Source organism: Staphylococcus sp. GDB20D11A (genome assembly GCF_016893255.1).
Lineage (GTDB): Bacteria > Bacillota > Bacilli > Staphylococcales > Staphylococcaceae > Staphylococcus > Staphylococcus aureus.
The window spans coordinates 115,343-173,013 of the sequence record NZ_JAFEPJ010000002.1; the positions used below are offsets into that span (position 1 = coordinate 115,343).

The 57,671-nt window shown below is 32.0% G+C and carries 65 protein-coding genes and 1 riboswitch (2 of these 66 running past the window's edge); of the genes, 5 read left to right on the forward strand and 60 right to left on the reverse strand.

Translation table 11 applies throughout. The features are described 5' to 3' along the window. From JV528_RS01465 to JV528_RS01505, 9 genes are all read right to left on the reverse strand, one after another. Positions 1 to 355: the 5' end (the start) of a polyprenyl synthetase family protein gene (locus tag JV528_RS01465; protein ID WP_000183372.1), read on the reverse strand. The gene continues 527 nt to the left of window position 1, outside the view; the window shows 355 of its 882 coding nt (coding positions 1-355); the start codon lies at positions 353 to 355; its stop codon lies beyond the left edge, outside the window. Continuing rightward, positions 333 to 563 carry an exodeoxyribonuclease VII small subunit gene (locus JV528_RS01470; RefSeq protein WP_000159865.1) on the reverse strand — a complete coding sequence of 77 codons (231 nt, stop codon included), beginning with the start codon at positions 561 to 563 and terminating at the stop codon, positions 333 to 335. Before JV528_RS01470 ends, JV528_RS01465 begins: the two co-directional genes overlap by 23 nt. Beyond that, on the reverse strand, positions 556 to 1,893 hold the full coding sequence (gene xseA / locus JV528_RS01475) for an exodeoxyribonuclease VII large subunit (RefSeq protein ID WP_001286928.1): 1,338 nt from the start codon (positions 1,891 to 1,893) through the stop codon (positions 556 to 558). The genes JV528_RS01470 and xseA overlap by 8 nt, the downstream gene beginning before the upstream one ends. Before the next feature lie 16 nt (positions 1,894 to 1,909). Next, the gene (nusB, locus tag JV528_RS01480) at positions 1,910 to 2,299 is read right to left on the reverse strand and encodes a transcription antitermination factor NusB (RefSeq protein ID WP_000087385.1); all 390 of its coding nucleotides are present in this window, start codon (positions 2,297 to 2,299) and stop codon (positions 1,910 to 1,912) included. Between the two features lie 59 nt (positions 2,300 to 2,358). Next, the gene (locus JV528_RS01485) at positions 2,359 to 2,721 is read right to left on the reverse strand and encodes an Asp23/Gls24 family envelope stress response protein (protein WP_000241588.1); all 363 of its coding nucleotides are present in this window, start codon (positions 2,719 to 2,721) and stop codon (positions 2,359 to 2,361) included. A gap of 14 nt (positions 2,722 to 2,735) precedes the next feature. After that, a complete protein-coding gene (accC, locus tag JV528_RS01490; RefSeq protein ID WP_000756619.1) occupies positions 2,736 to 4,091 on the reverse strand; it encodes an acetyl-CoA carboxylase biotin carboxylase subunit in 1,356 nt (451 codons plus the stop codon). Continuing rightward, positions 4,091 to 4,555 (reverse strand): acetyl-CoA carboxylase biotin carboxyl carrier protein, encoded by a 465-nt coding sequence (gene accB / locus JV528_RS01495; RefSeq protein WP_001009520.1) that lies wholly within the window; start codon positions 4,553 to 4,555, stop codon positions 4,091 to 4,093. Before accB ends, accC begins: the two co-directional genes overlap by 1 nt. A 473-nt stretch (positions 4,556 to 5,028) precedes the next feature. After that, positions 5,029 to 5,586: an elongation factor P gene (gene efp / locus JV528_RS01500; RefSeq protein ID WP_000626504.1), complete on the reverse strand. Its 558-nt coding sequence runs from the start codon at positions 5,584 to 5,586 to the stop codon at positions 5,029 to 5,031. Between the two features lie 26 nt (positions 5,587 to 5,612). Continuing rightward, positions 5,613 to 6,674 (reverse strand): M24 family metallopeptidase, encoded by a 1,062-nt coding sequence (locus tag JV528_RS01505; protein WP_000087107.1) that lies wholly within the window; start codon positions 6,672 to 6,674, stop codon positions 5,613 to 5,615. 104 nt (positions 6,675 to 6,778) lie between these two features. Between JV528_RS01505 and JV528_RS01510 the strand changes: the two genes are divergently transcribed. Further along, positions 6,779 to 7,360 (forward strand): hypothetical protein, encoded by a 582-nt coding sequence (locus JV528_RS01510; RefSeq protein ID WP_000737682.1) that lies wholly within the window; start codon positions 6,779 to 6,781, stop codon positions 7,358 to 7,360. Positions 7,361 to 7,373: 13 nt separating this feature from the next. Beyond that, positions 7,374 to 7,592 carry an SA1362 family protein gene (locus tag JV528_RS01515; RefSeq protein WP_001244301.1) on the forward strand — a complete coding sequence of 73 codons (219 nt, stop codon included), beginning with the start codon at positions 7,374 to 7,376 and terminating at the stop codon, positions 7,590 to 7,592. 63 nt (positions 7,593 to 7,655) lie between these two features. Here the strand turns inward: JV528_RS01515 and JV528_RS01520 are convergent, their stop codons facing one another. Then, positions 7,656 to 8,486 carry a lipoate--protein ligase family protein gene (locus tag JV528_RS01520; RefSeq protein ID WP_000141111.1) on the reverse strand — a complete coding sequence of 277 codons (831 nt, stop codon included), beginning with the start codon at positions 8,484 to 8,486 and terminating at the stop codon, positions 7,656 to 7,658. Between the two features lie 157 nt (positions 8,487 to 8,643). Between JV528_RS01520 and JV528_RS01525 the strand changes: the two genes are divergently transcribed. After that, a complete protein-coding gene (locus tag JV528_RS01525; protein ID WP_001276571.1) occupies positions 8,644 to 9,030 on the forward strand; it encodes a rhodanese-like domain-containing protein in 387 nt (128 codons plus the stop codon). Between the two features lie 363 nt (positions 9,031 to 9,393). Here JV528_RS01525 and gcvPB read toward each other — a convergent pair whose 3' ends face one another. From gcvPB to ccpN, 31 genes are all read right to left on the reverse strand, one after another. Next, positions 9,394 to 10,866, reverse strand: coding sequence for an aminomethyl-transferring glycine dehydrogenase subunit GcvPB (gene gcvPB / locus JV528_RS01530; RefSeq protein ID WP_000202177.1), 1,473 nt, complete (start codon positions 10,864 to 10,866; stop codon positions 9,394 to 9,396). Then, on the reverse strand, positions 10,859 to 12,205 hold the full coding sequence (gene gcvPA, locus JV528_RS01535; RefSeq protein ID WP_000019697.1) for an aminomethyl-transferring glycine dehydrogenase subunit GcvPA: 1,347 nt from the start codon (positions 12,203 to 12,205) through the stop codon (positions 10,859 to 10,861). Before gcvPA ends, gcvPB begins: the two co-directional genes overlap by 8 nt. 19 nt (positions 12,206 to 12,224) lie before the next feature. Further along, positions 12,225 to 13,316, reverse strand: a complete 1,092-nt coding sequence (gcvT, locus tag JV528_RS01540; protein WP_000093343.1) for a glycine cleavage system aminomethyltransferase GcvT — start codon at positions 13,314 to 13,316, stop codon at positions 12,225 to 12,227. A gap of 74 nt (positions 13,317 to 13,390) precedes the next feature. Continuing rightward, positions 13,391 to 13,487: riboswitch (glycine riboswitch) on the reverse strand. After that, positions 13,474 to 13,998, reverse strand: coding sequence for a shikimate kinase (locus JV528_RS01545; protein WP_001015120.1), 525 nt, complete (start codon positions 13,996 to 13,998; stop codon positions 13,474 to 13,476). It overlaps the preceding riboswitch by 14 nt. After that, on the reverse strand, positions 13,988 to 14,134 hold the full coding sequence (locus JV528_RS01550; protein ID WP_001789879.1) for a hypothetical protein: 147 nt from the start codon (positions 14,132 to 14,134) through the stop codon (positions 13,988 to 13,990). Before JV528_RS01550 ends, JV528_RS01545 begins: the two co-directional genes overlap by 11 nt. Before the next feature lie 96 nt (positions 14,135 to 14,230). Further along, positions 14,231 to 14,728, reverse strand: a complete 498-nt coding sequence (locus JV528_RS01555; protein ID WP_078061106.1) for a competence type IV pilus minor pilin ComGF — start codon at positions 14,726 to 14,728, stop codon at positions 14,231 to 14,233. Beyond that, positions 14,646 to 14,945: a hypothetical protein gene (locus JV528_RS01560; protein WP_000844409.1), complete on the reverse strand. Its 300-nt coding sequence runs from the start codon at positions 14,943 to 14,945 to the stop codon at positions 14,646 to 14,648. Before JV528_RS01560 ends, JV528_RS01555 begins: the two co-directional genes overlap by 83 nt. Beyond that, the gene (comGD, locus tag JV528_RS01565; protein WP_001796473.1) at positions 14,932 to 15,378 is read right to left on the reverse strand and encodes a competence type IV pilus minor pilin ComGD; all 447 of its coding nucleotides are present in this window, start codon (positions 15,376 to 15,378) and stop codon (positions 14,932 to 14,934) included. The genes JV528_RS01560 and comGD overlap by 14 nt, the downstream gene beginning before the upstream one ends. Beyond that, entirely contained in the window at positions 15,356 to 15,667 is a 312-nt protein-coding gene (comGC, locus tag JV528_RS01570) for a competence type IV pilus major pilin ComGC (protein WP_000472256.1), read from the reverse strand. The genes comGD and comGC overlap by 23 nt, the downstream gene beginning before the upstream one ends. Before the next feature lie 13 nt (positions 15,668 to 15,680). After that, a complete protein-coding gene (gene comGB / locus JV528_RS01575; protein WP_000776418.1) occupies positions 15,681 to 16,751 on the reverse strand; it encodes a competence type IV pilus assembly protein ComGB in 1,071 nt (356 codons plus the stop codon). Further along, positions 16,723 to 17,697 carry a competence type IV pilus ATPase ComGA gene (gene comGA / locus JV528_RS01580; protein ID WP_000697220.1) on the reverse strand — a complete coding sequence of 325 codons (975 nt, stop codon included), beginning with the start codon at positions 17,695 to 17,697 and terminating at the stop codon, positions 16,723 to 16,725. Before comGA ends, comGB begins: the two co-directional genes overlap by 29 nt. Before the next feature lie 51 nt (positions 17,698 to 17,748). After that, complete coding sequence (locus JV528_RS01585; RefSeq protein WP_001223008.1) at positions 17,749 to 18,372, reverse strand: MBL fold metallo-hydrolase; 624 nt, start codon at positions 18,370 to 18,372, stop codon at positions 17,749 to 17,751. Next, entirely contained in the window at positions 18,369 to 18,698 is a 330-nt protein-coding gene (locus JV528_RS01590) for an MTH1187 family thiamine-binding protein (protein ID WP_001018871.1), read from the reverse strand. The genes JV528_RS01585 and JV528_RS01590 overlap by 4 nt, the downstream gene beginning before the upstream one ends. After that, positions 18,698 to 19,684 (reverse strand): ROK family glucokinase, encoded by a 987-nt coding sequence (locus JV528_RS01595; RefSeq protein ID WP_000161315.1) that lies wholly within the window; start codon positions 19,682 to 19,684, stop codon positions 18,698 to 18,700. The genes JV528_RS01590 and JV528_RS01595 overlap by 1 nt, the downstream gene beginning before the upstream one ends. Then, positions 19,681 to 19,884 (reverse strand): YqgQ family protein, encoded by a 204-nt coding sequence (locus JV528_RS01600; protein WP_000087561.1) that lies wholly within the window; start codon positions 19,882 to 19,884, stop codon positions 19,681 to 19,683. Before JV528_RS01600 ends, JV528_RS01595 begins: the two co-directional genes overlap by 4 nt. After that, the gene (locus tag JV528_RS01605) at positions 19,865 to 21,328 is read right to left on the reverse strand and encodes a rhomboid family protein (RefSeq protein ID WP_001017867.1); all 1,464 of its coding nucleotides are present in this window, start codon (positions 21,326 to 21,328) and stop codon (positions 19,865 to 19,867) included. Before JV528_RS01605 ends, JV528_RS01600 begins: the two co-directional genes overlap by 20 nt. An 11-nt stretch (positions 21,329 to 21,339) precedes the next feature. Then, a complete protein-coding gene (locus tag JV528_RS01610; protein WP_000164552.1) occupies positions 21,340 to 21,879 on the reverse strand; it encodes a 5-formyltetrahydrofolate cyclo-ligase in 540 nt (179 codons plus the stop codon). Between the two features lie 208 nt (positions 21,880 to 22,087). Continuing rightward, positions 22,088 to 22,237, reverse strand: coding sequence for a 50S ribosomal protein L33 (gene rpmG / locus JV528_RS01615; protein ID WP_001265709.1), 150 nt, complete (start codon positions 22,235 to 22,237; stop codon positions 22,088 to 22,090). Between the two features lie 112 nt (positions 22,238 to 22,349). Further along, on the reverse strand, positions 22,350 to 24,425 hold the full coding sequence (locus JV528_RS01620) for a peptidoglycan D,D-transpeptidase FtsI family protein (protein WP_000919769.1): 2,076 nt from the start codon (positions 24,423 to 24,425) through the stop codon (positions 22,350 to 22,352). A gap of 120 nt (positions 24,426 to 24,545) precedes the next feature. After that, a complete protein-coding gene (locus JV528_RS01625; RefSeq protein WP_000863556.1) occupies positions 24,546 to 25,145 on the reverse strand; it encodes a superoxide dismutase in 600 nt (199 codons plus the stop codon). A 276-nt stretch (positions 25,146 to 25,421) separates the two neighbouring features. Next, on the reverse strand, positions 25,422 to 25,832 hold the full coding sequence (locus tag JV528_RS01630) for a Fur family transcriptional regulator (protein WP_001095260.1): 411 nt from the start codon (positions 25,830 to 25,832) through the stop codon (positions 25,422 to 25,424). Continuing rightward, on the reverse strand, positions 25,819 to 26,682 hold the full coding sequence (locus tag JV528_RS01635) for a metal ABC transporter permease (RefSeq protein WP_000564316.1): 864 nt from the start codon (positions 26,680 to 26,682) through the stop codon (positions 25,819 to 25,821). Before JV528_RS01635 ends, JV528_RS01630 begins: the two co-directional genes overlap by 14 nt. A 41-nt stretch (positions 26,683 to 26,723) precedes the next feature. Further along, positions 26,724 to 27,509 carry a metal ABC transporter ATP-binding protein gene (locus JV528_RS01640; RefSeq protein WP_001213904.1) on the reverse strand — a complete coding sequence of 262 codons (786 nt, stop codon included), beginning with the start codon at positions 27,507 to 27,509 and terminating at the stop codon, positions 26,724 to 26,726. A 125-nt stretch (positions 27,510 to 27,634) separates the two neighbouring features. Continuing rightward, positions 27,635 to 28,525: a deoxyribonuclease IV gene (locus JV528_RS01645; protein WP_000924213.1), complete on the reverse strand. Its 891-nt coding sequence runs from the start codon at positions 28,523 to 28,525 to the stop codon at positions 27,635 to 27,637. Positions 28,526 to 28,534: 9 nt separating this feature from the next. Beyond that, positions 28,535 to 29,881: a DEAD/DEAH box helicase gene (locus JV528_RS01650; RefSeq protein WP_001062177.1), complete on the reverse strand. Its 1,347-nt coding sequence runs from the start codon at positions 29,879 to 29,881 to the stop codon at positions 28,535 to 28,537. Positions 29,882 to 29,994: 113 nt separating this feature from the next. Next, positions 29,995 to 31,095, reverse strand: coding sequence for a Nif3-like dinuclear metal center hexameric protein (locus tag JV528_RS01655; protein ID WP_000683917.1), 1,101 nt, complete (start codon positions 31,093 to 31,095; stop codon positions 29,995 to 29,997). Positions 31,096 to 31,097: 2 nt separating this feature from the next. Then, the gene (locus JV528_RS01660) at positions 31,098 to 31,775 is read right to left on the reverse strand and encodes a TrmK family tRNA methyltransferase (protein ID WP_000624575.1); all 678 of its coding nucleotides are present in this window, start codon (positions 31,773 to 31,775) and stop codon (positions 31,098 to 31,100) included. 130 nt (positions 31,776 to 31,905) lie between these two features. Beyond that, positions 31,906 to 33,012 (reverse strand): RNA polymerase sigma factor RpoD, encoded by a 1,107-nt coding sequence (rpoD, locus tag JV528_RS01665; protein WP_001283055.1) that lies wholly within the window; start codon positions 33,010 to 33,012, stop codon positions 31,906 to 31,908. Positions 33,013 to 33,235: 223 nt separating this feature from the next. Further along, complete coding sequence (dnaG, locus tag JV528_RS01670; protein ID WP_001217248.1) at positions 33,236 to 35,035, reverse strand: DNA primase; 1,800 nt, start codon at positions 35,033 to 35,035, stop codon at positions 33,236 to 33,238. Between the two features lie 60 nt (positions 35,036 to 35,095). Further along, on the reverse strand, positions 35,096 to 35,914 hold the full coding sequence (locus tag JV528_RS01675; RefSeq protein ID WP_000411298.1) for a pyruvate, water dikinase regulatory protein: 819 nt from the start codon (positions 35,912 to 35,914) through the stop codon (positions 35,096 to 35,098). Between the two features lie 10 nt (positions 35,915 to 35,924). Further along, complete coding sequence (gene ccpN, locus JV528_RS01680) at positions 35,925 to 36,548, reverse strand: transcriptional regulator CcpN (RefSeq protein ID WP_001794939.1); 624 nt, start codon at positions 36,546 to 36,548, stop codon at positions 35,925 to 35,927. 334 nt (positions 36,549 to 36,882) lie between these two features. Here ccpN and JV528_RS01685 point away from each other — a divergent pair, with 334 nt between their 5' ends. After that, positions 36,883 to 38,274 carry a glycine--tRNA ligase gene (locus JV528_RS01685; RefSeq protein ID WP_001030076.1) on the forward strand — a complete coding sequence of 464 codons (1,392 nt, stop codon included), beginning with the start codon at positions 36,883 to 36,885 and terminating at the stop codon, positions 38,272 to 38,274. 150 nt (positions 38,275 to 38,424) lie between these two features. Here JV528_RS01685 and recO read toward each other — a convergent pair whose 3' ends face one another. From recO to lepA, 19 genes are all read right to left on the reverse strand, one after another. Then, positions 38,425 to 39,171, reverse strand: coding sequence for a DNA repair protein RecO (gene recO, locus JV528_RS01690; RefSeq protein WP_014532636.1), 747 nt, complete (start codon positions 39,169 to 39,171; stop codon positions 38,425 to 38,427). A gap of 27 nt (positions 39,172 to 39,198) precedes the next feature. Next, positions 39,199 to 40,098 (reverse strand): GTPase Era, encoded by a 900-nt coding sequence (gene era / locus JV528_RS01695; protein ID WP_000134765.1) that lies wholly within the window; start codon positions 40,096 to 40,098, stop codon positions 39,199 to 39,201. Beyond that, on the reverse strand, positions 40,099 to 40,503 hold the full coding sequence (cdd, locus tag JV528_RS01700) for a cytidine deaminase (protein WP_000121871.1): 405 nt from the start codon (positions 40,501 to 40,503) through the stop codon (positions 40,099 to 40,101). 10 nt (positions 40,504 to 40,513) lie between these two features. After that, positions 40,514 to 40,858: a diacylglycerol kinase family protein gene (locus JV528_RS01705; protein WP_000819532.1), complete on the reverse strand. Its 345-nt coding sequence runs from the start codon at positions 40,856 to 40,858 to the stop codon at positions 40,514 to 40,516. Positions 40,859 to 40,860: 2 nt separating this feature from the next. Next, positions 40,861 to 41,328: an rRNA maturation RNase YbeY gene (ybeY, locus tag JV528_RS01710; RefSeq protein WP_000494130.1), complete on the reverse strand. Its 468-nt coding sequence runs from the start codon at positions 41,326 to 41,328 to the stop codon at positions 40,861 to 40,863. Then, entirely contained in the window at positions 41,329 to 42,276 is a 948-nt protein-coding gene (locus tag JV528_RS01715) for a PhoH family protein (RefSeq protein ID WP_001117767.1), read from the reverse strand. A 302-nt stretch (positions 42,277 to 42,578) separates the two neighbouring features. Beyond that, complete coding sequence (locus JV528_RS01720) at positions 42,579 to 43,277, reverse strand: SPOR domain-containing protein (protein WP_000110599.1); 699 nt, start codon at positions 43,275 to 43,277, stop codon at positions 42,579 to 42,581. Between the two features lie 16 nt (positions 43,278 to 43,293). Further along, complete coding sequence (floA, locus tag JV528_RS01725; RefSeq protein WP_000492112.1) at positions 43,294 to 44,283, reverse strand: flotillin-like protein FloA; 990 nt, start codon at positions 44,281 to 44,283, stop codon at positions 43,294 to 43,296. 17 nt (positions 44,284 to 44,300) lie between these two features. Beyond that, positions 44,301 to 44,984 (reverse strand): NfeD family protein, encoded by a 684-nt coding sequence (locus tag JV528_RS01730; RefSeq protein WP_001802667.1) that lies wholly within the window; start codon positions 44,982 to 44,984, stop codon positions 44,301 to 44,303. A gap of 243 nt (positions 44,985 to 45,227) precedes the next feature. Next, on the reverse strand, positions 45,228 to 45,404 hold the full coding sequence (rpsU, locus tag JV528_RS01735) for a 30S ribosomal protein S21 (protein ID WP_000048060.1): 177 nt from the start codon (positions 45,402 to 45,404) through the stop codon (positions 45,228 to 45,230). Positions 45,405 to 45,696: 292 nt separating this feature from the next. Next, positions 45,697 to 47,043, reverse strand: a complete 1,347-nt coding sequence (mtaB, locus tag JV528_RS01740; RefSeq protein ID WP_000108667.1) for a tRNA (N(6)-L-threonylcarbamoyladenosine(37)-C(2))-methylthiotransferase MtaB — start codon at positions 47,041 to 47,043, stop codon at positions 45,697 to 45,699. A 6-nt stretch (positions 47,044 to 47,049) separates the two neighbouring features. Beyond that, positions 47,050 to 47,802: a 16S rRNA (uracil(1498)-N(3))-methyltransferase gene (locus JV528_RS01745; protein ID WP_001190122.1), complete on the reverse strand. Its 753-nt coding sequence runs from the start codon at positions 47,800 to 47,802 to the stop codon at positions 47,050 to 47,052. A gap of 1 nt (position 47,803) precedes the next feature. Next, positions 47,804 to 48,742: a 50S ribosomal protein L11 methyltransferase gene (gene prmA / locus JV528_RS01750; RefSeq protein ID WP_001104616.1), complete on the reverse strand. Its 939-nt coding sequence runs from the start codon at positions 48,740 to 48,742 to the stop codon at positions 47,804 to 47,806. Positions 48,743 to 48,745: 3 nt separating this feature from the next. Beyond that, on the reverse strand, positions 48,746 to 49,885 hold the full coding sequence (dnaJ, locus tag JV528_RS01755; RefSeq protein ID WP_001119021.1) for a molecular chaperone DnaJ: 1,140 nt from the start codon (positions 49,883 to 49,885) through the stop codon (positions 48,746 to 48,748). Positions 49,886 to 50,020: 135 nt separating this feature from the next. Further along, positions 50,021 to 51,853, reverse strand: coding sequence for a molecular chaperone DnaK (dnaK, locus tag JV528_RS01760; protein WP_204177151.1), 1,833 nt, complete (start codon positions 51,851 to 51,853; stop codon positions 50,021 to 50,023). Positions 51,854 to 51,921: 68 nt separating this feature from the next. Beyond that, a complete protein-coding gene (gene grpE / locus JV528_RS01765) occupies positions 51,922 to 52,548 on the reverse strand; it encodes a nucleotide exchange factor GrpE (RefSeq protein WP_000182221.1) in 627 nt (208 codons plus the stop codon). A gap of 31 nt (positions 52,549 to 52,579) precedes the next feature. Then, positions 52,580 to 53,557, reverse strand: a complete 978-nt coding sequence (hrcA, locus tag JV528_RS01770) for a heat-inducible transcriptional repressor HrcA (RefSeq protein ID WP_000627144.1) — start codon at positions 53,555 to 53,557, stop codon at positions 52,580 to 52,582. A gap of 100 nt (positions 53,558 to 53,657) precedes the next feature. Then, entirely contained in the window at positions 53,658 to 54,782 is a 1,125-nt protein-coding gene (hemW, locus tag JV528_RS01775; RefSeq protein ID WP_000218093.1) for a radical SAM family heme chaperone HemW, read from the reverse strand. Between the two features lie 513 nt (positions 54,783 to 55,295). Next, complete coding sequence (gene lepA / locus JV528_RS01780; RefSeq protein WP_000368338.1) at positions 55,296 to 57,119, reverse strand: translation elongation factor 4; 1,824 nt, start codon at positions 57,117 to 57,119, stop codon at positions 55,296 to 55,298. Positions 57,120 to 57,464: 345 nt separating this feature from the next. Here lepA and rpsT point away from each other — a divergent pair, with 345 nt between their 5' ends. Continuing rightward, positions 57,465 to 57,671: the 5' portion of a 30S ribosomal protein S20 gene (gene rpsT, locus JV528_RS01785; protein WP_001274017.1), read on the forward strand. The gene runs 45 nt beyond the window's last position; the window shows 207 of its 252 coding nt (coding positions 1-207); it begins with the start codon at positions 57,465 to 57,467; the stop codon falls past the right edge of the window.

Sequence of the window (57,671 nt, forward strand, 5' to 3'; positions counted from 1 at the left end):
CTTTAGTTAATAAAGCATCACCTGCTAATATCGCAGTCCACTCACCATATACTTTATGATTTGTTAATTTCCCTCGTCGATAATCATCATTATCCATCGCTGGTAGGTCATCATGAATAAGTGAATATGTATGAATCATTTCTAGTGCAATTGCGCTCTTCATACCTAACTCATACTCGGTATTTAGTGAATCTAAAGTGAGTAATAACAGAACTGGTCGGATGCGTTTACCTCCAGCATTTAATGAATACAACATACTTTCTTCTAGCTGAGTATCCATTACTGATTTATTTATCGCAACCGATAATTCATTATTGACTTCATCTATTAATTTATTCATCGGTAGATTCGTCATTTTTTACATCCTCAGCTTCTTCTTTTATTAAGTCATTCACCTTTTTTTCGGCATTTTTTAAAGTTGTGTCACAAGCTGCTGATAGTTTCATACCACGTTGGTATAAATCTAATGATTCCTCTAAAGATACTGTTTCATTATCTAATTTTTGAACAATTTGCTCTAATTCTTGCATCATTTCTTCAAAACTTTGCGTTTCTTTAGTCATTATTACACCTTACTTTCGTAACTTTTGCATCTACTAAGCCATCTTTCATTGTTAACGTCAATTGATCATTTTCTGTTAAATCTTTAGTACTCGTAATGACTTCGTCTTTTTTATTAACAATTGCATATCCACGCAACATTGTATTAGTTGGACTTAAATTGTTTAAGTTTTCTACTTTATTTTTCAAATCATTTTTATAACTTAATATCTTAGAATTCAATAATTTAACAAGTTGGTTTGTCAATTGAAGATTATTTTGTTGTTCTTGATTAACACTACTTAGTAACGCTTTTAAATTATAGCGTTGTTGCAACAGCATTAATCGATGTCTCTGTTGTTCAAAAGTTGCCTGAATTTGTTGTTTCAGTCTCTTTTCTAAATCATCACGACGTTGTATCTGTTGATCATACAATAAAGTTGGTTGTTTAAACTTGTAATACGATGACAAATGTTCAACATGTTTACGTTGTTGTTCTAAATGTTTCTTGATGAAACGAGTCAATGTAAACTGATATTGCTGTATTTGTTGCAGCAATTCATATTGGTCTGGTGTTGCAATAACAGCAGCTTGAGTTGGAGTCGCAGCTCTGATGTCTGCAGCAAAATCACTTAATGTAAAGTCAGTTTCATGACCTACTGCTGATATAATCGGTGTCTTACAATTATATATTGCACGGACGACAGCTTCTTCGTTGAAATTCCATAAATCTTCTATGGATCCACCGCCTCGACCTACAATAATGGTATCTACACCTAAACTATCTGCATATTCAATTTTTTCAATAATGTCGTCTTTTGCTTTTTCACCTTGAACCAAAGTACTAATTTGTATTTGTTCAGCTAATGGAAAACGACTATTTATCGTTGAATGGATATCTCGAATTGCGGCACCTGTACTCGCTGTTAAAACTGCAATTTTTTTAGGAAACTTAGGTATTGATTTCTTATTCGCTTTATCAAAACAACCTTCTTCAGTTAATTTTTTCTTTAATGCTTCTAATTTTTGATATAAGTTCCCTATACCATCTAATTGCATTTTATTTACATAAATTTGATAGTTTCCACGACGTTCAAAAACAGAAACACGTGCTTCTAATAAGACTTCATCTCCTTCTTTAGGTTCGAAGTTTAATTTAGAAGCACTACCTTTGAACATCATGGCACTTATAACGCTTTCTTTATCTTTCACATTAAAGTATAAATGACCACTTGAATGCTTTTTGAAATTTGAAAGCTCACCTTTAATCAATACAGATTGGAGATGTGGATCTTGATCAAATTTATATTTAATATATTTCGTTAAAGCTGAAACACTTAAATAATCTGACATATAACATCACTCAATTTTATTTTTTTATATTACTCAATACACCATTTATAAATTTATAATGATCATCATCACTGAATTGTTTTGTTAATTCAACTGCTTCATTCATTACGACTTTAGCAGGTGTATCACTGTGTAATATTTCATATGTTGCCATTCTTAAAATAATACGATCCGTTTTTAATAAACGTGCAATAGTCCAATCTTTTAAATAAGGACTAATTGTCTCGTCTAATACAGGTTCGTGATCTTTAACGCCAGAAACTAGCCAATGAATAAATTCGAAGTCTAAATCTGGATTATCGTCTTTAATAAAGCTTATCGCTTCATTTATCGTTAAATCACTGTCCTTCATTTCTAATTGAAATAAAGTTTGAAAAGCTTGCACTCGGGATTCTTTACGACTCATTTTTAACTCCTTCAAACGTTTGTATTTTTCTTTATTTAATTACTGAATTAGGTATGACATTACTTTTCAATAACGATTTGTGTAATGTGAATATTAATTTGCTTAGGTTCTATCGCTGTCATATTAGAAATTGAATTAAAAATTGACGTTTGAATTTTGTTTGCAGTTTTTGAAATATTAACACCATGTTTTAATGCACAATATACATCTATATATATGCCATCTTCTTTACTCTCGATTTTTAAATCACGGCTTAAATTTTTACGACTAACTTTTTCTAAATTTGTTTCTTTTAATTCAGCAAAATGGCCAGTGATGCCTTCGACTTCCGAAGTAGCTATACTTGCAATAACAGATAGCACTTCTGGCGCTATTTCTACTTTACCTAATTTTGAATTTGAATAATCAGTTACTTTGACCATGGATTGACCTCCTATTAACCTTCATCATTCATAATGCTATTTTGCTCTAAAAAGTTTGTATTAAATTTACCGCTTCTAAATATATCGTTATTCAATAATTTAATATGGAATGGAATAGTTGTATCAATACCAAGAACCACAAATTCACTTAATGAACGAATGCCAGCCATAATCGCTTCATCTCGTGTCGGTTCATGTATGATTAATTTCGCTACCATCGAATCATAATATGGCGGTATCGTATAATTAGTATAACATGCTGACTCTATTCGAACACCATATCCACCTGGTGCAAGATATTGCTCAATTTTACCTGGTGATGGCATAAAGTTCTTGTAAGGATTTTCAGCATTAATTCTAAATTCAATTGCGTGTCCTGTTAATTTAATATCTTCTTGTTTATACGGTAACACGTCACCCATAGCAACTTGTAATTGTAATTTAACTAAATCAATTCCTGTTACCATTTCAGTTACAGGATGTTCTACTTGAATACGTGTATTCATTTCCATAAAATAAAATTTATTATCATTTAAATCATATATAAACTCAATTGTTCCCGCATTTTCATAATTTACAGCTTTCGCTGCACGAACTGCGGCATTTCCCATTTCACGACGTGTTTCGTCATCTAAAATTGGGGAAGGTGCTTCTTCCACTAATTTCTGCATACGTCTTTGAATTGTACAATCACGTTCTCCTAAATGAATTACATTACCATAGCTGTCCCCAACAATTTGGATTTCAATATGGCGGAAGTTTTCGATGAATTTCTCCATATAAAGTCCACCATTACCAAATGCAGTTTGAGCTTCTTGTTCTGTCATTCGGAAGCCAGTTTCAAGTTCTTTTTCATTACGAGCAACACGGATACCTTTTCCGCCACCACCAGCAGTAGCTTTAATGATGACCGGATAACCAATTTTTTTAGCGATTTTCTTAGCTTCTGAGACGTCTTTCATTAAACCGTCACTACCAGGAACAACTGGAACATTAGCTTTGATCATTTCTGCCTTAGCAACATCTTTGATACCCATTTTTTGGATAGATTGATAACTTGGTCCAATGAACTTCAATTGGCATGCTTCGCATAATTCTGCAAAGTCAGCATTTTCAGCTAAAAAGCCATAACCCGGATGAACGCCATCACAACCTGTAGAAGTTGCAATAGATAAGATGTTCGGAATATTTAAATATGAATCTTTAGACAAAGTGGGACCTACGCAATATGCTTCATCAGCAATTTGAGTATGTAGCGCATCTTTATCCCCTTCAGAATAGATTGCAACAGTTTGGATGCCTAAATCACGACAAGCGCGAATAATCCTAACTGCGATTTCACCGCGGTTTGCAATTAAAACCTTTTTCATTATTTCACCTTAAATAACGGTTGGCCATACTCTACCATTTGTCCGTCTTCTACTAAGATTTCAACAATTTCACCTGAAATTTCTGCTTGAATTTCATTAAATAGTTTCATTGCCTCTAAAATACACACTGTTGTTTCATTTGAAACAGTGTCCCCAACTTGCACATACGCTTCTTCGTCTGGAGATGGCGATTTGTAAAATGTACCTACCATAGGTGCATTAATTGTTTTGTGATTATCTGAAGTTGGCTTTGGAGCTTCAGTTTTATTGCTATCAGTTGATTGTACTTGAGGCATAGGCATTGCCGCAGCTTCAACTGGCATTTGTGAGATTTGTGGCGTGATAATCTCAGTTTCTTTTTCTTTCTTAAGCGTCACTTTGCCTTTAGTATCTTCAATATTGATTTCCGTTAAAGTTGATTTATCCAGAATTTCAATTAATTCTTTGATTTCTTTAAAGTTCATTATTACTGACTCCTTCAGTTTGTTTTCATCTACCCGTCTATTTTACTTGAGACAACTCTTCAATTCAAGCATGTTCATATTGCTGGCGACATTATATGTCTATCCCAAAGTTATAATAAAACCACATTTTAAATTAAAAACACTTGTGTATTTATTACTTAACATTGACTCATCTTTACTCTTAATTAAAAAATTTATGCATTCAGTTAAACATATCAATGTTATTTTTATAAGCTATTATGTTTTATCCTCAACAATATAATATGTAGATATATACCCTTACTCATGTCTATGTTTTTTTACTACCAATTAGACGATTCGTTTTATATTTTAAAAATTATTTTTAAAATAAAAAGCCTCATATCAGCATATAACCTATAATCATTTTAGGCAATAGCTTTATGAGACTTATTTGGAATATCTTACGTTAAATCAGTATAGTGAATACAAGTTATTTGTTAACAAATTAGAGATTATCCTCTTGAAATGTAGCTTCCATCACCAGTGTTGATAATTAAAACGTCACCTTCGTTTACAAATAAAGGTACATTTAATGTATAACCAGTTTCAACAGTTGCCGATTTAGTAGCACCAGTTGCAGTATCACCTTTAATACCAGGTTCTGTTTCAGTTACTGTTAATTCAACAGTTTTAGGTAATTCAACACCGATAGTTTCACCTTCGTATGTTTGAATTTGTACTTCCATACCTTCTTTTAAGTAATTCAATTCTTCTTTTAAGTAATCACTTGAAAGTTCTGTTTGTTCAAAGCTTTCATTATCCATAAATACATGATTATCTCCGTCAGCATATAAATATTGCATGCGACGATTTTCAATCATTGCTGGTTCAACTTTTTCACCAGCTCTAAACGTTTTCTCTTGAATTGCACCAGTTCTTAAATTACGTAATTTTGAACGAACGAATGCTGAACCTTTACCAGGCTTTACATGTTGGAAGTCTATAACTTTCCAAATAGCGTTATCAACAGAAATTGTTAAACCTGTTTTAAAATCATTAACCGAAATCATTTCAGTTTCCTCCTCATTTTACACGCTTATGTTAAAACTATAAGGTCTTTTGTGCATTTAGTAAAGACTTGACAACCATTTTCTGTAATTAAAATATCATCTTCTATTCTTATACCGCCCAAACCTTCTATATAAACACCAGGTTCTACTGTAACACAGTTGTTAACTTGAAGTTTATCTTGTATCGTACGAGCCAGCATTGGCCCTTCATGGATTTCTAAACCAATACCATGTCCTAGTGAATGTCCAAATTCTTTTCCATACCCTTTTGACTCTAAATAGTTTCTTGAAATGGCATCAGCTTCTGCACCAGTCATGCCAGGTCTAATCTCATTAATTGCTTTCATTTGAGATTCAAGTACTATTTGATATATTTCTTTCAGTTTAGGATCTGGTTCTCCAATAGCAAATGTTCTAGTAATATCTGAACAATAGCCGTTATAATACGCGCCAAAATCTAATGTAATCATGTCGCCTTTTTCAATAATTTTATCACTTGCAACACCATGTGGTAATGCACCTCTATGACCAGATGCTACAATCGTATCGAATGATGGTCCATCTGCTCCTAATTCTAGCATTTTACTTTCTAATATTGCCTTTAATTCTTTTTCAGTCATACCTGCTTTTACAACAGTTAAAATATATTCATATGTTTCATCAACAATATTAGCTGCTTTTTGAATTAAAGCAATTTCGTCAGCATCTTTGACGTCTCTAATTTTATCTACAGTATTAGAAATGCTTATTAATGATATACGGCTTTTATTTAATTCAAGGTATGTATCATAACTTACATGATGCCCCTCAAAACCTACATTTTCAAAATTTTCTTGGTGTAGCAATTCTTTAATCTCACCAATAATAGTAGATTTACGATTAATAATTTCATAATTTGGCGCCTGCTTAGTTGCTTGATCAATATATCTAAAGTCTGTTATCAAATATTGTTTATCTTTAGATATGATAAGTGCTCCACTGGTACCAGTAAAACCTGATAAATATCTTCTATTGTAATCCGAAAGAATGATAATCGCATCTAAATGTTTTTGTTCTAAAATACGATGCACTTGTGTTATTCTGCTCATCTTATTACCTCCTAGTGAAACGTTTGTGCATTTCAACTTTATACATTAAAATAATATCATAATAAGGATAAAAAATAATAGATATTGATTTTAGGGAGATAGTAATGAAAAAATTGGTTTCAATTGTTGGCGCAACATTATTGTTAGCTGGATGTGGATCACAAAATTTAGCACCATTAGAAGAAAAAACAACAGATTTAAGAGAAGATAATCATCAACTCAAACTAGATATTCAAGAACTTAATCAACAAATTAGTGATTCTAAATCTAAAATTAAAGGGCTTGAAAAGGATAAAGAAAACAGTAAAAAAACTGCATCTAATAATACGAAAATTAAATTGATGAATGTTTCATCAACATACTACGACAAAGTTGCTAAAGCTTTGAAATCCTATAACGATATTGAGAAAGATGTAAGTAAAAACAAAGGCGATAAGAATGTTCAATCGAAATTAAATCAAATTTCTAATGATATTCAAAGTGCTCACACTTCATACAAAGATGCTATCGATGGTTTATCACTTAGTGATGATGATAAAAAAACGTCTAAAAATATCGATAAATTAAACTCTGATTTGAATCATGCATTTGATGATATTAAAAATGGCTATCAAAATAAAGATAAAAAACAACTTACAAAAGGACAACAAGCGTTGTCAAAATTAAACTTAAATGCAAAATCATGATAGGAGTCTTTTAATGCGTAATATAATATTTTACCTTGTACTTATTATTGCTGCGATTGGATTAGTAATGAATCTAGATGCCTTTATTTTTTCAATCGTCAGAATGTTAGTCAGCTTTGCTGTAATAGCTGGTATTATTTATCTGATTTATTATTTCTTCATCTTAACTGAAGACCAACGCAAATATCGCAAAGCAATGCGTAAGTATAAAAGAAATCAAAGAAGAAAATAGATAAAAAAATGGAAGCACTTGTAGGTAAAATAGTCTACGTGCTTCCATTTTTTATTCTAAAAACTACTTTCTAAACATCCATTCATCTGAACGATATTTTTCAGTTAATTCTTCCACTTCTGCCAATTGAGCTTCTGTTAATTCAAGTGGCTTTAATTCTATATTTAAACCTTTCTTAAAACCTTTCTCGAAAGCTTTTTCCATTTGACTAATAGTAATGTGTTCATCTGAAATATCATTGATGGCAACTGCTTTTTCAACGAATGCCTCTTTCATTTTTAATTTTAATCTTTCATTTTTATAAATAAACATATCAAACAATTCGTCAATATCAATATCTTGTAAAATCGAACCGTGTTGGAGGATTACGCCCTTTTGTCTCGTTTGAGCACTCCCAGCAATCTTACGGCCTTCAACAACTAGCTCATACCAACTTGGTGCATCAAAGCACACTGAACTTCGAGGTTGTTTTAATTTTTGACGCTCTTCAGGCGTTTTAGGTACCGCAAAATAAGTATCAAATCCTAAGTTTTTAAATCCTTCTAATAATCCTTGTGAAATCACTCTGTACGCTTCTGTAACAGTAGAAGGCATATTGGGATGCGATTCAGGCACAATCACACTGTAAGTTAGCTCTTTATCATGAAGCACCCCACGGCCACCAGTTTGACGCCTTACGAGACCAAAACCTTTCTCTTTAACCTTATCAATATCAATTTCTTTTTGTAGCCTTTGGAAATACCCTATTGATAATGTTGCAGGATTCCATGTGTAAAAACGTATAACTGGATCAATTTCACCTCTAGAGACAAAATTTAATAACGCTTCATCCATTGCCATATTATAATATGGGTCTTTACTTCCTGTATTAATAAAATTCCAAGTTTCAGTCATATTCAAGAACTCCTATCAGCAAAATGTATAATATTTGATTCGCTAATTAATCAATTTAACTAAATGAATAATAATTGCAATTCTTTAGTGAAATATTTTGATAATTTGACCTAACAGTCTTATAATTATATTATCGTTTAATTAGGGAGGATGCAAGATGAGTGCTAGTTTGTACATCGCAATAATTTTAGTTATAGCAATTATTGCTTATATGATTGTTCAACAAATTCTTAACAAGCGAGCTGTTAAAGAATTAGATCAAAATGAATTCCATAATGGGATTAGAAAAGCTCAAGTCATCGATGTTAGAGAGAAAGTTGACTATGACTACGGTCACATTAATGGGTCTCGCAATATTCCTATGACAATGTTCAGGCAACGATTCCAAGGATTAAGAAAAGACCAACCGGTATACTTATGTGATGCCAATGGGATTGCTAGCTATAGAGCCGCTCGTATTTTGAAAAAGAATGGATATACAGATATCTATATGTTAAAAGGCGGCTATAAAAAATGGACTGGAAAAATAAAGTCTAAAAAATAGTTTTGTAAATTTAATATACGATTTAATAAAATCTGAGTGTTAATTGATCATCAATAACAATACTCAGATTTTAATTTTTTAACAAAGTCTGTTACTATATTTCTCTAGCTTCACAGATCATTAAACTTAGTTTCAGCATAATAAAGAAAGTTCAACTCATTTTCAATACGATTCAATTACCGCAGTCTAAAAAGTGAAAAGACAATTTCTATGAAAGAATAATACCAAACCCTAAGAGTTATTACTTCGGTTTAGTTTTCTTTTTCAAATAGAAATTGTCTTTTTTAATTGATTTTAAAACCATTATCCTTAAATCTTCATACAAAGTTAGAATAATAATTCTCGGAATATGTGTTTAATATCTTATTTTTCCTGTTTAAGATTTTCAAACTTTAATATTGGTTTACGAGCAGCTGTAGCTTCGTCTAATCGATCAATCACAGTTGTATGTGGTGCTTCTAACACTTTATCAGGATCATTTTTAGCTTCTTCAGCAATACTAATTAATGTATCGATGAAATAATCAAGTGTTTCTTTTGACTCTGTCTCAGTCGGTTCAATCATCATACCTTCTTCAACATTTAACGGGAAGTAGATTGTTGGTGGATGTACACCGAAATCTAATAATCGCTTAGCCATGTCTAAAGTACGTACACCAAATTCTTTTTGACGCACACCACTTAACACAAACTCGTGTTTACAATATTGTTTATAAGGTATTTCAAAGTGTTCAGATAAACGTGCTTTAATATAATTCGCATTAAGAACCGCTGCTTCGGAAACCTCTTTAAGGCCAGTTGCTCCCATAGTTCGAATATACGTATAAGCTCTTAAGTAAATACCAAAGTTACCATAAAATGGTTTTACACGTCCGATAGAATTTTTAATATCATTATCATATTTAAATTTGTCGCCATCTTTAATAACCATTGGCTTTGGTAAGTAACTTGCTAGTTCTTTTACTACACCGACTGGACCTGAACCAGGACCGCCGCCACCATGTGGACCAGTAAAGGTTTTATGCAAGTTTAAATGAACAGCATCAAATCCCATATCTCCTGGGCGAACTTTGTCCATAATAGCGTTTAAATTCGCACCATCATAATATAATAGACCACCAGCATTATGGACGATTTCACGGATTTCCATAATATTTTTTTCGAAAATACCTAAAGTGTTTGGATTAGTTAACATAATAGCTGCTGTATTTTCATTTACAACACGTTTCAAGTCATCAATATCAACTTCGCCACGTTCGTTTGATTTTACAGTAACTGATTTAAATCCTGCAAATGAAGCTGAGGCTGGATTCGTACCATGCGCAGAATCTGGCACAATGACTTCATCACGATGACCTTCACCATTATTCTCATGATAAGCTTTAAATATCATCAATGCAGTCCATTCACCATGTGCACCAGCAGCAGGTTGTAATGTTACCTCATCCATACCAGTAATTTCTTTTAATTCTTCTTGCAAACTATAAATAATTTCTAATGAACCTTGAACTTGGTCTTCATCTTGTAATGGATGTGATTCACTGAATCCTGGTATTCTAGCAACCTTTTCATTAATTTTAGGGTTATACTTCATCGTACATGAACCTAATGGATAAAATCCGTTATCTACACCGAAATTTTTATTTGAAAGTTCAGTATAATGACGTACTAAGTCTAGTTCAGCAACTTCAGGAAACTCCGCTTTGTTTTTACGAATAAATTTATCATCTAACAATGACTCAACAGAATTTGTTTTAATATCACTTATTGGTAATGAATATGCATATCTGCCTTCACGAGATCTTTCAAAAATTAATGGACTTGATTTACTAGTCATTTAACTCACCAGCCTTTTCTACAAATGTATCGATTTCATCTTTTGTTCTTAATTCAGTTACAGCTATTAACATGTGATTTTTAAAGTCGTCTGAAACAACACCTAAATCAAAACCACCGATAATATTGTACTTCACTAATTCCTCGTTAACTTGTTGAATTGGTTTGTCAAATTTGACTACAAACTCATTGAAAGATGTACCATCTAATACTTCAAAACCTTTTTTAATAAATTGTTGTTTAGCATAGTTAGCATGTTCTATATTTTGAACTGCAATATCATAGATACCTTGTTTACCAAGTGCTGACATTGCAATTGATGACGCTAGGGCATTTAATGCTTGGTTAGAACAAATATTAGATGTCGCTTTATCGCGTCGAATATGTTGTTCACGTGCTTGTAATGTTAATACAAAGCCTCGATTACCTTCATCATCTTGTGTTTGACCGACTAATCTACCTGGTACTTTACGCATTAACTTTTTCGTCGTTGCAAAATATCCACAATGTGGCCCACCGAATTGAGCAGGAATTCCAAATGGCTGAGTATCACCTACAACAATATCTGCACCAAATGAACCTGGAGGTGTAAGTAATCCCAATGCTAATGGATTTGCATATACGATAAATAATGCTTTTTTATCTTCAATAAAGCTATGAATCTTTTCAAGATCTTCAATTGAACCGTAGAAGTTTGGATATTGAACTGCAACAGCTGCTGTATCGTCATCCACTGCTGCTTCTAATTTTTTCAAATCTGTAACAGTGCCATCTAAATCGATTTCCACTACTTCGAATTCCTTACGCGTCTTAGCATAAGTATGAAGTACTTGTAATGCTTGATAATGCAAACCTTTTGAGACTACAATTTTATTTTTCTTTGTTTGACTAAATGCTAAAATACATGCTTCAGCAAAGCTAGTCATCCCATCATACATAGAAGAATTTGCTACATCCATATCTGTTAATTCACAAATTAAAGTTTGGAACTCAAAAATGGCTTGTAATTCACCTTGAGAAATTTCCGGTTGATATGGCGTATATGCTGTGTAAAATTCTGATCTTGAAATCATAGCATCCACAACTGATGGCGCGTAATGATCATAAACACCAGCACCCAAAAATGATGTATGCGTTTCTTTAGTGATATTCTTGCTTGCAATGCGATTTAATCTTCTAAGTAACGTTGTTTCCGCTTCGCTTTCAGCAATATTTAAATCTCTATTTAATAAAATATCACTTGGTACATCACCGAATAATTCTCCTATAGATTTTGCACCAATTGTTTGTAACATTTCTTGCTTGTCTTTTTCAGTTAAAGGTATATAACGATGACTCACAATGCACACCCCTTTTTAATTATTTATCAATTTGATTTTTCTTAACAATTTTCGCTTTTAATTGACGCTTACGAACTTGAACAAGCAACTCTCTACCCATTTCAAACTCATCTCTTTTTATCATTGCAAGTGCAATTGATTTTCCTGATGATGGAGACTGTGTTCCTGAAGTTACTTCTCCAATAATATTTCCATCTAAATCCATAACTTCATAACCAGTTCTTGCAATTCCTTTTTCAAGTAATTCTAATCCCACTGTTCTTCTTGGTGCACCATTTTCTTTTTGATCTTTTAATACAGATTTACCAATAAAATCAGCATCAATTAATGGTTTACTTGCAAAAGCGATACCACCTTCATATGGTGTAATTGATTCAGTTAAATCTTGTCCATGTAATGGCAATCCAGCCTCTAATCTTAATGTATCACGAGCGCCTAACCCACATGGCATAACATTATACTCTAATAAACCATCCCAAATTTTTTCAGTATCATCGATATTACAATAAATTTCAAACCCATCTTCACCTGTGTAACCTGACTGAGATAAAATGACGTTAGCTCCAAATAATTTGACATCCTGTTTAAATTCAAACATTTTCATTTCAGTTACATCTTCATCAACTAATTGATTAATTAAATCTCTAGCTTTTGGTCCTTGTATTGCTAATTGACCATATTGGTTTGATACATTTTGTACTTCAACATCAAATTTCTCTTTGTGTTTTAAAATCCAATTAAAATCTTTTTCAGTATTAGCAGCATTAACAACTAATAAATAATTGTCGTCAGCTAATTTATATATTACTAAATCATCAATAATACCGCCTTCTTCATTACATAAAGCAGTATATAATGCTTTTGAAGTAGTTAAATTATCAGTATCATTTGATAATAAATATTGCACAAACTGACTAGCATCTTTACCTGTCACTTCAATTTCACCCATATGACTAACATCAAACAGGCCAATTTCGTATCGAACAGCATTATGCTCCTCTTTAATACTTGAAAATTGAACAGGCATCGCCCATCCTCCGAATTCCACAATTTTTGCACCTCTATCAACATAATTTTGATATAAAGGTGTTTGTTTTAAATCACTTGACATTGAAATACCCCCTTAAAATTATAAAAACAGGATAGCAATCGCTACCCTGTTTATAAATTACCAATTCAGGAACGCGTTACAGTATTATCCTTTTGCCTGAGAGTTTCGTAATAATTACTTGCACCTTCGGCGATAGAGTCTTAACGCTCTATTCTCTCTAATACTGATCACTCGCTTTTATTAAATTTAGCAATTCATAATATATTTCTGAAATTGATAGCAAATGACTATCGAATTTCTTGAATGCGATTTCATTATATCTTAAAATCCGCGAGCAATACAAGTCATTTAACTGCTTGATTGTCTTATTATTTGCATTAGGTCGATGTGGGTCATCATTGATTCGACTATATATAATATCAATATTACAATCTAACCAAATAATGTTTTTTTGATTTTTCAAAAAATTAAATGCCTCTTCACTTTCAATAATACCACCACCAGTAGCAATTATATCTGCAGTGTTAATACATTCTTGCAAACATGTGAACTCTAAATTCCTGAAATATTGTTCACCATGTTTACTAAATATTTCTGGTATTGTTAACTTATACTTTTCTTCGATATATGAATCTATATCAATAAATGATAAATTTTGCTCATCTGCAACGTATTTACCAATCGTAGATTTACCGGTACCCATGAAACCAATTAAAATTATTGGTGATTTATCATGATTCATGCGTTTTCCCTTCTTTCAATAACAAAACAATCTTATAGTTATAGTCAGTTTCAATATTATATAATGTCTTTAATTTTAAACTATATTGACTGATATAAAAAGTGAAAATGGAAAAATAAATTGCTGTTAGCATCAATAAGAACGGCGTAACATATCCTTTTTCTTTATATAAATCAAAATTAATAAATTATTTCACATCCTTTTTAATAGTACTCATTTAAATTCTAGTAAGTTATGCATAAATAGTTTTAGTCTGCACATTTGTACCGACTTTAACTGTTATCGTTATTTTAATAATGGATTTATAGTAGATATTTGCAGTAAATGCTGTAACATTATTAAGCATTGTTATATTTCCTCTGTCATTTACAACTTTAATAATTTTGTTATTTATTAATTTGTATTCGATCATTTCTTCACCTTTATGTAAAATGATACGCTGTTGCCTAATTTCAATATCGTTTCTATCTACACCTTTAAAATCCTCTAGAATATCTCTTGAGAAAAATTCGAAATCTACAGTTGTTAATTCCCTACTTTCAATTAGAAAAGTTTTGCTAAGTCTAATTAAGTCTGGAACAATTAGTAAAATTATACTTATAACCATCATCGCTACTAACATTTCAATAAGCGAAAAAGCTTTGACATTAATACTGTATACATGTCTTTTGATAAGAAGTGGTATTTTTTGAAATAGCACAAATTTGTTGGTCACTTTGCTTAATATCATACTTCCCTATAGTTACCCCCTTCTTAAGTTCTTCTTTATTAATTTTAGATACAGTCGTCAAAATTACTTTAGAAGCATCAATTGTTTGTAGTTTATGGTTTATACTCGCTTGCATTTGATTCATCATTGGTATCAATATTAATGTAATCAATCCAATAAGCAAAAATCCAGCCATACTATCTATTAAGAATGATCCTTTACACTTATAGCTTTTCATAACGAATTCTTCCTTTTTCAATATGGAATATTATTCTATAAATTGAATTGTTATTATCAATTGTTATGCTACCAAATTTATTGATATTCCCTTTTTTATCAAAGGCAATAATATCAACTTTTGCAACATTAATTATTTTGCCTACTTTTAATTTTAGAAATCGTATTTTATTATTCTCTATTACTTTAATAGTGTCACTGTTTTCATAAAATCTAACATTGATATATCCTTGATTTGCTATAGCTTGCGACTTAATATAATTCAATTCAGTAATAAGAGAAATGATATTTGCCTCATCATCTATTACTCTAAGATTGCTTAATCCTTTAGATGTCATTGTCAAAAGTAAAAATATACTGATTAACATCATTACCACAAGCATCTCAATCATAGTAAATGCTGACTGCTTTCTAATTTGCAACTGCTTCTCCATTACTAATTGTTATTGTCTCTCCTGATTTACATGTCTTTTGTGCTTCTTTTATAAAACCATCTGCAATTAAGTCTTCAATAGACGATGGATTTCTATTATGTTTCAATGCATACGCTTCAATTTGACTATTAACCATTTTTACCTGTGCATTACAACCTGTTGATTGTATGTGAGCAGTTTGTTTAGCAATATTTGGAATGATTAAAATTAATAATAAACTGATGATTAATAACACTAATAGCATCTCTATCAATGTAAACGCTTGAGTTTTCTTAAGAAATTTAAACATATATTAACCTCCATTATTTTATACTTTGCATCATTTGAAACATTGGTAACATAATTACTAAATAAATTGCGACAATAAATAAACCTAAAATCAAAAATAAAATAGGCTGTAAAAACTGAGTCTGTTTTATCGCTTTATCTTCTATTTGTTTTACTAATATTTGCGAATATAACTTTAGTTCTACTTCAAGCTTCCCTCTCTTTTCACCTTGTAGCACAAACTTAATTAATTGAGGCTTAAAGCATTTTAGTTTTTCTAAAATTTGAGGTAAACCATATCCCATTTCTGAATAAGTTAATAAGTATTTACCTAGAAACTGTCTAAATGGATCACTACTATGGTTAATATAAACGTCTACTATTGATTGAAGCGTAATACCATTTTTATAAAACAACACTAATTCATTAGTTACAAAATAAGTTTTAAATAATTGGAAATAGCCTGATATTAGCGGTAGTTTCATCACAAAGTTTATCTTATTGAGCATATTTAATTTGTTATAAATCAACTTCATAATAATAGCCAACATAGATACTATTATGAGCATTACTACAATTATTGTAGGTAAGCTGGTAATGAAAAACGACAATGTTTTTTGAAAAGAAGATAGTTGAATATTCATAGAAGTATATAATTGTTGAAACTGTGGAATTACTGTGAGGTTTAATATAATAATCATAGCAATAAAAATAGAAACTAGTATTAAGGGGTATTGCAGTGTCTTTAACAATCGTTGTTCTGACTTTCTATTCACTTTCATATAATTTACGGTTTCTTCTAGAACGTCTATGATATTGCCAAATCTTTCTGCCAAATATACTTGCATGACGATAGTATCGCTATAACCTATCAGTGATAATATCTGATTGCATGGTGCACCATTTGAAATTTCACTTAGAATGGTGGTACCTAATTGCTTATTTTTATATGTCATTTGAAGATTTAAAAATTGAAAACTTTGATACAGAGTGAAACCATATTTCAACAAATTACATAAATTTGAAAGTAAATCGATTTGTTGGGCCTTACTTAATTGTCGCTTCTTAGAATGTAGTTTAAATGTATTTATCCATTGTAGTTTCACAAATGACACCTGCTTTTGTCATATCATCAAGTTTATCTTCTAAGTTCTTAAATGATGATGGTAATGAATGATTATGGGAAAAGAAATATCGGAGTTGTTGCTGAGATAGAATTTCACATACTAATTGTCGCTGTTGCTTAATAGTAGTTACAAGTCGTTGGTTTATAATTAAGTTAGTTGCCTGTATCAATTCTTGTACAGAAATGCCCATTTCTAATAGCCTTAAAATAGCACCTTTACAATCAGTTGCATGCAATGTAGTCAGAACAAGGTGACCACTTAAACTAGCCTGTATAACACACTTGGCAACATCTTTATCTCTGATTTCACCTATTAAAATAACATCAGGATCACATCTTAAAATAGCTTTAAACGAATTTACATAGTTAATGCCAGCTTTATCATTCACATTAATTTGGACAATACCAGGAATTTGCATCTCTACAGGATCTTCTATAGAAATTACATTTAAATTCAAGGCTTTATTCGCGTATGAGACCATTTGATACATTAATGTACTCTTTCCTGAACCAGTAGGTCCACTAAACAATAGTAATCCTTGTTTCTTATTCATGAGGTGTTTAAAATCATTGAATTTATAAGTTGATTTCTGTTGTTGAAAAAATTGAGGTACAATTCTGATTACACAACTTTCTTGGCCAAGTGACAATGGTAAAGTTGATATTCTCAAAAAATATATTTTATTGAAATGGTAACTATATCGACCGCTCTGTGCGACTTGCTGTGTAGAAACATCAAGCCCAGCTTGAAACTTCATATAAACTAATAACTTTTGATAAATGCTATTCCCAATTTGTTCATACTGCTCCAAGTTATCATTAATTCTAAATTTAATACTTACTTCATTTTTAACTGGAATAAAATGTACATCACTCGCTTTCATTTCTATCGCTTTATTAATTATTTCTTGAAATAGAATCTTCAAAAAAACACCTCCTACATATAATCACGTAGGAGGTGTTTTTATTACTTCAATTTAACCGTGTAAAAATGGATTTAATTGTTCATCATCAACCGTCGTATATGGACCATGTCCAGGGAATAAAGGTAAATCGCCTTCTAATTCAAATATTTTATCTTGAATAGAATCAACGAGCGTTTCATAATCACCTTTATATAAATCTGTACGTCCGATTCCATTATTAAATAATGTATCTCCAACAACTGCGAATTCATCGAACACATATGTTAAACTTCCTGGTGAATGTCCAGGTGTGTGTAACACATTAAACTTAAATCCTTCTATTTCTGTGCTACCTTCGTTTAACTTTTCAGGAGTTACCTTACTTGTAATAATTGGCAATCCATATTGCTTAAATTTATCTGCCCCATTTTTAACGGGGTCTTTTAGAAAATCAAACTCTGCTTCATGCATATAAACCGGGACATCGAATCGATCAACTATATCATCGACTGCTCCGATATGATCAAAGTGTGCATGTGTTAATAAAATAGCTTTTAACGGTTTATTTATTTGGTTTAATTTTTTAATAATTTTTTCACTTTCACCTGAAGGGTCAATCAGGATAACAGCTTTGTCATTTTCGATGAAATACGTATTAGTATCAACTAAGCCTAAAGTTAAGCTTGAAATCCTCATAGGTTTTCACCACTATTTTCTAAATGTTTTTGTACTGATGTTAGTTTATCATTCATTTTTCTAGATTTGTCTCGTCGGTCATCAATACGTATATTTGTACAAACTCTACTTAAACCTTTATCAAAAGGTAATTCATGTATCACTTGCACAACTTCTAATACATCGCTTAATTCACCTTCAATTAGAGTATTCATTGGTGTTAATTGAAAATCAATTTTACCCATTGCTTTATATTCTTGAAGTTTTTTCTGAATATCTGCAATATATTTACTAACACTCGGACCTTCCGTTCCAACTGGAATAACAACCACATCAACAATAGCCATTATTTTACCCCCTCTTTATCTAATACATAGGTCTTGATTAATCCTGCTGCTCCTGTAATACCTGCATCATTACCTAATTTCGCTTGTACAATTTCAGTTTCAAATTGAGCAGGTGTAAATGTTAAATTATGATATTCTGTTTTAATATTTTCAATTAAAATAGGTCCTGCAGTAGACATTCCTCCACCTAGAACGATATATTTCGGATTACTTGTAACACTAATAATACTACATAAATATCCAATATAGTTTGCAACCTTTTCAGTAATGAAAATACAGAATTGGTCACCAGCTTTTGCCGCATCAAAAACAGCTTTTGCTGTAACCTTATTTTCTTTAATCAATTCTAATATAGAAGATCTAAACGTCAACTTCGGATAGTAGAAGTTAACTAAGTTAACAACGCCTGTCGCTGAAGCAACTGTTTCAATACATCCAGAACGACCACAATTACATTTAAATCGTTGATCGAAGTCTGCTCTAAAATGACCTATTTCTGCGCCAGAGCCATTATGACCATGTACGATTTCACCATTTGAAATAATTCCTCCACCTAGACCAGTACCAAGTGTGATGGCAACAACATCATCGGCACCTTCACCAGCACCTTTGTGTTTCTCCCCTAAAGCAGCTATGTTAGCATCATTATCTACATACACTGGACAATCAACGAATTGTTCAAAAATCTCACGTACATTAACTTTTTCTGGCCAATATAAGTTTACTGCTCCATTGACTGTACCTTTTTCAAAGTCAACAGGACCTGGTACACCAATACCTACGCCAAGTACATTTGAAAAATTATAATTATTTTCATTTACTTTTTCAACAAACGAATCATAAATTCCTTTCAAAAGTGTATATCCTGTACTATCAGATGTATCAGTGTGAATAGACCACTTATGTAATTGTTCTAATTCAGGTGTGAAAATACCTAATTTACAAGTCGTCCCGCCTACATCAGCTGCTAAAATAATTTTTGTCATTTCTGTTCATTCCTTCTCTGATTAATTATCAACGTACATTTCAAATATTCTTCCTTAGATAACAGTTCATATTGATACAATGATGAAATCTCCTGTTGAATCATTTCGTACATATCTTCTGGATTTTTAAAATATATTAGAAATCCGTAACTTTTCAATAACTGTTGTACATCATAAAAGTTATTTATTTTTCGACTCATTTGATTTAGTCAACTCTTTTTCTAAGTTAATATAATCTGTATTTTTAGGGTCAGCATTTAATGCTTTACGCACATATTTTAATGCTTTTTCATCATCATTTAATGAACGATTTGCTATCGCTAACTCAAAATTTAATAAACCTGATTTAGGAAACATTCTAAGTCCTCGCTCCCATTCTGTCATACCTTCAGACTTAGAATTGATAGTAGCCATAATCATACCACTTAAATAATATGTTTGATCATCGGCATAATTTTTATTTATTGTCTGCTTCACAATATTTTGAGCATTATCATAATTACCACTAGTCATATCATCTTTGATCAATTTATTATAAATATTATCTTCTTTAATTGTAAAAATTCTAATTTGAAGTGCAATAAATATAACAAGCATACCAATTAGTAAAATCCAAAAAATATTACGATTCACCTTATAGTAATAGCCAATTAAAGTTATTAATAAACCACCAATGAATCCTCCAATATGCGCCACAATATTTATATTTGACATAAACAGAGAAACACCAACTAATATCACTAATGCAATTAATAACTGTCCTAACATTTTTTTGTTAAATGTTTTTGAAACATACATCATCGCAAAAATTGATCCAATCAGACCAAATATAGCACCACTAGCCCCAACTGAAATTGTAGTCGTATTAAATGATAGTGATACAAAGTTTCCAAACAGCCCTGCAATAAAGTATACAGTTAACATCCTCCATGAACCAATAATTGCTTCGACTATTTTACCAAAAATAAATAATGAAAGCATATTCATAAGTATATGTTCAAAACTAAAATGTAAAAACATCGATGTAACAATTCGATACCATTCACCATGTACGACATTAAAATGCACTAACCCGCCAACATCTAATAATTTTACATCCGAAAAATTATTTAAATATAAAATCATACATAACCATATTAAGACATTTACAAATATTATTGTGTATGTTGCCGGTGAAAATTTCTGCATATATTTATCTAAAAAGTTATCGGTTAATACTTTGCGTTTATAGAACATATATGTCTTTTTATCATTATCTTCTGAAATAAGTCTAGCCAAAAATATATTCGGCATATGCTTTATCAAATCTTTTGTGTGTCTTATAACATTGAATTTAATTCTAATTGGCGAAACTTCATTTAATTGTTCTTCTGAAAATTCCGATTCTGTAAAATAATAAAATTCAAAACTTTGTGGTTCGAAAGAAATAAAATTTGCTATTTCATCTTTGTGTTCAAGCACTTTTGCTTTGTCAAAACGTATTTCTTGGGTAGACTTAATATGTTGTTTAAAAATGACTACTTGTTTTTTTCTTTTATGGGCTAACCAAATTTCTTGATCATCTTTTTCCCTACTGACAATATCAAAATTCAAGTACCTAATCCAATAATATATTGTTTTCCAAAATTGTTTGTCTATGTTCATTTAGTCCTCCACTATGCTGATTGATATATAATCAATTTATCGACTGGTTGATCGAATGATTCCGGTTCAAATGATGTTATTTGAAAATCGTATAATAAGCTTATTGTCTTTGTCTGATAATTAGCTAAAAACCTGTCGTAATAGCCACCACCATACCCAATTCTATATCCATCGTTTTGAAATCCGACACCAGGAACAACAATTAAATCTAGGTTATTCGTTGTTTCACCTTTTGAAGTTGGATAGTAAATCCCCTTATTATCGACATCAATATCTTTGAGATTAAATATCTCTTTAAAAGTCATTTGATGGTTTAAATAATCCATTTTCGGTACAAAAATACGTTTATGATCCATTAAGGCTTGTTCAATTATAGAAAAAGTATCTACTTCATGATTAAAAGAAAGAACTAGCGCAATTGCGTTTGCTTCTTTGTATTCTTCAGTTGAAAAAAATTGATTTCTTAACCATGTGTCTGCTTTTCGCTTTTCAGCTTTATTAAAATTCTTCATTTTATGTAAAATGTATTTTCTAATCTCATTTTTAGTCACATTATCACCCACTTTATTCAATTCTATTATATCGTTAATAACAATACATGTCATTATGTTGTCATGATGAATTATGCGACAATTCTAAAATTTATTATTTCAATTGAAAATCTTTTATCATTTCATACGTGTGCACAATTAAAAAGGTGAAACCTCTTATTTTGAGATTTCACCTTTTTTATTGTTAATTTAAATTTAATTTTAATGATTATTTTGTTTCACGGTGTAAAGTTTGTTTGTTTTCACGTGAACAGAATTTCTTCATTTCAACACGTTCTGGATTATTTCTTTTGTTCTTAGTTGTAATGTAGTTTCTGTCACCACATTCCGTACAAGCTAAAGTTACGTTTACGCGCATGGTTATTCCTCCTTATCATTTCTAAATACGACTTTATTATTATACCAACATCTATAATATTTGCAAAGTTAAAATTTTACAACCATGCGCTACACAATCGTCAGGCTAAATTTTATTTGTCTTTGTCTTTATTTTTATCATCTTTACCTAACTGCTTAAAGTAGTAGTTAATTACATCTCTACCTAAGTCTCCACCTGTTAACCATGGTGGTGGTACAGGCTGATTTGTATATACAATTGAAAACGCTAATTTTGGATCATCAATTGGCGCGTATCCTATATAAGTAGAGTTAACTCTTGGCTCTCCGTTTTGGAACACTTCAGCGGTACCCGTTTTACCAGCAGTAGGGACTACTGTATCTTTAAAACTAACATATCCAGTACCATCTTTATCATTAAATGCCATTTTGAATCCTTCTTGAATTTGTTTGATTTCTTTTTCAGTATTATTAACCTTGTTCAAGACGGTGCCATTAATTTTCTTCTTGAGTGGACCAACCTCATCTTTATTAGTTGATTCATGAATCGTTAATCCAATGTGTGGCTGTATTCTATAACCATCATTCGCTATAGTTGAAACATATTGTGATAATTGTAATGGTGTATAGGTATCATATTGACCAATTGATAAATCTAGATAATTACCTGGATTATTTGTTAATGGTTCGATTTGACCTCTTGTTTCATTTGGTAAATCTATACCTGTTTTCACACCTAAGCCTACTTGATTTAATCCTCTTCTTAGCTTTTGGGCAGGTGAACTTATGTCTGAAGGTAAAGCCATGCCAGAATAATAAGGGTCTCCCGCTAATTTTAATGCTGTTTTAAACATATATACGTTTGATGAATGCATCAAAGCTTGCTTATCATTAATAGATACATGCCCGTTTTTATTAAAGTATGATCGTTTTGTCAAACCACCTTGGAAATGTAATGGTTCATCGACCATTGTTTCTCCAACTTTGATAGCTTTATTCTGATAACCAGCTAATAATGTTCCACCTTTTACAGAAGATCCAACCGCAAATTGAGAAGTAAACGTACCAATGTCATAATCAGTCATTTTACCACTCTTATTAATCTGCTTTCCGGCAAGCGCAAGAATGTCTCCATTTTTAGGATTTTGTACAACCATCATAGCATTATCCATATCTTTTGCACCTTGGCTGCGAAGCTTCTTAATTTGTTTATCTAATAATGCTTCTACTTCTTTTTGAAGATCTATATCGATCGTTAATTTCAAATCTTGACCGCGAGCGCCAGGATTTAACACTTCTGAAGATGTAACTTTACCAGATTTGTCCGTTGTGTATTTCATTTCTTTCTTCTTACCACGCAATACATCTTCATATTGATATTCTAGGTAAGATTTTCCAACACGATCATTGCGTGAATATCCTTTGGATAAGTAATGTTCTGTCAATTCTTTTGGAATACCTTCAGCAGGTGTCGATACATCTCCGAATATACCTCTTAAAGTGTCGCCATATGGATATTTTCTATCCCAATCCATAGACGTGTTAACACCTGGTAATTTGGAAAGTTGCTGAGAAACTGCTGCATACTCTTTTTCACTGACATCTTCATTTTTTATCATTTGTGGATCTAAAACTGTTCCTGCATTCATCTCTCGAAAAATGGCTAAAACTTGTAAATCTTTAGAAGACAATTCATCTAATTGTGATTTTCCGATTTTCGATAACAGTTGTTTATCATATTGATCTTGTTTAATACTTCCATCTGCTAACATAGCTTGTTCTTTTGTCATCATTGCTTTTGCTTTTTTAGGATGCAACTGAATCCAGAAATCTTTCTTATCACGTTCTGTAATCTTCTTAGTATCCATCTTGATTAGCTTCGATAACTTTTCAGCCGTATCCAACATTTCCGATTGTGTTGTTTTTCGACCCCTAGTATATGTAATAGCCATTTTAGAAGCATTATCAACTAAAACTTTCCCATTTCTGTCTAAAATACGACCTCTTGGCACAGACTCATTCACTGTAATGTTTTCATCATTTTTTATAATTTGTTTATAATGTGAGCCTTGTGCGATTTGTAAATAACCTAAACGTAGTACTAGTACTGCAAAAATAAATACAATCACACCAAATATAAAGTTAATTCTCTTGTTAATTGTATTTTGAACGATTTCATCATTTGATTTTTCTTTTAGTCTTTTTAACAAAACTACCTACCTCTATTCAAAGTCTTTCACTTTAAATCATATATGAATTTAGAAATTATTTCTATCTTTTTGACAAAAAAATAACGGTCTCATTTAAGAGACCGAACAAGTAATCATACTTTATTTTGTTGCATTATATAATTCGTCAACTTTTTCCCAGTTAACTACATTCCAAAATGCGCCAATGTAGTCAGGGCGTTTGTTTTGATATTTTAGGTAATAAGCGTGTTCCCATACGTCTAAACCTAAAATAGGTGTTTTACCCTCAGTTAATGGATTATCTTGGTTTGGTGTAGTCACAATTTCTAACTGGCCATTGTTTACGACTAACCAAGCCCAACCCGAACCAAAGCGTGCAGCTGCTTTGTCAGCAAATTCTTTTTTAAATTCTTCTAAAGAACCCCATTGTTCTTTAATTTTTTCTACTACAGTACCTTTTTCTTCTGAGTTTGGTGAAAGTAACTCCCAGAATAATGAATGGTTTAAATGTCCACCGCCATTATTACGTACAGCAGTTTGGATGTTAGCTGGTACACTGTCTAAATTAGCAACAATTTCTTCAATAGATTTAGATTCTAAATCTGTACCTTCTACTGCAGCATTTAATTTCGTAACATAAGTGTTATGATGTCTGTCATGGTGAATTTCCATAGTTTCTTTGTCAAAATGTGGTTCTAATGCATCAAATGCGTATGGTAATTTTGGTAATTCAAAAGCCATAAATAATCATCCTCCTAAAATGTCTGTAAGTAAATAATAACAAGCAGTGACTGGTTCAACAAAGAATTTGCTTAAATTCTACTACTTATTATTTTCTCTACTCATTTAATATAACTCAAATCAAAAATAATTAAACATTTTGTATATAAAAAGTTAACAGATTTGCCATAAAATCATACGAACGGAGTATGAAATGAACCTTTATCTTCTATAATTTAAAAAAATGAGATTTATGCATACATCTGACCAAATGTGCATAAATCTCATTTCTTTATATTAATCTTGGCAAGACTCACATACACCATAAACTTCAAGTTTGTGTTTGTGAATATTAACACCAGGTAGTGATAATTTTATCTGATCTATTGGACAATAATCTATTACCTTTGTATCTCCACACTTTTCACAGATAAAATGATGATGATGATGGTTTGTACAAGCGATTCTAAACTTCATTTCACCATCAAGTTCTGTATTTTCAATAATCCCTAAATCTTTAAATAAGTGCAGATTTCTATATATTGTGTCGAATGAAATTCCAGGATAATTTTCATCCATAACTTGTTGTATATACTTTGCGTTTATATACTTATCTTCTTCGACAAAAATATCTAACATATCTTTACGTTTATCTGTATATTTTAAACCGTTCTCTTTTAAAATTTTAATAGCATCATTTGTATTCATTGATATTAGCTCCCTTTTTAAACTTCATTCGCATTTTCTGATAAGCCATTGTAATCATAAGTAAAATAACTAGTAGAACTACAATTACACCACCCGGAGAAATGTCCATATAGAAAGCTAGGACTAAGCCTAATATTACTGATAATTCACCTAAAAATACACTTAGTAATATCAATTGCTTAAAACTTTTTGTTATTCTCATACTTATTGCAATTGGTAACGTGATTAACGCACTTACTAACAGTATCCCTACAACACGCATTGAGGCAGAAATAACCATCGCTACAATAACAATAAATAAAAATTGAATCCATTTAGGAATGCCAATGACTTTACTATATTCCTCATCAAATGACAATATAAATAATTCTTTATAAAACAATGTAATAAACAGAACAACTATGATGGCAATGACAATAATCGTTGTTAAATCACTTATATTCACTGCGCTTATTGAGCCAAATAGCAATCCAACAATTTCTTGATTGAACCCATCAGCTAATGAAATGAAGATTGCACTCAAGGCGATACCAGCACTCATTATAATTGGAATAGCAATTTCTTGGTAAGCAGTGTATGACGTTCTTAATTTTTCAATTAGAAGCGCACCTACTATTGCGAATAAGATTCCAAACCACATTGGATTAATAAATACTAGTGTTGGCATAATAGTAAGTAAAAACATACCGAAAGATATACCACCTAAAGTTACATGGCTTAGAGCATCAGCTATAAGTGATAGTCGTCTAACAACGATAAAAGCACCGATTAGAGGCGCAATAAAACCTATCAAGATACCACTAATTAAAGAGTACCTCATAAAATCAAAATTCAATAATGCATCTATCAATTGTGACACGCCTTTCCATTTTAAATAAACTCAAATCTTTATTAATTACAACATTCTCGATTATGCTGATGATCGACAAAACGTACAGGATGTCCATAAATTTTTGAAATTTCAACTTCATCAAGTGATTTAAACTCATCAGTTGTACCATGGAAATGCAAATGCTTATTTAAACATGCTACTTCAGTAGCAGTATCTGCTACAACACCAATATCATGAGTAACTAAGATAATAGTGATACCTTCTTGTTTTAATTGATCTAAAGTATTATAAAATTCACTTACATGTTTTGCATCAATACCATTCGTCGGTTCATCAAGTACTAATACTGCAGGTTCTGAAATCAATGCTCGAGCAATCATTACACGTTGTTGTTGACCACCTGATAATTCTGCTATATTTTTATGAATTAAATCACTTATATTCAGTCTTTCTAGTACTTTAATCACTTTTTCATTATCTTTGTTATTAAATGTTTGGAAAAGACGTTTTGTCTTTGTTAATCCGCTTAAAACAACTTCTTTAACACTTGCTGGGAAACCTGAATTAAAGGCATTTGCTTTTTGTGATACATAGCTTAATTTAATTGATGTTTTCTTATTTTTAAAATCAATACCTTCAACAAAAATCTCACCACTTTGTAAAGGTAATAATCCTAGAATCAACTTCAATAATGTTGATTTACCAGCACCATTTGGTCCAACAATTGCTAAAAATTCACCTTTATTTATTTTAATGTTTATATTTTCTAACACTTTTTTATGATCATAGTAGTAATTGACATTTTTCAATTCAAAGACTGGTGTCATCGTATTCTCACCTCGCATTCAACTATACAACTCCTAGTAACATATGTAAACAGTAATGTTTACGACTCAAAATTAGACAAAATAAAGAGATATGCCCCCTTCAAGTTTTATTTATCGCATTTCTTGAAGAGAGCATTATCATTTTATTGTTGCATAACCTTATTTTTTAAATCTGGGTCAAATTGCTGTTGTTTTAACATTTCAATTTCAAGTTTATATGGCGGTTTTTTATTTTTCTTATCTTCACCAACATAAGGTGTTTCTAAGATTTTCGGAATATCTTTAAAACTATCATGATGCACAATGTAATTTAATGCATCAAAACCAATGTAACCGAAGCCAATATTTTCATGTCGGTCTTTTTGAGCGCCACGGTCATTTTTAGAATCATTGACATGAACAACTTTAATTCTGTCGACTCCAATGATTTTATCAAATTCATTTAATACGCCATCAAAGTCCTCTTTCACATTATATCCAGCATCATGCGTATGACATGTATCAAAACATACTGATAAACGTTCGTTATTATGAACTCCATCAATAATACGTGCTAACTCTTCAAACGAGCGACCAATCTCTGTACCTTTACCTGCCATCGTTTCAAGCGCAATACGTACATTATTGTCATTCGTTAAAACTTCATTTAATCCTTCAATAATCTTATTAATTCCGGCATCAACACCAGCTCCAACATGCGCACCTGGATGTAATACAATATCTTTAGCGCCTATAGCTTGCGTTCTTTCAATTTCTTGTTGCAAGAAATCTACACCAAGATTAAACGTTTCTGGTTTGGTTGTATTTGCAATATTAATGATGTATGGTGCATGAACAACAATATTAGATAAGCCATATTTTTCCATCACTTCATGACCTTTAGTTATATTTAAATCTTCAATACTTTTACGGCGCGTGTTTTGAGGTGCACCAGTATAAATCATAAATGTTGTTTCACCATATTCATGCGCTTCTATAGCAGAACCTTCTAACATCTTTTTACCACTCATTGAAACATGTGATCCTAATAACATAAAACACACCTAACCTTTTTTGTTTTGCTTACGTTTTTGTCTATTTTGCTGCTTACTAAATTGTTTACGCTCTTGACGTTTCATTTTTTCAACTTCTTGTTTAAATTTCTTCTTATAACCTGGTTTAACTTTGTTTTTAATTTTACTTCGAACTTTGTTCTTCACTTGATTAGTTAAATGGTCATCTTTGCGCATTCTTGCTTGACGCTGATTGTGCGCTTTAACTTCTTTTAACTCACCATCTTTAATATCAACAGTATTGAAAACAAAACCTCGATCTTCTATTAATGAAATATTGTGTTCTTCATCAGGACTATAAAGCGTAATTGCTACACCTTTATAATTCCCACGGCCAGTTCGGCCGACTCTATGTGTAAAGAAGTCAATATCATTTGGCACATCAAAATTGATGACATGACTAACACCTTCAATATCAATACCACGAGATGCTAAATCGCTGGCAATAACGTATTGGAATTCTAAATTACGTATACGTTTCATTTGTTGTTTACGTTCACGTGGCGTTAAACCACCATGAATCATACCAACTTTAATACCAGCTTCATTTAGTGAACGTGCTAAATCATTTGCATTATCTCTACTATTACAGAAAATAATACATAAGTATGGATTTAGTATATCAATTAAATTTAAAGTCTTTTCAACTTTAGCTGCACCTTTAGTAGGTATTAAAAAGAATTCGATGTTCTTTTTATTTTGTTTTTTACTGTCGACAGCTACATATTCTGGATGACTTAAATATTTATTTAAAAATGGTTGTAACTGTTGTGGAATTGTAGCACTAAACACCGCAATATTTGCATTATCTTCCAATCTTGCAGCAATGTAATCTACATCTTCAATTAATCCTAAGTCAATCATAAGATCCGCTTCATCAATAACTAAATATGATGCTAAGTGCACATGTAAATGTCCCGTTTTAGCTAAGTCATTAATTCTAGTAGGGGTACCTATAATCAATTGTGGTTGTGCATTACAACGTTGTCTATCTTTCTCTATATCTGTACCACCAATAAAAACTTTAACTGAAACACCAGCTTTAAATTGGCTTAAATGGTTCGCTGCATCGTATAGTTGTTGTGCAAGTTCTCTTGTTGGTGCAACTACGATTGCTTGTGGTTCTTTTATTTCACTATCAATTAACTGCATTAATGGTAATAAAAATGCATGAGATTTCCCTGTACCCGTTTGAGATTGACCAATTAAATTTGTTCTCTTTAGTATTCTTGGAATAATTCGATTCTGAATTTCAGTTGGTTTTTCAAAATTAAGGTCTTTCACAGCGTCAATTAAACTAGATTCTAGATTAAATTGTTCGAATGGATGTTTTGCCATGATTTGGCCTCCTTATATGTTCATCTTTACTATTATAAAGTATAAATGTGCTATTTTAAATAAAAATATTAAAACCTCGAAATTTCAAAATTTAGAAATCCCGAGATTTTAGTTTAAATATATTGAAATGGATCTGTATTAATTGTAGATGCTTCAACATCTATATTTATTTTTTCTGTATTGAACCAATTCATTAGTAACGTTTTTAAACCTTCTTTCATCACATATTCGCTGTAATGATTAATATCAATTAAGTTCACACCATGAATTTTAGCATCTAAGGCATCATGATGTTTAATATCACCTGTAACAAAGACATCTGCGCCTTGTTGAACAGCTTGATATTCATATCCAATACCTGAACCACCAATAATTGCAATACGTTTAATTTTCTGATTAGACTCACCAACAAATCGGACACTTGGGATATTTAATTTAGATTTAATATCAGCTGCGAAATCTTCCAATGTCATTTGATTATCCACTTCTGCCATAACGCCAAGTCCATAAAGGGATGTTTGTTTTATCTCAATAAAATCAAATACCGGTGTTTCATATGGATGGTATTGTTTAATTAATTGCTCAGCCCTTGACTTTTGACATGCATCTATCATAAATTCAATTTTAACTTCATCTACATATTCAATTTTATCAATTTGTCCTATTGTTGGATTAGCTTCACCAACTGGTTTGAATTGCCCTCTTCCTTCACTTTCAAAGAAACAATATTCATAATTACCTTCTTGTGCTAATCCATTTTCACTAAGCTTATCTTTAAATGGTCCAACATTATCCTTAGGTATATATGTTTGAACTTTATAGTATACATCTTGTTGATTATTTATTATTGAAATGTTCTTCAATCCCATCGCCTTCGCCAACATCATATTGACACCATGAGGATTTACATCTAAATTTGTATGCATCGCTATTAAATTAATGTCATGTTGAATTAGTTTTCTAATAATTAAACCATAACCATTAGCTTTTAATGATGTTACACCTTTAAAGATTAGAGGATGATGACTAATAATAGTATTATAACCTTTTTCGATTGCTTCATTTACTACTTCCAACGTACAGTCTAATGCTGTTAAAACACCAGTAACTTCAACATCTTCATCACCTATTAACAATCCTACATTATCCCAAGATTCAGCAGTTCTAAATGGCACATGATGATCTAACAATGTCATTAAATCAGCTATTTTCATTACTATAACACCCTTTCAATTACAGCAATTTCGTCATTAATTTGAGCTAAACGTTGATGATGTTGTTCAGTATTGAGTTTCGATTTAATATGATAAAGTGCTTCTAACTCTCTTTGCCATTTTTTTATAAAATATTCATTTTTGTTGTTCAGCAATTTTGGTCCGAATTTCAATTCATCAGATGATAGCTCTATTAATTGCGTAGAATATTCTGCTACAACAATTTCATAAATATGGCCTTTTTCTTCCATTATTATTTCATCAATTATTTCATAATTCAATTGTTGTAATGTTTGTCTTAAATTTTCAGTTTGGATATTACTTTGTAAAATCAACCTTGGATGTTGACTTAACTTATCTTGCCCATCTTTTAAAATTTTAGCAATAAGTGGTCCGCCCATACCACAAATTGTGATATTATCGATTACGTCCTCAGGATTAATAACACTTAAGCCATCCCCTAAACGTACATCAATTCTTTCTACTAATTGATTTGCAGCTACATTTTTCACAGCAGCTTGAAAAGGGCCTTGAATAACTTCTCCTGCAATACCATAATCGCATAAATGGTTTTGAATTGCATAGATTGGCAAATAAGCATGATCTGAGCCAATATCCGCGATTGTACCTTGTTTTAAAAATCGACTTACCGTTGTTAATCGGTTATTTAACGAAATCATTTTATTCTCCTTTATGAAAAAAGAGGTTGAACATTATTCAATGTACCAACCTCACTCAAGTTAAATCTTAATCTAAAAATAAATAAGCGCTTATTCATGTCTTGGTATCAATCATTAAAATTGATATAAATTAATCCATAAAGTCTTTCAAACGTTTACTACGACTTGGATGTCTTAATTTTCTAAGTGCTTTTGCTTCGATTTGTCGAATACGTTCACGTGTAACACCGAAAACTTTACCAACTTCTTCAAGTGTTCTTGTTCTGCCGTCATCAAGACCAAATCTTAATCGTAATACATTTTCTTCTCTATCAGTTAATGTATCAAGCACATCTTCTAATTGCTCTTTTAATAATTCATAAGCAGCATGATCTGAAGGGCTTTGTGCTTCCTGATCCTCAATAAAGTCTCCTAAATGACTATCATCTTCTTCACCAATTGGCGTTTCTAATGAAACTGGTTCTTGCGCAATTTTTAAAATTTCACGAACTTTTTCTGCTGGTAAATCCATTTCTTCACCAATTTCTTCTGGTGCTGGATCTCGACCTAAGTCCTGTAATAATTGACGTTGAACACGAATTAATTTATTAATTGTTTCTACCATATGCACAGGGATACGAATCGTACGTGCTTGGTCAGCAATTGCACGAGTGATTGCTTGTCTAATCCACCATGTTGCATATGTTGAAAACTTAAATCCTTTGTTAAAGTCAAATTTTTCAACAGCTTTAATAAGACCCATATTACCTTCTTGGATTAAATCAAGGAATAACATACCGCGACCTACGTATCTTTTAGCAATACTTACAACTAAACGTAAGTTCGCTTCTGCAAGTCTTGATTTTGCTACTTCATCACCTTGTTCAATACGTTTGGCTAATTCGATTTCTTCTTGTGCACTTAATAAGTTAACACGCCCAATTTCTTTAAGGTACATACGAACTGGGTCATTTATTTTAACACCTGGAGGGGCACTAAGATCACTTGGATTCAGTTTCTCGTCAGTATCTGAACTATCTTTTTCATTAACTAGTGAAATATCATTATCATTTAATTGATCAAAGAAATCATCCATTTGATCAGAGTCGATATCAAAATTCTGAAGTTTTTCAGCAATTTCTTCATGACTTAAATGACCCTCTTTTTTACCTTTTTCAATTAATTGCTTCTTAACATCTTCTAATGTTAATGTCGGATCAATTGTTTGTTTTTTAATTTTAACTGTGTTATCAGACATGAAACGGCCTCCCGATTTTAAATATGAACATTCGAAATTTATTCAATATTGCTATTTTAAACTAAATTCTTAATTAATTCATCCATATTTTTAATTTTATTTTACAAATAGGAACTAATCCCAATATTTATTTTTCAATAGTGTTGTTTAAATGCGGTAACTATCATTTACCCTTATACATTTTGACATAATCATTATTCGTATTATTCTTTAAAATCACATGCTACATGCGTTCCTTATTCTTAGCAACAATTTGCTGTAAATAGTATTTCTGTAATTCTACATCGCCAATCCTTGTAGCTTCCCTTAATTTATGATTCAATGACTCAATTGTTTCTTGTCCGTTTTCATTAATAACATTGACATAATCATCAATTTCATTTTCATATGGTTCATCATTCAAACTATATTGTTCTAAACTAATTAGTGTTTCTCTCAACTCATTTGAATTAACATACTGCACAGCATCACTGATATTATATTGATCATTTTCCGCATAAAAATCATGTAAGACTTCGAATACATATTTAAAATGCTGATTTGTGAAGTTATCCTTATCAACACTTTCATAATAATTTAAAAATGTATCTTTATCTCTCATTAAATGTTTTAAAAATGCTCGCTCCGCTTTTTCTTGACGGCTCAAATTGTCAAATTGTGCCATACCAATTGGCTCAGGTTCAATATAACCGCCATACTCATCTTCTGGATAATAATTGGCTGGTGCTTGATTGAATTGTATTTCGTTAGCTAATTGCTCAGGACTAACATTGAAAAATGGCGCAACATCATTTATAGCCTTTTGTTGTAGAATTGATGACTTCATAAGTGAAATGTCATGACTCAGTTCTTTCAAATAACGTTCATATGAAAGGTCATTATGTGCAATTTCATCTTTTAATATACTCACTTTATAATGTGCAAATGACTTTTTGTCATTTTTTACAAAAGCAGTAAATGCGTCGTTGCCATACTTACCAATGTATTCATCAGGATCCATGCCTGATGGCAATTGTATAACAAATACATTTAGCCCTTGCTGTAACAAATGTTGACCTGTTTTAAGTGTTGCTTCACTACCCGCAAAATCCCCATCAAACATTAATGTTATATTTGATGTTAACTTTCGTATAAAGGTAATATGTTCATCTGACAACTGTGTACCCATTGTTGCAACAACGTTTTTCAAGCCAGCAGTATCAGATTTTATAACATCCATAAAACCTTCTAGTAATACAATTTCATCTAATTTTCTAATTGATTTACGTGCTTTATCTAAGTTATATAACAACTTTCTTTTTTGAAAGATAGGTGTTTCAGGACTATTTAGGTATTTTGGTTCTTGACCGGTATATGTTCGACCTGAATATCCAACAATTCTTCCTTGCGCATTTTTCAAAGGAAACATAATACGATTTCGAAATCTATCGTAATAACTGAAGTTTTCTTCGTTACGTGATAATAATCCGGCTTCATATGCTAATTCAATATCGTAACCCTTTTTTTGAAGAAAATCATGACAAAAATGTGAGCTATCGGGTGCAAAGCCAATGCCTCGCTCTTTAATAAGCGCATCTGTAAAACCACGTTCTTGTAAGTATGTTAATGCTTGTTCGCCTTCGACTGTCTTTGTTAAAGCGTAATAATAAAATTCTTGTATTAACTCATGCATTTCAATCATTTGTAAATCATCAGAAGCAATTTGAACATTTGAGTTAGATTGTGTTGCCTCAATATCTACAGCAACATTAACTCTATCACCTAATTCTTTAACCGCTTCAACAAATGATATGTCTTTAATTTCTTGAGTAAATTGAAAAACATTGCCACCTTTTTTACAACCAAAACAATGACAGATTTGTTTATCTTCAGAAACTGTAAATGAAGGTGTCTTTTCATCATGAAAAGGACACAAACCTATATAATTGCGTCCTCTCTTTTCTAATTTTACATATTCACTTACCAAGTCTAAAATGTCGGTTTTATCTTTTATTTCATTAATGATCGATTGATCTATTCGCAAATTAAATCACCTATTAAGCATTAGTTATACTATTATACCTAATTTTTGACAAAAATGAAATCATTTCGATTTATTTTGTTCAATATAATGGATTATATCGTTCGCTGTTTCTTCGATTGCTTTTTGAGAAACATCAATGACAGGACATCCAATTTCACTTACGATTTCTTCAAAGTAATTCAATTCTTCTTGGATTCGAGCTTCTGTTGCATAACGAGCTGTGTCACCTAGTCCCAATTGTTTTAATCGCTCTTTTCTAATGCGATTTAATTTTTCTTCACTTATTTTAAGTGCGATACATTTCTTTGGATCAATATCATATAAGCCATCTGGCGGTGTCACTTCTGGTACAATCGGTACATTCATAACTTTGTAACTCTTATGCGCTAAATACTGAGATAATGGTGTCTTTGAAGTTCTCGAAATACCAAGTAAAACAATATCAGCTTTAGGTAATCCTTTAGGATCTTTACCATCATCATATTTAACTGCAAACTCTATCGCATCAATTTTCTTGAAATATGCATCATCTAATCTATGAACGATACCTGGCTCATTATAAGGTTTTTCTTCAACCGATGCTGATAATAAATCCATTAATGGCCCCATAATATCGACGGACTTCAATTGGAATTCTGCTACTTTCTCACTCATATATTGCTTCATTTCAGGTTTAATAAGTGTATAAACAATGATAGCATTTGTATCTTTAGCAACTTGAATCACTTCATCAACATCTTCAAAAGATTCAATATACGGATATCTTAATAATTCATTTTTACATTGCTTAGGATTAAATTGTGAAATACCTGCCCTAGCAACTAACTCTGCCGTTTCACCTATAGAATCTGAGGCTACGATAATTTTAATTTTTTCCATTACTTCTCACCTATTCTTTATATAATGCTACTAATAACTTAGCTATTGTTGTTTTGGAAATTCTTCCAATTACTTCATACTTTTGATTATCTTTTTTTCTTACAATTGGAATCGAATCAATTTCTTTTTCAATCATTCTATCTGCTGCGTATATGACTAATTCGCTTTCCTCTAAATAAGTGACATTAGGCATACGTGTCATATTTACACTGATAGGTACTGTATGAATATCTGCTCCAATCATTGAAGCTCTTAATAAATCTTTTCTTGAACACACACCAACAAAATCGTTATCTTCATTAATAATAAATAATGTACTTACATCTTCTAAAAAAATTGTACAAATAGCGTCATAAACTGTTGTATTCTCTCTTAGCACAACAGGTTGAGACATATAGTCCTTAACCTCAAATTGTCGAAGTTTTTCATTAAAAAATTTACCTTTTGATTTACCTGAATAATAATATCCAACTCGGGGACGCGCTTCTAAAAAACCTGACATTGTTAATATCGCTAAATCTGGTCTGAGCGTTGCTCTTGTTAAATTCAACTTATCTGCTATTTGTTCACCAGTAATGGGTCCTTGAGTTTTAACAATTTCGATGATTCGTTCTTGTCTTTGACTGAGTTCTATAGGTCTTCACCCCTTTTTTATTCACTTATTATTATACCGATATTTCTTTCATGTCACAAACACATTAATTTTACTTGCCTTTAAATAATCTATCAATTAGAATAAACGTACAGCGAGTTAAGGATAGTGTAAGCTTAACAATAAGATTGGCGCAACGAATCATTTTAAAATAAAAGCGAGTGACTACACTAATTTGGGTGGAACCGCGGGTTAAATACGTAACTTATTTTGTATTATATACAATTTAAAATATTAACTCGTCCCATGGAAGTAAAGCATATTTACTATGCTGTTATTTTCCATGGGGCGTTTTCATGTATGAGGAGAGGTAATTATGGCAAAAGATATGGATACAATTGTTTCATTAGCAAAACACAGAGGTTTTGTGTTCCCTGGTAGTGATATTTACGGTGGTTTATCAAACACATGGGATTATGGTCCTTTAGGTGTTGAATTAAAGAATAATGTTAAAAAAGCTTGGTGGCAAAAATTCATTACACAATCACCGTTTAACGTTGGTATCGATGCTGCAATCTTAATGAATCCAAAAGTATGGGAAGCTTCAGGACACTTAAACAACTTCAACGACCCAATGATTGATAATAAAGATAGTAAAATTCGATATCGCGCTGATAAATTAATTGAAGATTATATGCAAGATGTTAAAGGTGATGAAAACTTCATTGCCGATGGTTTAAGTTTTGAACAAATGAAAAAAATTATTGACGATGAAGGTATTGTTTGTCCTGTAAGTAAAACTGCTAACTGGACTGAAATTCGCCAATTCAATTTAATGTTTAAAACATTCCAAGGTGTAACTGAAGATTCTACAAATGAAATTTTCTTACGTCCTGAAACAGCTCAAGGTATTTTTGTAAACTATAAAAACGTGCAACGTTCAATGCGTAAAAAATTACCATTTGGTATCGGTCAAATTGGTAAATCATTCCGTAATGAAATCACTCCAGGTAACTTCATTTTCAGAACAAGAGAATTTGAACAAATGGAACTTGAATTCTTCTGTAAACCTGGTGAAGAAATCGAATGGCAAAATTATTGGAAAACTTTTGCAAGTGACTGGTTAACAAGCTTAAATATGAACAGTGAAAATATGCGTTTACGTGATCATGATGAAGATGAATTATCTCATTACTCAAATGCAACAACTGATATTGAATATAAATTCCCATTTGGTTGGGGTGAGTTATGGGGTATCGCAAGTCGTACAGACTTCGACTTACGTAAACATGCTGAACACTCTGGTGAAGATTTCAGATACCATGATCCAGAAACGAACGAAAAATATATTCCATATTGTATCGAGCCATCACTTGGTGCAGATCGTGTAACATTAGCTTTCTTATGTGATGCATATGATGAAGAAGGCGTTGAAGGTAGTAAAGATGCACGTACAGTTTTACACTTCCATCCTGCATTAGCACCATATAAAGCAGCGATTTTACCTTTAAGTAAGAAATTATCTGGCGAAGCGATTAAGATTTTTGAGCAATTAAGTTCTAAATTCTCAATCGATTTCGATGAATCACAATCTATCGGTAAGAGATACCGTCGTCAAGATGAAATCGGTACACCTTATTGTGTAACATTCGACTTTGATTCATTAGAAGATAATCAAGTTACAGTACGTGACAGAGATTCAATGGAACAAGTTCGTATGCCAATCTCAGAGTTAGAAGCTTTCTTAACTGAAAAAACAAAATTCTAATTAAAAAGACTCTCCACCATATGTGGTGGCTATATAATTTATAAAAAGAGATACTGGTTAGTAAAATTGCCAGTATCTCTTTTCTATTCGAAAAAGGTATTCAAATAAACACATCTATGTGGCTACTTGAATACCTTTTATTATTTTATGTTATTGTTCCAATCTTTTTAATTGGTTGATTAGTTTCTGACTTTTAAAAAACATACCTGCATATTCACGATATAACATTAAAATGATTTCTGACATTTCATCAATAATTTCTTGATGGATATTCAATGAATTCATTTTATCTATTGGTAATTTTTGTAATACATCTAATAAGTATAGTGTTTTATTCGATAATATAACTGCATGTACATCTTTAGAAGCCTCTTGCCTTGAAATCGCACCGTCAAATTTAAAACTATAGCCTATTAAATCAGCTTGTGTGTCATTACCACTCACAGCACAGCGATTAAATGATGCGGTAAAACCAAATCGTTTCATACACTTTAACATAACAACGACTGACATTAACTGTGCAGAAGTACCTGATTCTATTTTTTCAAGAACAAATTGTAATAATTGATAGTTATATGGTGCAATGTCACCTTCATCCATTGAGCGCTCAATAGTTTCAGCTGCCAGAGACGCATAACTGCTTACGTAAAGGTCCATTTGTAATTTATAATGTTGACTAATAACATCTACAGAATTTAACGTTCCCATACCTCGCCACTGATTGTAAATAAACAAACCATAAACAAACAATTGCGTTTGCGCTTGTAAACCCGTCTTAACTTTTTTAGCACGCCTTGCCATAAGTGGTACTTTTGCACCATGCTCATTTAAAATCGTAATAATTTTATCAGATTCACCATAATCAACTGCTTTGATGATAATCCCTTTTTGGCGCATTAACAATTATCTTCACCACTTTTAAGATTAATCTTGGTCTTCAACATAACCAATTTGGCGAATAAAGTTAACTTTGTTTCGCCAGTCTCTTTGAACTTTGACCCATAATTCTAAGTAAACTTTAGAACCTAGAAGCATTTCTATATCACGTCTCGCACGTTTTCCTACTTCTTTTAACTTTTTACCGCCTTTTCCAATGACAATTCCTTTTTGCGAATCTCTTTCAACATATATAGTTGCTTCGATATGAACACGATCTTCGCTTTCTTTAACCATACGGTCCACATTAACACCAATCGCATGAGGGATTTCTTCACTTGTAAGATGAAGGATTTTTTCACGAATGATTTCACCCACTACAAATTGTTCAGGATGGTCTGAAATTTGATCATCTGGATAATATTTAGGTCCTTCGGGTAAATACGTCTTTAATACATCAATAAAATGATCTACATTTAGCCCTTCTAATGCTGAAATAGGTACAATCTCTGTAAAGTCCATATAACTTTGATATTCTTCAATCTTTGGCATTAATTCATCTGGATGCACTAAATCTATTTTATTTAATACTAAAAATACTGGTGTCTTAACATTTTTCAACATTTCTATAATATATTCATCGCCTCGTCCAATTTCCTCATTGGCATTAACCATAAACATGATTGCATCTATCTCAGATAATGTATTTTTAGCGACTTTCATCATATAGTCACCTAATTTGTGTTTAGGTTTATGAATACCTGGCGTATCAATGAATATAATTTGCGCATCATCTCTTGTCATTACACCTTGAATTTTATTTCTAGTTGTTTGAGCTTTATCGGACATGATTGCTATTTTATGGCCAATCACTCTATTAACAAATGTTGACTTCCCTACATTTGGTCTACCTATAATTGAAACAAATCCTGATTTATGTTCTGTCATTTATTCTAAATCCTTTCCTGAAAATCCAAATGGTAGTAACTCTGCGACTGTCATCATAACCATATCTCCTTTATGATTTGTCATATACACAGGCATATCATCATCACATAATTCCTTCAAAACTTGACGACATGCACCACAAGGTGATGACGGTTTATCTGCATCTACGGTTACAGTTATTGATTCAAAATCACCTGGTCTGTATCCTTGAGAAATTGCCGATACCAAACTAGCTCGTTCAGCACATATCGATAATGGATAAGAAGCATTTTCTACATTGGTACCATAAAAAGTTCTACCATCTTTCGTTTTTAAATAAGCCCCTACTTTAAAATGACTGTATGGCGAATATGATTCTTGTTGTGCTTTTCTAACTTCTTGAAAATAATGAGGTTGATAACTCATATATGCCTCCCTAAAATAACGCTATAAAATGTGGTAAAAATACTATTAAACCTATAATAAATGCTAATATTGAAACTATAAGTACACTAAAAGCCGCTATATCTTTAGCGTATTTAGCTAAATCATGATATTCAACGGTCACTAGATCTACAACATATTCAATAGCAGTGTTTAAAGCTTCAACAGTTAGAACTAATGCAATAGCAATGAGTATAAATATCCACTCAATCCTATTAATATTTAGTACGAGACCAAAGACAATAGCAACAATCATTGCAAACACATGTAAAAGAAATTTATAGTCTTTTTGAATTAAGATTTTCAGCCCATCAAGTGCATATTTAAACCTTTTCATAATTAGTCTCGTGTTAATCCATATGCGTTTAATATTGTATCTTGTCGACCAAACATTTCCTTTTCATCCGCTTCAGTCATATGATCATAACCTAATAGATGCAAAAATCCATGTAATGCTAAAAATCCTAATTCTCGTTCAAAAGAATGTCCATAATTGTTTGCTTGTTCTTGCGCTACATCCGTACAGATAATTATATCCCCTAAAACACGTGGTATATCAAGACCACTAAAATCAATATCTGGCTCATCTTCTTCTAAAGCAAATGAGATTACATCTGTAACTTTATCTTTATCTCTATATGTTCGATTAATTTCTTGTATTTCTTGTTTATCTACAAATGTAACAGAAAGCTCAGCATCGTCTTCTATATGCTCTTCTTTTTTAGCAAATTCTAATAAATCTTCAATTTGTTTATACCAAGCATCTTTAACTAAGCCTGTGTGATCGCTAAAATCTATCGTAAACATTTAATTCTCTCCTTCATAATGTTCAATGATCTTACTTACCAATGGATGTCTTACTACATCGCTCTGATCTAATTTCAATATACTTATACCTTTAACGTTGTGTAACCTACTGACCGCTTCCTTAAGTCCACTTTTAACACCTTTAGGTAAATCTATTTGAGTTTGGTCACCAGTAACTACCATTTTTGAGCCAAATCCTAGTCTTGTTAAAAACATTTTCATTTGCGCATGTGTCGTATTCTGCGCCTCATCAAGAATTACAAATGCATCTTCTAATGTTCGTCCGCGCATATATGCAAGTGGCGCTATTTCGATAATGCCTCTTTCAATAAATCGCTCTGTTTGTTCACGCCCAAGAACAGTATATAGACCATCATATAAAGGTCTTAAATATGGATCTACCTTTTCTTTCAAATCTCCTGGTAAAAATCCAAGTGACTCTCCTGCTTCAACAGCAGGTCTTGTTAATACAATACGTTTAACAGCACCTTTACGGAGTTGCTTTGCTGCATAAACTACAGCTAAGAATGTCTTACCTGTACCAGCAGGACCTATACCAAATACTAAATCATTATTTTTCATGGCATTAACATATATACGTTGCCCCATCGTTTTCGCACGAATCGTCTTACCAAATGCATCTTTAGTTATCTCTTCATCATATAAATCTAACAGATGTTGAATTGTGTTATTATGCGCCATTTTAATAGCTGCTTCAACATCTTTAATTGTAATATTATTACCTAAATCAATAACCTTCAGCAAATTGATTAATACTGATTCCGCTTTTTCTACGTTTTCTATTTTTGTACCTTTAACGGCAACTTCTTGTCCTCTTGCATGGATGACAACATCGAAACTCTCTTCAATTGCTTTTAAATGTTCATCATTATTTCCAATTAAAGCTTGAGATTGGTTCATATCGTCTATTTGTATAATTCCAGGCATACACGCGCTCCTTTTCATATATCATTTATATTCATTCTATGATGCTTTAATATCTACTTAATTATATCATGCAATTGATTGATTTAAACATCTTTGCATTGACTTACTCATTTTTCTTTAATTTAAAATGATCATTTATACTTTTCACCTTGTCATAAAAGCAGATTCAATTTTAGACTAATCAATTTTTGTTGTAATTTAAATAACTAATATTTCTCGAAAGATTCTCTTTATTTTTCAATTATTCTTAACGTAAAAAAACAAGCAACTACCATTATGATAGTGCTTGTTTTCAAAAAATTTTATAATTGTTTTGGTTTAGCTAAAATTTCTGACCATATCATACCATTGATTACTTCATCTTTATCAAATTGGAACGCTGATTTAGTCAAATCTTTTTCGACATTTTGAGAATTAAGCAACTGCTTTAATTTCAAACGTTTTGTACGTTCAGATAAGTATTTATCCTCAATAATATCTCTAGCACTTTTTTCCATTTTAGCAATTTGCTTTTCTTTTTCTCTATCAATGTCAGTACGAATCGTTTTAATATCATCTCTAAGTGATTTTTCTAATTGACGTCTAATTTCGTCAGAATTATCTTGTCTAGAAGGTCTATGTTTCTGTTCCACCGGTTCTGCTTTAGGCACTGTAATTGGTTTCTCTGTCATCGGTTTTGTTTCATGTTGTTTTTTAGGTGCCATAGGTTCTACAACAGGCTTCGATTTAGGCTCTTCCTTTGGAAGTTCATCGAATAAAGGTGGTAACGTATCATCATATTTTCGTTTCGATGATTTCTTTTCTTCTTCATTTAATTCTTCACTTATTTCTTTAAACGTTCGCTCAATTTCTTCAAAAAAGCCACCTTTTTTTGGTTCATTATCGGTAGATGTTTTTTGAGGTGGCTTTTGATTTTGTCTATCTTTATGACTATTTTCGCGCATAGTAGTAATGATAGAAATGATCACTGATATGACAAAAATTAGAATACCGACACTCATTTAATCACCTCTCGACTTAATGTTCAGGTGACTCATCATCACTATGATCAGTTCGTTTATTAATTGCATTTCTCATGCCTGTATCAGCTTCGATATTTTTCAAATTATAATAATCTTTAACACTGATATTACCTGAACGTAATGCTTCAGCCATAGCTAATGGTACTTCAGATTCGGCTTCAACTACTTTAGCATGCATTTCTTGTACACGCGCTTTCATTTCTTGCTCAGTTGCCACAGCCATAGCTCTACGTTCTTCAGCTTTTGCTTGTGCAATATTTTTGTCTGCTAATGCTTGTTCAGTTTGTAAGTCTGCACCAATATTTTTACTAATATCAACGTCAGCAATATCAATTGATAAAATTTCAAATGCAGTACCTGAATCTAAACCTTTGCTTAATACTGTTTTAGAAATATTATCTGGGTTTTCAAGTACTTCTGTATGATGCTTACTAGAACCAATTGTTGAAACGATACCTTCACCAACACGTGCGATGATTGTTTCTTCACCAGCACCACCAACAAGTCGAGCAATATTAGCTCTAACTGTTATACGAGCTTTGGCTTTCACTTCAATACCGTTCATTGCTACACCTGCGATAAATGGTGTTTCAATGACTTTAGGATTAACAGACATTTGAACCGCTTCTAATACGTCACGTCCTGCAAGGTCAATTGCAGCAGCACGTTCGAAAGGAAGATCAATGTCAGCACGTTGTGCAGCAATATTAGCGTCAACAACTCTGTCCACATTTCCTCCTGCTAGATAATGCGATTCTAATTGGTTTGTTGTTAATGCTAGTCCTGCTTTATGCGCTTTAATTAATGGCGCTATAACTTTTCTTGGAGATACACGACGTAAACGCATACCAACCAATGTACCTATACCAACATGAACGCCAGCTGCTAACGCTGAAATCCATAAACCAATCGGTACAAATGAGAATAAAATAAGTAATGCAACTACTATAATAACTGCTATTACGATAAAACTTAAACTAAACATGGTATCGCTCCTTTTAATTAATCTACTTCCCTCACAACTACTCTTGTTCCTTCAACTTCAAGGATTTTTACCGTTTTATTGCGTAAAATAAAGTTGCCATCTGAAACAGCATCAATACGTTCATTTTCACAAAAAATAATCCCTGCTGGTCGAAGATCTGTAACTGTTTGAGCAGTCTTTCCTACGAGGTGCGAGCGGTTATCATGAGAATTGTAACCTGACTCAGAATTAGTTGAATCTTTTAAGATAACTTTATCCAAAAACGGAATCTTTCTGTTGAAAATCTTCACTAATATCACCCATTCTACAATCGTTAAAATCAAGGCAACGATAACATTCGCAAGCATAAATAGCAAATTATCACCGAGCGTTGTTATGCTTATAGTTATCAGTATCATGCCAATAATACCAATTACTGCACCAACTACAAATAATTCAATTACAACTAATATAACGCCAATTGAGAATATTAAGATAGAATGCATATTGACATTTCCTTGGATTAGAAATCCCAAAAATAAAATAAGTAATGATAATGTGGCGATAATACCAGCTGCATTGATTTTTTTAGAGTAAAGTTGATATACAAATCCTAAGAATGTCAAACAGGTTAATATTAACGTAAAAATAGGTTGAACAATTATATTACTAACTTGTTCAACCCAAGTATCTCCAGCCGTTGATTCCAAGATAGTCGTCATTTGTAAAAAATTATTATAACTCACAATTTCACCTCGCCCTCACATTAATTATACATGAAATTGAATATACTTTATAGTTATAAGAACCTATAGAATATCAATTTGATTATTTATAAACTATATAACTTTTTTTAATTAAAAATTGACAACAAAAAAACATCACATATTAGTGTCAGACACTAACTTGTGATGTTTATTTTATATAATTAATATTCGTGTTGAGGGAGTCAACAGAGGTATTAATTATTTGAATTTACGTTTACGTGCAGCTTCTGATTTCTTTTTACGTTTTACGCTTGGTTTTTCGTAAAATTCACGTTTACGTACTTCTTGGATTGTTCCACTTTTAGAAACTGAACGTTTAAATCTACGTAACGCATCTTCAAGTGATTCATTTTTACGTACTACTGTTTTAGACATCTGTATTTCCCTCCCTCCAAATATCAACGGAACTTTATAGTCAATTGCACAGTAAAACTATGCATTTATAAGTATAATATATCTGTAATTTATGGTCAATTAGTAAATTGTTTTTTATTTGAAACATATTTCACATCAAAATCACAAAGACTTTTAGATTTTGTTCTAAAAATCTCTTAATAATTTATTTAATGAGAAGAGTTGCTTATATAGTAAATTGTGAAGCCGTTAAAACAACTTTACAAAACCTATATCTTTAGTACGGAACCTTATGGTATGAATCAAGGAATACTTAAACTAAAACTTCTCTATCAGATTTATTTGTTGCAAAATCAACAACTTTAATTGCTTGCCCTTCATTTAATGGATAATTTGCTTGCGTAATTTTAACTTTTACAATTTGACCTATGAGTGATTCGTCACCTTCAAATTGTACTTTCATATAATTATCTGCATATCCAACTAATGTACCTTCTGTGTCACCCTGTTCCTCAGGAATTACTTCAAGCACATCTTGATCAAATTTAGACGCATATAACTTTCCGAGTTGATTGCTTAGCGTAATTAACTTATGCACGCGTTCATTTTTAATTTCTTCATCAATTTGGTCATCCATTCTTGCAGCTGGCGTGCCAATTCTAGGAGAATAAGGGAAAACATGCAGTTCAGAGAACTTATGCTTTACGATAAAATCATATGTTTCTTGGAACTCAGCTTCAGTTTCACCTGGGAAGCCAACAATTACATCACTCGTAACTGCCAAGTCTGGTAAAGCTTTATGCAATTTTGTTAATCGTTCTGAAAATCTATCCATTGTATACTTACGTCTCATACGTTTTAATACTGTATCTGAACCAGATTGTAATGGAATATGCAAATGACGCACAACTTTTGTTGAACGTTCTAAAACGTCAATTACTTCATCTGTAAGTTGACTTGCTTCAATTGAAGAAATTCGAATTCGTTCTAATCCATTAATCGTTTCAAGATCACGTAATAATTGGGCCAAGTTATAATCCTTTAAATCTTGACCATATCCACCTGTATGAATTCCCGTCAATACAATTTCCTTATATCCTGAATTCACTAGTTGCGTCGCTTGTTCAACTACTTTTTCCGGATCTCTTGAACGCATTAAGCCACGAGCCCATGGAATAATACAGAATGTGCAGAAGTTGTTACAACCTTCTTGAATTTTTAATGACGCACGTGTTCTATCTGTAAAATAAGGGACATCTAATTCTTCATATTTACGATTTTTCATGATATTTCCAACACCATTAATTGGTTGGCGTTCTTTACGGAATTCGTCAATGTAACCTAATAGTTTATGTCTATCTTGTGTACCAACTACTACATCGACACCAGGAATTTCCATAATTTCAGCTGATGAAGTTTGCGCATAACAACCTGTTACACAGATTACAGCATCAGGATTTTGTCTTATTGCACGTCTAATAATTTGACGACTTTTTTTATCACCTGTATTCGTTACTGTACAAGTATTAATAACAAATACATCAGCATTCGCTTCAAAGTCAACGCGCTCATAGTTTGCTTCTTTAAATAATTGCCAGATTGCTTCAGTTTCATAATGGTTTACTTTACAACCTAATGTGTGAAACGCAACTGTTGACATAAATATTCACCCCATTAATTCTTTTTCATAACTTATTGCACTTAACGCATACAATGGCGCAGTTTCTGCCCGTAAAATTCTCGGTCCAAGACCAACAACTGTACTAGTATTACTAAATAATGAAATTTCATTTTCTGACAAACCACCCTCAGGACCAAAAATCATCAACACTTTATCCTGAGCCTTGAATTGTTGTAAAGTTTGCTTGAAATTGCTTAACTCACCATCTTTTGCTTCCTCTTCATATGCAATAAGAATATAGTCATAATTATCAATAGTATCACAAATTAATTTTAAATTCGACTCGAATTGAATAGATGGAATCACTAAACGATAGCTTTGTTCAGCAGCTTCTTTAATTATTTTTTGCCAACGCTCTATCTTTTTGGCAACTTTCCCCTCGTTTAATTTAACAATTGAGCGTTCCATGCTAACAGCTATAAATGATGAAGCACCCAATTCAGTAGCTTTTTGCAGCAACCACTCATATTTGTCAGCTTTAATTAGCCCACTGCAAATCGTAACATCAACTGGCAATTCTGTATTAATATTTTGTTTTTCTTTTAAATCAACTGCAATTTTATCACTTGTTATATCAGCAATTTCACATAAATAAACTGTTTGATCATTAAAAGTTAAAATAATTTTACTACCAACATCATATCTCATTACATTTGTTATATGATGAATATCTTCTTTTTTTGTAATAAAAAAACGCTGACTTACATCAGCGTTTTGGTCTATGAAATAACGTTGCACATTATTCACTCACTTTCTGGCCAACAAGACAAACCCAACCGTTGTCATGTTGTTCTGAAATAATTTTAAAACCTACACGCTCCATATGTGACTGTATACCTTCATACTTCTCTTTTATAATACCAGAAGTAATAAAATAACCGCCTTCATTTAGAGTATTATAAGCATCTTCAATCATTTCATCAATAATATGCGCTAAAATATTTGCTATTACAATATCAAATTTTTCTGTTTCGTCTTTCAATAAGTTACCTGGAACAGCTTCAATTAACGTTTCACAATGATTTCTTCTGAAGTTTTCTTTAGCTACACTCACTGCCATTTCATCAATATCCAACGCTTTAATACGTTTTACACCGATTAGATGACTTGCAATACTTAATATACCTGAGCCAGTACCAACATCAATTACTGAATGCTGTGGCAATACATATGTTTCTATTGCCTTCAAACACATACTTGTAGTCGGATGATCGCCTGTTCCAAAAGCCATACCTGGGTCGAGCTCAATGCAAAGCTCTTCATCCGCTTCTTTAGCATATGTTTCCCAACTAGGGACTATTGTGAACTTCTTCGACGCTCGGAATGGATGGAAATAGTTTTTCCATTCATTTTCCCAATCCGTTTCTGCAATGATTTGCTCACTGAATTGAACGTTTTGTTGATCAAGTTCATCTAAATTTAATAACTCATCTTTAATTCGCTGTCGCAACTTATCATCATAAGTCATCTCATTAAAATAGGCTTTCAATCTTACTCCCTTATCTGGATAATCCTCTTTTTTCAAAGCGTAAATTTCACCGTATTTATCTTCTGGTTGATTAATTAAATCATCTGAATCTTCTATCACGACACCATTTGATCCATGATTTTCAAGTATATTGGTAGCCAATTCTACTGCTTCATGATTAATAATAATTGAAAGCTCTGTCCAGTTCATACTTTATTCTCCCTTAAAGAATCTTTTTGCTCTATCTTTAAAATTCGAAGGTTGTTCATTAATTTCTTCACCATTTAATTGGGCAAATTCTTTCATTAGTTCTTTTTGTCTATCTGTTAATTTAGTAGGTGTTACTACTTTAATATCAACATATAAATCTCCGTATCCATAGCCATGAACATTTTTTATACCCTTTTCTTTTAAGCGGAATTGCTTACCTGTTTGTGTACCAGCAGGGATTGTTAACATAACTTCATTATTTAATGTTGGTATTTTTATTTCATCGCCTAAAGCTGCTTGTGGGAAGCTAACATTTAATTTGTAATAAATATCATCACCATCACGTTTAAATGTTTCAGATGGTTTAACTCTAAATACTACGTATAAATCGCCAGCAGGTCCTCCATTCACGCCTGGAGAGCCTTCACCAGCTAATCTAATTTGTTGTTCATTGTCGACACCTTCAGGTACTTTCACTTCTAATTTAACTGTTTTATTTTCAGTACCTTTTCCGTGACATGTTGGACAAGCTTCTTCAAATTCTTGACCACTTCCATTACATTTAGGACAAACTTGTTCAGTACGAACTCTACCTAAAATTGTATTTTGTTCTACAGCTACATGACCAGCGCCATTACAGTAACTACAAGTCTTTTTACTTGTTCCAGGCTTTGCACCATCACCATGACATGTTTCGCATGTTACATCTTTACGGATTGAAATTTCTTTTGTTGTACCAAATACCGCTTCTTCAAATGTCAATGTCATTGTATACTGAAGATCATCACCTTTTTGCGGTGCATTTGGATCTCTTTGTCTGCCGCCACCGAAGAAAGAGCTAAAGATATCTTCAAAACCGCCGCCACCGAAGCCACTAAAACCGCCAAAGTCAGAGCCATTGAATCCTTGTCCACCAAAACCTTGTGGCCCGTCATGTCCAAATTGATCATAGCTTGCGCGTTTATTATCATCACTTAAAACTTCATAGGCTTCAGAAATTTCTTTAAACTTTTCATCTGCACCTTCTTCTTTGTTAATATCTGGATGATATTTTTTCGAAAGCTTTCGATACGCTTTTTTGATTTCATCTTTTGAAGCATCTTTACTAATGCCTAAAACTTCATAATAGTCTCTTTTGGCCACAGCTATCTCTCCTTTTCTTAATTAACTCATATAGTTTAACGTAATATGTCATACTATCCAAATAAAAAGCCAAAGCCAATGTTCTATTGACTTTGACTTTTCAGATCATGACAACATTCTAATTGTATTGTTTAATTATTTTTTGTCGTCGTCTTTTACTTCTTTAAATTCAGCATCTTCTACAGTACTATCGTTGTTTTGACCAGCATTAGCACCTTGTGCTTGTTGTTGCTGTTGAGCCGCTTGCTCATATACTTTTGCTGATAATTCTTGAATCACTTTTTCAAGTTCTTCTTTTTTAGATTTAATATCTTCTATATCTTGACCTTCTAAAGCAGTTTTAAGAGCGTCTTTTTTCTCTTCAGCAGATTTTTTATCTTCTTCACCGATATTTTCGCCTAAATCAGTTAAAGTTTTTTCAACTTGGAATACTAGGCTGTCAGCTTCGTTTCTTAAGTCTACTTCTTCACGACGTTTTTTATCTGCTTCAGCATTAACTTCAGCATCTTTTACCATACGGTCGATTTCTTCGTCTGATAATGAAGAACTTGATTGAATTGTAATTCTTTGTTCTTTATTTGTACCTAAGTCTTTTGCAGTTACATTTACAATACCGTTTTTATCGATATCAAACGTTACTTCAATTTGAGGTTTACCACGTTCAGCTGGTGGAATATCAGTCAATTGGAATCTACCAAGTGTTTTATTATCCGCAGCCATTGGACGTTCACCTTGTAATACGTGTACATCTACTGATGGTTGATTATCAACTGCAGTTGAATAGATTTGAGATTTAGATGTAGGAATCGTAGTGTTACGTTCAATTAACGTATTCATACGTCCACCTAAAATTTCAATACCTAAAGATAGTGGTGTTACGTCTAATAAAACTACGTCTTTAACGTCACCTGTGATAACGCCACCTTGGATTGCAGCTCCCATTGCCACTACTTCGTCTGGGTTTACACCTTTGTTAGGTTCTTTACCGATTTCTTTTTTGACAGCTTCTTGTACCCCTGGAATACGAGTTGATCCACCAACTAAGATAACTTCATCGATATCTGAGTTTGTTAAGCCAGCGTCTTTCATTGCTTGGCGTGTAGGTTCCATTGTTCTTCTAATTAATGAATCTGATAATTCCTCAAATTTAGAACGAGTTAAGTTTACTTCTAAGTGTAATGGACCGTTTTCACCAGCTGAGATAAATGGTAATGAGATTTGAGTTTGTGATACACCTGATAAGTCTTTTTTAGCTTTTTCAGCAGCATCTTTCAAACGTTGTAATGCCATTTTATCTTGAGATAAGTCTACGCCATTTTCTTTTTTGAATTCTGCAACTAGGTAGTCAATAATTACTTGGTCAAAATCATCACCGCCAAGTTTGTTGTCACCGGCTGTTGATAGTACTTCGAATACACCGTCACCTAATTCTAGGATAGATACGTCAAATGTACCGCCACCTAAGTCAAAAACAAGAACTTTTTCATCTTTGTCAGTTTTGTCTAAACCATATGCTAATGCTGCAGCTGTTGGTTCATTAATGATACGCTCAACTTCTAAACCAGCAATTTTACCAGCATCTTTAGTTGCTTGACGTTCAGCATCGTTAAAGTATGCAGGTACTGTAATTACAGCTTTGTCAACTTTCTCACCTAAATAGCTTTCAGCTGTATTTTTTAAGTTTTGTAAAATCATAGCTGAGATTTCTTGTGGTGTGTATGATTTACCTTCAATATCTACTTTATAATCAGTACCCATATGACGTTTAATAGATTGAACAGTATTTGGGTTTGTAATAGCTTGACGTTTAGCTACTTCACCAACTTGAGTTTCTCCATTTTTGAAAGCTACAACAGATGGTGTTGTACGTGAACCTTCAGGGTTTTGAATTACTTTTGGCTCATCGCCTTCTAATACTGTTACACATGAATTTGTTGTACCTAAGTCTATACCAATAATTTTACTCATAATAAAATTCCTCCATTTAATCATTAAATTAATTTGATTTTAAACAATGTCGTTTCGCCAAATTTATGTTATTGGTTTACTTTGACCATTGATGGTCTTAATACTCTATCTTTCAGCTTGTATCCTTTTTGTAGTTCTTGAGTGATTTCGCCAGATTCAAAATCAGGGTTATCATCTTGAACTACAGCTTGGTGAATATTTGGATCAAATGCTTCACCTTCAGTTTTAATAACTTCAAGACCATTATCTTTTAATGCGTTAATCAAACTTTCATGCACCATTTGTACACCTTTTTGAAGAGATTTAAAAGTCTCATCATCACCTTCAATTTGAAGTGCACGTTCTATATTGTCTATTGCTGGTAAAATATCTGTTAACACACGTTGTGCTTGATATGTTTTATTTATTTCATTTTCTTTTTGAATTCTACGCTTATAATTTTCAAACTCAGCGTAGAGCCTTAAATATTTCTCTTCGTTTTCATCTGCTAATTGTTGAAGTTCATTAATTTTTTGATCTTTTGGATCTATTTCTTCAATAACATTCTCGTCAGACGTTTCTTCTATTGCTTCATCTTGTAAATGACCTTTACTTTCTTCAGTTTGTTCAACTGAATCATCAATATTTTGTTTGACGTTTGTTTCTTCAACTGTTGATTCAGTGTTTTTTTCAACTGATTCGTCTTTATTTGTCATTTTCTGTCCTCCAATACTTTCTAATCCATCATTACCAAATTCTATTTAATAATTGAATGACATTTTGATAATGCATAGCTGTAGGTCCAATCACAGCGATTTGACCTTTTAACGTTTCATCAAAATGATATTGACTTGTTACAATTGAAATATCACTTAAGCTGTCATCAATTTCATTACCAATTTTTACATTAATATTTGGTGAAGATATATCTTGTAATAATTCTGCAATTCTATTTGATTCTATATATTGTAGAATGGGCTGAATTGAAGATACATTACTTTCATTCAATGCATCAATAAGTTTAACCTTTCCACCCATATAAATGCTATTACTTTGATTAGAAATATGATTATTCATCGTATTTATCAATTTATTGATAAATATTTCTTCCTGCTCTGATTGAACAAAAGAGACAATATCATCTTGTAAATTCTGATTAAACTCAGTTAGTTTGTTAGTAACAAAATTTGATATTGTATTTAGTTTATCATTACTAAACGGTATGTCTGAAGCAAGATGTACATGCTCAACATGACCTGATGAAAATACGATAACCATTATAACTAAATTAGGATTAGCACGAATCAAATGTACATTATTGATAATATCTTGTTTATGATTAGGATGAACAACTAAAGTTGTATATTGAGATATATTTGATAATTCATCTGCAAAATATGTCAATGCTGATGATACATCATATTGATTCTCAACTAACAATTGATTTAATCGTCTTAATTTATTTGTTTTTTGATGAGATGTTTGTTCAAGTAAACGATTGACATAATACCTAAAACCTAATTGCGATGGCGAACGCCCTGAAGAACTATGTGTCTTTTCGATATAGTTTAAATCTTCAAGCTGTTTCATCTCATTTCTAATTGTAGCAGGACTAACATTCAAGTTATGTCGCTCAATTAGTGTTTTAGAACCAACGGGTTGTCCAAAATCAACATAATCCTCAACAATTGCGTTTAATATACTCAATTGCCTATCTGTAATCATGTTTTCACCTCATTAGCACTCACTTATCTCAAGTGCTAATTATAATTTATCAAATTGGTCAAAGTAAGTCAATGTTAAAGGCTCGAAATTTCAATTTTTTTTAATCATTTATTAGGAAAGCTTCAAAAACCTCATTACCAATGACTTTCCCTCGATTTGTAAGTGCAATCGCATCGTTCTTTTCTACAATTAATTTCTTCTCTTTTAAATTATTTATTGTTTGACCAAAGACACTTTCAATAGATTGGTCAAACTTCTTTTTGAACCTTCTACTACTCACACCTTCATTTAAACGCAACCCAAGAAACATTTCTTCTTCCATTCTCTCAGTCAAAGAAGGTTTATTTGATACTAAAATTGCTTTACTTTCTTTATTTATAGCTTTGATATAATGATTCACTGGATTGATATTCGTATAACGAACACCATCTACATAACCACTTGCACCTGCTCCAAATCCATAATATTCCTCATTAAACCAATAAACCTTATTATGTTCTGATTCATGGCCATCTAATGCAAAATTAGATATTTCGTATTGATGGAAAGGAGATTGTTCTATCTTAGACATCAGCAACTGATACATGTCAGCACCTAAATCCTCATTAGGAAGTTTGAGCAAGCCTTTTCTATACATATTATAAAATTGGGTTTTAGGTTCAAGTATTAAGCCGTAACTCGAAATATGTTGAATATCCATATCTAAAGCTAGATCTAAACTTTGTTCAAAATCTTCAATCGTCTGTTTCGGTAAATGATACATTAAATCTAAACTGATTGATTTAATACCTGCGTTTTTAGCATTTAACACCGAAGTGTAAATATCTTCAGTATTGTGCGTTCTACCTAAAACAGACAATAACTCCGGCTTGAATGTTTGAACGCCCATTGAAATTCTGTTTACTCCATATTTCTCTAATAGTTGGACTTTCTCTTTAGTTAACTCATCAGGATTTGCTTCAAATGTATACTCGCCTGTGATTGTAAACGTATCACGTATTGCTTTAAGTAATCTTTCCAACTGATTAATAGAAAGGGCCGTTGGTGTGCCGCCACCTACATACATGGTCTTTAAGATCCTATATTTTGCTGTAGACATTTCTGTGATTAGTGCATCTAAGTACTCATCTACAGGTTGATTCTGTATAAAATATTTATTGAAATCACAATATGTACATATTCTTACACAAAATGGAATATGTATATATGCACTTTGTACCGTCATTTTAATGCCCCGCTTCTCAGACTTTTTATCCAATCGGCTATATCCTGTTGGACTATCTGCAATTATTCTTACTTTTAACTTTAACGTTTAATCAATGATTGTCTAATATATCGATTCATTTTAATATTTATAAATGTTAAGAGAGAGTGAGATAGAAATAATAAAGAACCACTAATGATTTATTATGTAGTGGCTCTTACACATTAGCCAGAGGTAATATGTACTTAAAAATAGAATTACATGAGTTAAACTCATGCATAAGGGAGTGGGACAGAAATGATATTTTCGCAAAATTTATTTCGTCGTCCCACCCCAACTTGCACATTATTGTAAGCTGACTTTTCGTCAGCTTCTATGTTGGGGCCCCATTGTTATAAGCTCATTTTAACTCTGTCGATGACTGCCAATATAACATTGTAAAGCCCAGGACGTTAATTTATCCTAGGCTCCCGCTTTTTAGTTATTAAACTTTATTCATTGTTAATTGTTAATTGTTAATTAATTTTTTAAAAATTATTCGTCATCCATTTTCAATACAGCCAAGAAAGCATCCTGTGGAATTTCAACATTACCAACTGCTTTCATCTTAGCTTTACCTGCTTTTTGTTTTTCAAGTAATTTACGTTTACGGCTTATGTCACCGCCATAACATTTAGCTAAAACATTTTTACCCATTGATTTAATATTTGTACGTGCTACAATTTTTTGTCCTATTGCAGCCTGTACAGGTACTTCAAATTGCTGTCTTGGAATTAACGTTTTAAGTTTTTCAACTAATGCTTTACCACGTTCATATGCAAAATCTCTATGAACTATGAAGCTTAGAGCATCCACTTTATCACCATTTAATAAAATATCCATCTTCACTAAATTACTTTCTTTATTTTCGATGAACTCATAATCAAATGATGCATATCCTTTGGTATTAGATTTAAGTTGATCGAAGAAATCAAATACAACTTCAGCTAAAGGTAATTCATAAACAATATTTACACGAATATCATCTAAATAGTCCATATTTATAAATTGTCCACGTTTACGTTGACATAATTCCATTACTGCACCTACATAGTCATTTGGAACCATCATAGTTGCACGAACATATGGCTCAAATATTTTATCAATTTTATCACGATCTGGCATTTGTGCTGGGTTATCAACCGTCACTTCTGAACCGTCCCTTAAAATACATTGATAAATTACAGATGGTGCGGTTGCAATTAATTCAATGCCAAATTCTCTTTCAATTCTTTCTTGAATTATTTCCATGTGTAACATACCTAAGAAACCAGTTCTATAACCAAAACCTAATGCTTGTGATGATTCAGGCTCGAATTCTAATGATGCATCATTCAATTGTAATTTTTCTAATGCTTCTCTTAAATCATTATAATTTTTGTTATCTATCGGGAACAGTCCACAATATACCATTGGATTCATTTTCTTATAACCTTGCAATGGTTCTGATGCAGGTCTACTAGCTAATGTGATTGTGTCACCAACCCTAGAATCATCAACATTTTTAATACTTGCAATAATATAACCAACATCACCAACTGTTAATTCATCAACTGGAAGCTGCTTAGGTGTATTAATTCCAACTTCTGTTACTTCGAACTCTTTACCAGTGGCCATCATTCGAATTTTATCTCCGGCTTTAACAACACCGTCTACAATTCTTATCGATGAAATTACCCCTCTATATGGATCATACTCAGAATCAAAAATTAACGCTTTTAGTGGTGCTTCTGGGTCACCATCTGGAGCTGGCACAACTTCAACTATTTTCTCAAGTATCTCTTCAATTCCAATGTTAGATTTAGCACTTGCTAAAACAACATCATCTTGGTCTAAACCTATCATATCTTCAATTTCTTGTTTCACGCGTTCAGGTTCTGCAGCAGGTAAATCAATTTTGTTAATAACAGGCAATAATTCTAACTCATTATCTAATGCCAAATAAACATTTGCTAATGTTTGTGCTTCGATACCTTGAGCCGCATCTACTACTAAAATCGCGCCCTCACAAGCTGCCAAAGAACGTGACACTTCATATGTAAAATCGACGTGTCCAGGCGTATCGATTAAATGGAATGTATAAGTATTTCCATCTTTAGCTTCGTACTTTAAACGTACTGCGTTTAATTTGATTGTAATACCACGTTCTCTTTCTAAATCCATTGAATCTAGTAACTGATCTTGCATGTCTCTTGTTTCAACTGATTTGGTATTTTCTAAAATTCTATCAGCCAATGTAGATTTTCCGTGGTCAATATGTGCTATAATCGAGAAATTCCTTATATTCTCTCTTCTTTTTAAGCGTTGCTCATTATCCATTTTATCCTTCTCACTTTCATAAAATAAACCCGTATTATCTTTCGCATCTTTGATATAATAACGTTTTTAATAGGTAAATGCAAACGCCATAATCTTGGATGAACTTTGAAATTATAACAATCTTTATTTAAATACATACTTGCGATATGTTAATATGTTAATTACGTACTTATAATTATAAAACGTATTGATTGTGTTTCCAACACAATTTATTAAATCTGCAAAATTTTAAGCTAACCCCATCAAATAAATGATTGCACAACGGTTAGACTTTTGTTAAAATATTTCTTGTTGTAATCAAATAAAATTTTGATAAGATGAACTCACTTTTAGGAGGTGACAGAAATGGCAAATATCAAATCTGCAATTAAACGTGTAAAAACAACTGAAAAAGCTGAAGCACGCAACATTTCACAAAAGAGTGCAATGCGTACAGCAGTTAAAAACGCTAAAACAGCTGTTTCAAATAACGCTGATAATAAAAATGAATTAGTAAGCTTAGCAGTTAAGTTAGTAGACAAAGCTGCTCAAAGTAATTTAATACATTCAAAC

Coding starts and splice junctions, on each gene's coding strand:
- JV528_RS01470 (WP_000159865.1), bottom strand. CDS start 563: ATGACTAAAGAAACGCAAAGTTTTGAAGAAATGATGCAAGAATTAGAG.
- xseA (WP_001286928.1), bottom strand. CDS start 1,893: ATGTCAGATTATTTAAGTGTTTCAGCTTTAACGAAATATATTAAATAT.
- nusB (WP_000087385.1), bottom strand. CDS start 2,299: ATGAGTCGTAAAGAATCCCGAGTGCAAGCTTTTCAAACTTTATTTCAA.
- JV528_RS01485 (WP_000241588.1), bottom strand. CDS start 2,721: ATGGTCAAAGTAACTGATTATTCAAATTCAAAATTAGGTAAAGTAGAA.
- accC (WP_000756619.1), bottom strand. CDS start 4,091: ATGAAAAAGGTTTTAATTGCAAACCGCGGTGAAATCGCAGTTAGGATT.
- accB (WP_001009520.1), bottom strand. CDS start 4,555: ATGAACTTTAAAGAAATCAAAGAATTAATTGAAATTCTGGATAAATCA.
- efp (WP_000626504.1), bottom strand. CDS start 5,586: ATGATTTCGGTTAATGATTTTAAAACAGGTTTAACAATTTCTGTTGAT.
- JV528_RS01505 (WP_000087107.1), bottom strand. CDS start 6,674: ATGAGCAGAATAACACAAGTGCATCGTATTTTAGAACAAAAACATTTA.
- JV528_RS01510 (WP_000737682.1), top strand. CDS start 6,779: ATGAAAAAATTGGTTTCAATTGTTGGCGCAACATTATTGTTAGCTGGA.
- JV528_RS01515 (WP_001244301.1), top strand. CDS start 7,374: ATGCGTAATATAATATTTTACCTTGTACTTATTATTGCTGCGATTGGA.
- JV528_RS01520 (WP_000141111.1), bottom strand. CDS start 8,486: ATGACTGAAACTTGGAATTTTATTAATACAGGAAGTAAAGACCCATAT.
- JV528_RS01525 (WP_001276571.1), top strand. CDS start 8,644: ATGAGTGCTAGTTTGTACATCGCAATAATTTTAGTTATAGCAATTATT.
- gcvPB (WP_000202177.1), bottom strand. CDS start 10,866: ATGACTAGTAAATCAAGTCCATTAATTTTTGAAAGATCTCGTGAAGGC.
- gcvT (WP_000093343.1), bottom strand. CDS start 13,316: ATGTCAAGTGATTTAAAACAAACACCTTTATATCAAAATTATGTTGAT.
- JV528_RS01545 (WP_001015120.1), bottom strand. CDS start 13,998: ATGAATCATGATAAATCACCAATAATTTTAATTGGTTTCATGGGTACC.
- JV528_RS01555 (WP_078061106.1), bottom strand. CDS start 14,728: ATGATATTAAGCAAAGTGACCAACAAATTTGTGCTATTTCAAAAAATA.
- JV528_RS01560 (WP_000844409.1), bottom strand. CDS start 14,945: ATGAAAAGCTATAAGTGTAAAGGATCATTCTTAATAGATAGTATGGCT.
- comGD (WP_001796473.1), bottom strand. CDS start 15,378: ATGGAGAAGCAGTTGCAAATTAGAAAGCAGTCAGCATTTACTATGATT.
- comGC (WP_000472256.1), bottom strand. CDS start 15,667: ATGTTTAAATTTCTTAAGAAAACTCAAGCGTTTACATTGATAGAGATG.
- JV528_RS01585 (WP_001223008.1), bottom strand. CDS start 18,372: ATGAGGATTTCAAGCTTAACTTTAGGCTTAGTTGATACTAATACGTAT.
- JV528_RS01590 (WP_001018871.1), bottom strand. CDS start 18,698: ATGGCTATTGTTGATGTGGTTGTTATTCCAGTTGGAACGGAAGGTCCG.
- JV528_RS01595 (WP_000161315.1), bottom strand. CDS start 19,684: ATGACAAAAATTATTTTAGCAGCTGATGTAGGCGGGACGACTTGTAAA.
- JV528_RS01600 (WP_000087561.1), bottom strand. CDS start 19,884: ATGAGTCGAAAAATAAATAACTTTTATGATGTACAACAGTTATTGAAA.
- JV528_RS01605 (WP_001017867.1), bottom strand. CDS start 21,328: ATGAACATAGACAAACAATTTTGGAAAACAATATATTATTGGATTAGG.
- rpmG (WP_001265709.1), bottom strand. CDS start 22,237: ATGCGCGTAAACGTAACTTTAGCTTGTACGGAATGTGGTGACAGAAAC.
- JV528_RS01625 (WP_000863556.1), bottom strand. CDS start 25,145: ATGGCTTTTGAATTACCAAAATTACCATACGCATTTGATGCATTAGAA.
- JV528_RS01630 (WP_001095260.1), bottom strand. CDS start 25,832: ATGAATACAAATGATGCTATTAAAATTTTAAAAGAGAACGGTTTAAAA.
- JV528_RS01640 (WP_001213904.1), bottom strand. CDS start 27,509: ATGCGAGGTGAGAATACGATGACACCAGTCTTTGAATTGAAAAATGTC.
- JV528_RS01645 (WP_000924213.1), bottom strand. CDS start 28,525: ATGTTATTAGGATCACATGTTTCAATGAGTGGTAAAAAGATGTTAGAA.
- JV528_RS01650 (WP_001062177.1), bottom strand. CDS start 29,881: ATGGCAAAACATCCATTCGAACAATTTAATCTAGAATCTAGTTTAATT.
- JV528_RS01655 (WP_000683917.1), bottom strand. CDS start 31,095: ATGAAAATAGCTGATTTAATGACATTGTTAGATCATCATGTGCCATTT.
- JV528_RS01660 (WP_000624575.1), bottom strand. CDS start 31,775: ATGATTTCGTTAAATAACCGATTAACAACGGTAAGTCGATTTTTAAAA.
- rpoD (WP_001283055.1), bottom strand. CDS start 33,012: ATGTCTGATAACACAGTTAAAATTAAAAAACAAACAATTGATCCGACA.
- JV528_RS01675 (WP_000411298.1), bottom strand. CDS start 35,914: ATGGAAAAAATTAAAATTATCGTAGCCTCAGATTCTATAGGTGAAACG.
- JV528_RS01685 (WP_001030076.1), top strand. CDS start 36,883: ATGGCAAAAGATATGGATACAATTGTTTCATTAGCAAAACACAGAGGT.
- recO (WP_014532636.1), bottom strand. CDS start 39,171: ATGCGCCAAAAAGGGATTATCATCAAAGCAGTTGATTATGGTGAATCT.
- era (WP_000134765.1), bottom strand. CDS start 40,098: ATGACAGAACATAAATCAGGATTTGTTTCAATTATAGGTAGACCAAAT.
- cdd (WP_000121871.1), bottom strand. CDS start 40,503: ATGAGTTATCAACCTCATTATTTTCAAGAAGTTAGAAAAGCACAACAA.
- JV528_RS01705 (WP_000819532.1), bottom strand. CDS start 40,858: ATGAAAAGGTTTAAATATGCACTTGATGGGCTGAAAATCTTAATTCAA.
- ybeY (WP_000494130.1), bottom strand. CDS start 41,328: ATGTTTACGATAGATTTTAGCGATCACACAGGCTTAGTTAAAGATGCT.
- JV528_RS01715 (WP_001117767.1), bottom strand. CDS start 42,276: ATGCCTGGAATTATACAAATAGACGATATGAACCAATCTCAAGCTTTA.
- JV528_RS01720 (WP_000110599.1), bottom strand. CDS start 43,277: ATGAGTGTCGGTATTCTAATTTTTGTCATATCAGTGATCATTTCTATC.
- floA (WP_000492112.1), bottom strand. CDS start 44,283: ATGTTTAGTTTAAGTTTTATCGTAATAGCAGTTATTATAGTAGTTGCA.
- JV528_RS01730 (WP_001802667.1), bottom strand. CDS start 44,984: ATGACGACTATCTTGGAATCAACGGCTGGAGATACTTGGGTTGAACAA.
- rpsU (WP_000048060.1), bottom strand. CDS start 45,404: ATGTCTAAAACAGTAGTACGTAAAAATGAATCACTTGAAGATGCGTTA.
- mtaB (WP_000108667.1), bottom strand. CDS start 47,043: ATGTCAACAGTTGCGTTTCACACATTAGGTTGTAAAGTAAACCATTAT.
- prmA (WP_001104616.1), bottom strand. CDS start 48,742: ATGAACTGGACAGAGCTTTCAATTATTATTAATCATGAAGCAGTAGAA.
- dnaK (WP_204177151.1), bottom strand. CDS start 51,853: ATGAGTAAAATTATTGGTATAGACTTAGGTACAACAAATTCATGTGTA.
- grpE (WP_000182221.1), bottom strand. CDS start 52,548: ATGACAAATAAAGACGAATCAGTTGAAAAAAACACTGAATCAACAGTT.
- hrcA (WP_000627144.1), bottom strand. CDS start 53,557: ATGATTACAGATAGGCAATTGAGTATATTAAACGCAATTGTTGAGGAT.
- hemW (WP_000218093.1), bottom strand. CDS start 54,782: ATGACGGTACAAAGTGCATATATACATATTCCATTTTGTGTAAGAATA.
- lepA (WP_000368338.1), bottom strand. CDS start 57,119: ATGGATAATGAGCAACGCTTAAAAAGAAGAGAGAATATAAGGAATTTC.